Genomic DNA, 40,636 nt, shown 5'->3' with positions numbered 1-40,636 from the left:
CTTTCTGGACAGCCCCTTTTCATTTAAATCATTTGTAAAAAGAGTAAAAGAATCATCAAGAGTATGAGATATGAAAAGGTAAAACCGGTATTCCAATTGGATATGCGGTAAGGACTTTCATCCGTAATGGAAGCCATCATTCCAATGGTAGCATTAAAAGGTCCCATTAAGAAGGCTCCTACCGCTCCTCCGAGCATCGCCAACGTCAATAAAGAAGTGGAAATGTGGAGAGACGACGGGTCTAAAGCTTCAGCCATCAAAGCAAGCCCAACTGCCGGGTGTAGACCCGTAAACGCTAAAACGAGAGGAACCAACGGAATAAGAATTAAAAAAAGAAGGCTCCCTACTTCTTCCTTTACCATCAGTAACCCCTGGTTGAAAAAGTGATCAACATGAGAGAACTTCATGGAAGATATAAAAAAACCGGCAGACAAGAAAATGACAAACTGTCCGCTTAATTTTAGGATATGAGAGGAAAAATGCTCTTTTAGCTCTTTTATGAACGATTTCCTCTTTCCAAGAAAGGCGCTCCAACAAAAAGCAAAGGGAATGACGAGTAAGGTAACAATGTAAAGAAAATCAAACGAAGATTGAAAGTCTGCCAAGATCACCAATCCATTAAATAGGGCGATGGCAATCAATATTTTAAAGAACTTTCGGCTCCCTGCTTGTCCTGCTTTTTCCAATAAACCGGTCGCTACCTCATTTTCTCCTTTTAACAGGTTCCGATATCTTTTTCGAAAGATCATGGATGCAATAAACCAATCCAATAAGAGGCCGGCTACACTTAACGGAATGAGATACTTTAACATCGCTACCCATGATACACCGGTCATATCGACCACTATCCCTACTATAGGAGTGACCGGTGTCCAAAGCAAAGGCATGGCAAAGCCATGGGTTATCGCTCTGCTCATAAATCGTACTTCATGCTGAACCTGATAGGTGGTGACGGACGAACGAACCGTATAGTAGGTCATAGGCAAACTCGCCAGATTCATAAAACTGCTAAAAAAATAAGATATTCCGGAAGTGAGAAAGTACAATTGTTTGGAGTTGTGAATTTTCCTGAAAATAAGTTCTTCAATGGATTGAGCATAATTACCGATTTGAATAGGAACTGCCAAGATTGGGACCACCGCAAATAGCGCGAGTAGATTCATCATTGGTCCAAACGAAACCACGTAATCTTTCCATGTTGCACCGTTTGTGGCTAACATTAAAATTCCGCTGATCAAAAAGAAACTACTCATGATTTGAATAGCCCTGGATACCTTGGTGAAAGTTACAACCACAACGCATAAACACACGAGGGATAAAGTGAATTGCAAAAAGGGAAGTGGATTTACAATAGATAGTAAATAAAGAATAATGGATAGCCAAAAAAGAAACTTTCTCATAATATCACCAAGTTGTCATATTTTTCTGAAATTATATTATAAAAGTTAGAAAAAGGAAAGTAAAATCGGTCAGACAAACAAATAAACAATGGAAAGTTGTGTGATCTTCTCAGTTATCTGTCCTCGCATTTCCCCATTTGAACCAACCATTGAAAAAGTTATCTCTTTATACATGGATTAAGTAAGAAGATATCCAATTGTGTCTTTAGTCTCATTATGATTCTAAATCCAATATACTCTCCTCCAACCACTACCAAAAAGGTTTGTATAATCAGAAAAAGCCACCACCCTTTTATCATTAGAGAAGATAGCTTTATTCACAGCAACGATTGATCCAACATACTTCGATGATACTCTTAACTAGTATTAACCAATTCCTTATGCTTCTTCGTACGCTTTTTCTTGTATATTAAGAAATTCAATAACAGAGCTATTAAAGTAATCTGGCTCATCAACATTCGAAAGGTGCCTTCCCTTCGGAATTATGCGTAGTTCAGCCTTTGGAATTTTACTTACTATCAATTTTGATAGACGAATCGGGGTCTTAAAATCCTCTTCACCAATCAGAACCAATGATGGAACGGCTATCCTACTTAATTGTTCTTCTAAATTCACACGAAAACAAGACTCTGCAGAAGATTCATATATGCAAAGAGGCATTTCTGAAATGGCTTGTCGTAACGAGTGACGTATTGCTTTGGCTGAAGGCGAATTAGAAAGCGTACTATCCAGATATGTATCTGCATATTGGTCCATACCCTGTTCTTTGGCAACTCCAGCCGTTAACTCAATTTTTTCTGATACTGAGGAAGGACTAATCTTAGCAAATGTATCAGCCAAAATTAAATTTTGTACCCGCTCTGGGTATTTGAGCGTAAAGGCTATTGCCTTTACCCCTCCCATAGAAACTCCGCATAAAATGGATTTTTCTATTTTTAAATGATCTAGTAAATGAAGGAGATCCGTAACCCAATGATCAACACTTACTCCATTGTGACAGGACGATTTCCCATGACCACGAATATCTGGGACTATAACGTTGTAACCTTTTTCAGAAAATGCCTCAACCTGGTATTTCCATATTCGATGATCAGTTCCTAAGCTATGCAGGAGAACGATCGTTTTATCAGACTCCCCCGATTCTAAGTGGTAATATAATTCTTCACTTTCTATTCTTAAGTATGGCATAATAGTTCCTCCCTTTAAAAATTTATTAAGCGATCTCTGTTAGATTTAAAGAGTCGTCCTAACATCATTTTGCAACTTCGAAAACATCCTCTGACCAATCCGGCACCGCATTATGCCCAATAATGTTTGTTCTCCATTTTCGCAATGTCTTCTGACTGTTACTTTTAAAAGTCAACTTTAACTTCACTGTCGGATTTGTCGGTAAAAAGAACTTCTTACTCATATTCCTTTACATCGCTTTTTTACCATTAAAAAATACTTCACTCTTTTTTTATTTTTCTAGAATGATATCTATCGTTTGTTGTTTAACAACGAAAGATACCGCCATAAAACAATGAATATTACGAAATATTCTGTCAATAAATAAATTATAACTTATAAACTAAAAATGCGGCTACAAATGTTATTTATGCATAATTTAAACCCAAAAGGAGACATGCTTATACATGTCTCCTCATCCCAAAGGATGCTGTCTCATGTTATTTATTTGTTTGCAAATGCACCAGGCAACAATATTCCTAGTGCATGCAAAACTAAATTTCCGCACTCCTGACGATAGGAACAAAGATTGCAAGAATTAGAATTACGTAAACTTACAATAGTTTTCATTGATTGATTTTAAACTTTTCGAAACTAAATTAGGATAGGACTGGAAGTGTCTACAACTTACTTTATCTATAAATCATCTACGGATTTGCTGAAGACGAGGCTAAGACGATCGTCATTAAAAGTGAAGGCTTTGTGATGGGAATTTGCACTGCTTTTAAACGCTCATAATTGGCCCTCTGTCGGATCGCTCCTCGTTGAACTCCTGAAAATTCAGCATGGGATAAATGAACTTCTTAAATTCGGTGAATTCATTATTGGTAAGCGCTGGCCCATGCGATGGCGCGATCCGACTTTCTATCAAAAATGAGCCATGAGCTCCGGACCCCGCTGAATGGCATAAGGTACTGGATCTATCACGCATCGAAACTGGCAACTTGAAGATAGCCATTACTGAAGTTGAGCTTCTAACGGTTCTCCAGGAATGCGTTAAGATTGTTAAACCGATGGCCAAGAAGAAGAATATTAACATCGATGTACAGCGTGATCATTCCAATACGACGATGCGGGTGCTGGCGGATCCTGTACGCCTGAAGCAGATTTTCCTTAACCTGTTGAATAATGCGATCAAATATAACCGGGAATTTGGAAAGGTGTATCTCTACTGTCACCAGGAAGGCGATCATCAGGTGATCCAGGTGGAGGATACAGGTGTCGGTTTCTCAGCCTCCGAGTATAATAAAGTGTTTGTTCCTTTTTATCGAATTGAAGGTTCCAAGGAGGAGGGGACGGGGATTGGGCTCTCGCTGGTCAAACAGCTTGTCAATCTGATGGATGGAAAGATTTCTGTGACCAGCACGAAAGGAAAAGGAAGCAATTTCAAGGTCACTCTGCCTGTTCCGAGATAATTCTTTTATATAAGTCCAGTTCCTGCTAATTTAAATCCTTCACCGATACGGCAAAAGGCATCGTTCACGGTCCTTTTTTAGTCTTCTAACGGAAACCTGCAAAAAATCGGAGCGATTAGAATATCAACCTTTTTAAAAACATAGAGATAGGATCGCACTGCTTTTTAGCGTTGCAACTAACTACTGAAAAAATAAAAATCAGAGCCTATGATAAAATCCGACAATTCTTATCAAATTTTGAAAATTTTGAATTGACTCACTAATAGAAAGAAATTATAATGGCGAAAAGGTTTCGCACAATTTGTCCTTTAAGCAGAAGGAGGCGTGCAGAACCCTATGAACTCAAATATCAAAGATGTAGCGCGGCATGCTGCCGTTTCTATTAGTACGGTCTCAAGGGTAATGAATATGCCCGATAAAGTAGCCAAAGAAACGAGAGACAAAGTCCTGAACGCAATAAGGGAGCTTAATTACATGCCCAATGCGTTGGCGAGGGGGCTGATATTCAAAAGGACAAAATCTCTCGGTGTACTCATTCCTGACATTTCGAATATGTTTTACTCCGAAATGTTACACGGAATGGAGGCTGCAGCTCATGAACAGAACTACAACCTGATTTTGTGCAATACCGATAACAACAAAACGAGAATGATGGAAAGCCTGAGCGTCTTGAAAGAGAAACAAATTGATGGATTGATATTTACTAGTGAACCGATCTATCCCGATTATCATGAATTGTTTCTTAAGCTTCAGATCCCCATTGTCCTGGCTGCTACACACAGCCTTGAGTACGATCTCCCGTCCGTTAAAGTCAATGACGTGCAAGCGAGCTACGACGCGACGGAATATTTGATCAAAAACGGCCATCGCCAAATTGGTATGATCTGTGGGTCCATTACAGACCAGGTGACCGCGATGCCCCGCCTTCAAGGCTTTCTTGGGGCCCTTAAGGTCCATCAAATGGAAGCTGACATGGAAAAGCTGGTCGAGTTTGGGTCCTACAAGTTCGAAGATGGTTACCATTCCATGCATAAACTGCTTGAAAAGTATCCCGATATTACGGCGGTCTTTGCGGCTGGCGATGAAAGGGCGCTAGGCGCGATCTCGTACCTGCACGAAAAGGGAAAGTCAGTACCCGAGGATATCTCGGTCATTGGGTTTGACAACTTGAGATTATCCCAAATGTCCATACCAAAACTGACAACTGTCGGACAACCCCTCTATGAAATCGGATATTTGGCAGTGGAAAAGCTGGATCATTTAATCCAGAAGGAGCATGTACCAGAATTACGGACATATGTGGACCACCAAATTGTGGAGCGACAATCAGTAAAAACGAGGAACCATGAGTCTGTTTGATGCCGAGCCCTTTTTTATCCGCTATGAAAAGCTTTTCATAGCATGACAAGTATTTTTCAGTATTCAGTTTTGTCAATAATCAGTAGATTTTAGCACACCATCCCTATCAGAACGGAGAGGATAGAAATTGCGAGTGAATTTTAAACAAGCGCTTAGTTATGGTGCCGGTAATTTCGGACTTAATCTATTCTTTAGCTCTGTATCAACCTATCTTTTGTATTTCTATACAGACAATATGGGAATCACCGCTGCGGCTGCCGGCACTTTGATGTTTGCGGCACAGCTCGTCAATTTGATCATTAACCCAACAATGGGCGTTCTGGTAGATCGAACGAATAGCAGATGGGGCAAGTTCCGCCCTTATTTCCTGTTTGGCTGCATTCCTCTCGCCGCAATCGGAGTTATGATTTTTACTGTCCCTTCTTTGGACACATCAGGCAAGCTGCTTTATGCATATATCACCTACATTCTTTTTAATATCATCTACTCCGTTATCAATGTACCTTACAGTTCAGTCCTTGCCAGCATGTCCAATGATTATCAAGTCAGATCGCAGATTTCCTCCATCAAGGTATTTCTCGGACAGTTCGGAGGACTCTTCGTAAGCAGCGCCACCCTTCCGTTAATCCATCTCTTCGCAACAGAAAAAGCTGGATTCCAAATGGTGTACATTGGTTATGGTGCGATTCTGATTCTTACCCTCCTGATTACGTTCCTGGGCACCAAAGGAATTGGCCATACTCCACGAGACACGCCAAAATCAGAAACCGCACCTCTAACTTTATCCAAACAAATGAGCACGGTCTTCCTCAACAAATATTTACTGCTGTTGCTCAGCTTTATTTTTGTATTCCAATTAACCTTAATTACGAAAAATTCATCTGTATTGTACTTTTTTAAATATAATATGGGTCAGGCCGATATGTTTTCTGTGTACTCACTGGTTGGATTTGCGATTCAGCTTGTCGGCATTGTAATAAATCCCTTTCTTGTAAGCAAAATCGGCAAAAGAAATGTCGGCATCATCAGCCAATTTCTCATCATCTTCAGTCTGCTCGGATTTTATTTCACAGCATCCAGCGTGTCTATGATATTTATACTGGGGGGTATAAGCTATTTAGGATATGGCATGGCCATACCTCTCTTGTGGGCCATGGTCCCTGATACGATTGAATACGGGGAATGGAAGACCGGTGTACGGGCCGAGGGTACGATTTATTCTACCTTTATCTTTGTTCAACTGTTCGCCCAGGCCATCTCTGCCAAATTATCAGGAAGCATTCTGTCTGCAGTGGGTTATGTCCCCAATGCCGTTCAATCCGAAGGTGCTTTAAACGGGATAAAAGCCATTGTCAGTTTGATCCCGGTAACTGGTGCAATTCTTTGCGTGATTATTCTTGCGATGTACGGTCTTAATGAAAAAATGTTTACAAAATATGTGGAAGAGATCGCTTCTCGCAAGGTCTCGTTATCTACAGATGACCAGAAAACCATCCATGCGAAGTAAAAATGAGAAATGTAAAGAGAGGAGAACACTATGACAAAGCCTAATATTATTTTGATGATTTCACATGATACGGGTCGTTACCTGGGCTGCTATGGCCGACAAGTCGCAACTCCAGCCATTGATAAGATAGCAGACAATGGGGTCAGGTTTGACAACTATTTCTGCTCCGCACCTCAATGCAGTCCGAGCCGCGGCAGCATTATGACCGGTTTGTACGCGCATAACCACGGCATGATAGGCTTATCCCATTTAGGCTTCACCATCACTGAAGATAAAACAACGCTCCCGAAGGAACTCGACAAAGCTGGTTATGAAACCGTTTTGATCGGATTGAGTCATGAAACGATCGGGCAGCCTGGAGGGAGTGCATTCACGTCCTCCGGAAAACTTGGATACAAAAGAATTATTGAAGTGGGAGGCCCCGGAAACCCGGATGGTAACCTGGCGCCGCTTGTGGCTGATAAAACGATTCAATTTTTGCATGAGCAGGCTTCCTCAGGCCAGGAATGTCCGTTCTTCGCATCTGTTGGTTTTTTTGAAACTCACCGCGATTTTGATGCCTACGAACCACAGGCAGATCCTGATGATTCCATTGCTGTACCGGATTATTTGCCGGACACACCAGAGGTACGACGCGACCTAGCCCAATTCCAGGCGTCCGTTAAAACATTGGATGAAGGCATCGAACGAATTCACCGTGCCCTTCAGGAAACGGGACTTGATAAAAATACGCTGCTTTTGTACACGACGGATCATGGTATTGCATTTCCCAGGGCAAAAGGGACCTTGTTGGATGCAGGATTGGAAACTGCCTTAATCATGAACTGGCCAGGGGGGGTCCATGGCGGAAAAGTGCAGGAGGAACTGCTTTGCAATGTGGATTTGATGCCAACCTTGCTTGAAGCGGCGGGGGCGGACATTCCTCCGGGATTGGATGGCAGAAGTTTCTTGCCTCTGCTAAAAGAAAAGCCTTTTACACCCAGGGAGGAATTTTTCTGCGAATTAACGTGGCACGATCGTTATCATCCTATGAGGGGTATCAGAACCGATCGTTACAAATATATTCGAAACTTTGAAGATGGCCCGGCAGTCTATCTTCCCCTCGATATTCATCGCAGTTTATCCGGACAGTCGGTCAGGGATGACTATTACACCCCCAATGTATCAGAAGAACTATATGATTTACTCTTGGATCCATTGGAAGAACATAATCTCGCGAATAATGATGAATATGCGGAGCTGTTGCAAGATTTAAGAGGCCGTGTAGAGGAATGGATGCTCACAACCAATGATCCTCTCCTAAAAGGAGCCGTTCCAGGAAAGGAAGCCCCGGAATGGCAGCAAGAAGTGGACAAGGGAACGACTTACAAGGGCCGAGAACAGGAGATATCATCCAGAGGACAAAAAAATTCGTAGATTGATAGCTACACTTGGAAATTCGGAGGAGGTTATCCATGAATTCTAAACCCACTCATGCCTGCTGCGCGGCAGGCAGACGAGAAATCGAATCCAATTTACCCGGAATATCCAAAAAGGACAAGCCTTCACTCCCCGTCTCCGACTCATTAGAAAAATCGCATGCAAAAACTCATATGGTCCACTTGTCTGGAGGCGATTTTCTGATGGGTAGTGAAGATGATGAAGGTTTTACAGCAGACGGTGAAGGCCCTGTTCGCAGGGTAAAACTTCGACCCTTTTATATCGATCCCTATGCGGTCAGCAACAAACATTTCGCCCGCTTTATTGAAGACACAGGATATATAACAGAAGCCGAACATTTTGGCTGGTCCTTTGTTTTTCATATGTTTGTATCACCTGCGGTCGCACGCACTGTGACTCAAGTCCCCCGGGATACGCCATGGTGGCTGCCAGTGTCCGGTGCCAACTGGAAACATCCTGAGGGACCGGATTCCAACCTTTCCTTACGTATGGATCATCCTGTCATTCATGTATCGTGGAATGATGCACTAGCTTACTGCCATTGGGCAGGTGTCAGACTGCCTACCGAAGCGGAGTGGGAATATGCCGCCAGAGGAAGGCTTGAGCAAAAAAACTATCCATGGGGCGATGAGTTAAAGCCGGAAGGTCAGCATCAGTGCAATATCTGGCAGGGCCAATTTCCGGTTAAAAATGATAGGAGCGATGGTTTTTTAGCAACCGCTCCTGTGGATGCGTTCCTGCCAAACGGCTTTGGTCTATACAACGTCTCAGGAAATGTGTGGGAATGGTGCTCCGATTGGTTCAGCCCGAATTTCCACCTCACTGCGTCGAGGATAAATCCTGTCGGACCTCCAAAAGGAAAATCACGCGTCATACGAGGCGGTTCCTATTTATGTCATAAATCCTACTGCAACCGATACCGCGTAGGCGCACGGAGTCATAATACACCCGACAGCTCATCCGGAAATATAGGTTTCAGGTGTGCAGCAGATGCATGACTAATATAAAATAAAAGTCCTTTAAATTTTTAAGCCATTACTTTTGGAGTACCCTCAACTAAAAAACACATATAATAGCAGGGTAATTCGCATATGAATTCACTCTGCTTTTTGTTGTTATTACCAAAGAAAAAAGACCGATTTAGTTCGGCCTTTTGCAGCACTCTCTAATAAAATGATATTTATTAAAGATACCTGTATTGTTATGGCTAATTACAAACCGTTGAAAAAAATTATGTGGATCTTTAGACATTGTAAATGAAGTGCCCGACCAATACTGCCTGTTGAATTTGTGGCGAAGACTAATATAACCTGAACGGTATTGTTCCCCTTTATCTTGTAAAAATCTTTCAAAATTAAGTGAACCATCTTCATTCAGGGATGCCACAATGCTGAAAAGATAATTATTAGGGCTCTTTTTCTTTTATACTTTAACAAAAGATAGTGGTCTTCTGTTTTTTCTTTTTTGATTGACGTAATTTAAAACATCCTGTGATAGTGTGGCATTACCATTGAGGTCTTTCGCAACATAATACAAGAATTTAGCCATATCTTCCTTGCGATACTTATCTAGCTCAGGTCTCAAGGTTTCTACAGTTGTTTTTGCCCTATCCCTATCCAAAAATGGTACAAAGTCATTTACTTGGTGTGCTAAATGTAAAGATAACTCTGCGGTGGTTTCTCGGTAAGAGGTTCCTCCATTTTTCTGATATACATATTCCTTCTGAACTTCATTTAGAAATGATTGAAGTGCAAAACTATATTCTAGTGTTTTGACTTGACTCATGGTGTTTGCCTCCCTTCACTAGTTTTCTCATATCTTATTATACGACTTTTTCCTTAATAATATCCACTAATTGGTGTAAATTTAAATCAGGATGATTAGGATTTGTAACATATCCTCTATATTCTTCCACCATAAATAACAACTTTTCTAAATTACAACTTTCCAAAATCTGTGTTTCCCTTAAATCAAATAAGTCTTTTTCTCTTTTGGAAAAAATTTTTGTACAAGCGAGCATTTCAATGGTTGGGACATAGACGTTAATAGCGCTAAATTCAGCACTATCTATTTTGAATAGTGACTCTGTATCCCTGAAATCTTCCATAGGTGGGACTTCCATAACGCCTCCTACCACTTCGATACCCACATCACTTAATAATGCAAACAAAGCCTTTTGATCATTAGTATCTAATAAGTTCACATCTACATCTCTTGTGGGGCGAAATTCTCTTCCTTCTTGCTCCATAAAAAGGAGAATTCCCGATCCACCGACAATCAGCAAATCTGCAACAATCCTTTGCTGCAAGCAAAGATAATCTAATGTCTCTAGCTTGTCCAATATGTCATCAGCATTTCTTAAAACATAATCATATTTACTCACTGTTTCGATCTCTCCTTTTTTAACCCAGTTCAAAATCAATATGTATTTCTTTTGTTAAAGAAGATCTCCCCATCATATACTTAGCCCGACTACCTATTTGAAATAATAAAGTTGTTTTGTGTCTCACCCTTATAATAAAGATTAATTAAAGACCAAGCTACTTCTATTTGAATTTGTTCTTTTGGGACCGGGTATGAGAACCTATATTTTACAATTCCTTGCCGATAGGAAATCTAGTTATTGTAAATTCTAACGGTGGATAATCCATTATTCTTCTAGGGCCTTTTTGTGCTTACTTCATTCATATTAATACACCCATTCGATCAGCCAGCTCCTGTAACTCATTCATAAACAGACTCGCGGGAGGGCCCGCTCCTGAAAGAAATAATAGATTCCCACTCCTGCGTACCGTTTCATAGTTAGCGATAGGCTGAGGTAATTGTTCTGGCCATGAGATTCCTAGATTCTTTATTTTTTCTTCGATGGGCATTAATCGTACCTCCTTTTTGCATTGAACTATTTTAGTAGATCAACCTATCTTATTCTCCAACTTTCTCGTTTTTTAAAACAAGGTATTGTTGAAGCTGCAAGGACAGCAACGCATTTCTATGTGTCTACAAAAGGCACAACCCTCAGCCAAATATTCACTGTATCCTTTAATTACGTAAATCCTACATCTTAAACTGTTTAACCCCGTTCACATCCACCTTGCTTTCTCAAGCACTTTATAAAGAGGTAATGTTCATTTTCTTTTCCCTAAAAAACACCCATTCTTTAAAGCCGATTTCTTTAAGACGCTCTCAATTCTAAGTCTTCACCGACGCGTTCCGGGTCATGGGCATCAGAACCAAACGTGATTTTTGCCCCAAAGTACAGTGCCCTTTTTAAGGGTATCATCCGCAGGATACCAGCCGCCGCAATCCTTTGTTTTACCTGATATTAACCTCTATTGCAATGTCATATTTTGAGATCACCTTTAATGTCTGGTCTATTGCAGCAGCCGTTTGGATAGAAGAAAACAAAGGATAAAATCCCTTCACCATTCACATACATTTTTAGTTCACTTAAATTCACTAAACGTTCGGTGTGTTAATGTACTGGCATCTCCATTATATTTGTAACCTTTGGAAAATTCTTATCTTCTTTCATATCATCTTTTCTCAACCTTATAAAGGGTAGAAAGGAGCAGCTATGTCATGATGTTAAAATTTTTTTATCTGAAGGAGATCTGGAACTTGCATAGAAGATTATTGTCGAACCGGCACGAGTTCAAAATGATCACTAATGACACCCAACTAGTTAACATAATTAGCCTTAACAGATTGAACATGTTGGCTATAAATCTATCTTCATAGGATGAAAGGAGCTCAAAAAAGTGAAACCTAAGGTATATATAACCAGAAAAATTCCGAAAGAAGTGGCAGAACAGATAGCTGAAGTCTGTTATGTGAGAATGTGGGAAGAAGAAGACATTCCTGTCCCAAGGCCTATTCTCCAAAAGGAGTTGGCTGATTCCGATGGATTATACTGCCTTTTAACAGAAAACATTGACAGTGACTTGCTTGATAATGCCCCTAGACTCAGAGTGATAAGCAATATGGCCGTGGGCTATAACAACATTGACATCGAGACGGCTTCCGAACGGGGAATCATGGTCACCAATACACCTAGTGTATTAACCCAAACAACGGCTGACTTAACGTTTGCGTTATTAATGGCCACATCTCGCCGAATAGTGGAATCATCTGATTTTCTTCGCAGGGGTGAATGGAAAACCTGGTCTCCTATGTTGCTCACGGGACAGGACGTATATGGCTCAACACTTGGTATTATCGGATTAGGTCAGATTGGAGAATCAGTGGCTCAACGCGCCAAAGGATTTGAGATGCGTGTTCTTTATTACAATCGCAGTCGAAAGCTAGAAGCAGAAAAACAATTAGGTATCCAATATACTGAGATGGAAACGCTTTTAAAGGAATCTGACTTTATCTGTATCTTGACACCCCTCACCCCAGAAACACGTCACCTTATCGGACGTAAGGAACTGTCTCTTATGAAAAACACATCTGTGCTGATTAATACAGCTCGCGGAGGTATAGTCGATGAGGACGCATTGTATGACGCTTTGAAAGAAAAGGAAATTTGGGCAGCTGGACTCGATGTCTTCGAACAAGAACCAGTTTCCATGGATCATCCGTTACTTACCTTGTCCAATGTCGTAACACTCCCGCATATCGGAAGTGCCAGTTTTCACACCCGCATGCAGATGGCCCGTTTGGCCGCCGAGAATTTACTGACATCTTTATTAGGAGACATCCCCAAAAATCTAGTAAATACCAATGTCTTATCAAAATAACACGCGCAAAACGGTAAATACTTTATTTAATATGCTTTCCTTTCCATTTGCTATCCATGGTTAATTCTTCGATTGAAAGTTGACTATAGGATTTTTTACCTTCCCCTGATTTTAAAACAAACTTGACACAAATTAAAAACAATTCTAAAAATACTGAATTTTATGTTGACATTACCTTATTTCCAAAATTATGATGAAAACATAAAGTGTGAAATATCAGACCTCAAATTTCAATAATATCAAAATATGTTGTATGGGCATCACCAATAATGGAATAGGATTGGTATGTTAAAAGTCGGTTTTCATAACGAAAAGGTCTACTAGGCATAAGGTACGTCATTTATTTTGGGAAATTCAGGAGGTGTGCTTTATGAATAAGCCGAACGTGAAAAAATTAAACGGTATTATTGACTGTGATGTACATCCACATCCAAGCGATTATAATGTCATAAAGTCGTATATGTCAGAACCTTGGCGTAGCCGATTTAATGGGAATGGGAAAAGGGGCATATATGATAATCCCATACATGTAAACCGATTAGATTCAGTAACACCCCACGGTGGATATCCATGTTCTGATCCATCATATATGCGTGAACAGTTACTGGATGAATATGGGATAAACTATGCCATATTATTACCTCGCGCGTTTGCGACAAAATACCCGAGTCCGGATTTTGCTACGGTGGTGGCATCCGCTTTTAATGATTGGCTGGCAGATGTCTGGTTGGATAACAACAACGAAGATGGCCGTTGCAAAGGGTCGATCACAGTTGCACACCAAGATCCCCAAGCTGCGGCTAAAGAGATTGATCGTTGGGCAGGACACCCCCACATGGTACAAGTGATGATGGATTCCGGAGCTCGCGCACCTTTTGGACAAAGACAATATTACCCGATATACGCGGCATGTGAACGCAATGGATTTCCCATCGCCCTTCACCCCGGAACCGAAGGTGTCGGTCCTAATGAAATAATGACACCTGGATACCCTACTACTTACATAGAATGGCACACCGGCTTAATGCTCTCATTTCAAGCCCATCTCATCAGCTTTATTACTGAAGGGGTATTTGAACGTTTTCCAGGTTTAAAACTCGTTCTTGTGGAAGGCGGATCCGCTTGGTTGCCTCCCCTTCTCTGGCGTTTAGATGCCGAATGGAAACCGTTGAGGGAAGAAGTTCCATGGGTTAAAAAACGACCGAGTCAATATATTCTTGAACACGTCCGAATTACATCTCAACCACTAGAAAACCCGGATAATAGGGAGCATCTCTTGCAGATGTTTGAAATGATGGACGCCAAAAATATTCTTATGTTTTCTTCAGACTATCCGCATTGGGATTTCGATTCTCCGACCAGGTCGTTTCCTAAATTACCGGAGGAGCTAAAAAAGCGTATTTTTTTCGAGAATGCACGGGCATTGTATAACCTGGATTAACAAAATAAAATAGATTTGGTGAAGGGTGTGATGATACATGAGTGCGCATGTTGTGGCATCCATTGACGAAGTTGGTGTTGGCCAGAGAAAAACGGTTGAAGTAGAAGGACGCTCGATTTCTGTGTTCAATGTGAACGGGGAGTTTTACGCATTGCGGAACGTATGCCCACATCAAGGAGCACCGGTGTGTTCAGGGAGTGTTGGTGGCATGACGGTTTGTAGGGAAAAAAAAACAGGTAAATTGGGTGAGGTTGAATTTATAAAAAAGGGTGAAATTCTTCGTTGTCCATGGCATGGTTGGGAATTTGATATTAAAACGGGGAAATCCATATTTGATCCAGATGGCTGCTTGGTAAAAACGTATAAAGTAACTGTAGGGATAATGGAATCAGAAAAGGCACTTGCTCAGGTAGAAACGTATCCTGTATCGGTCCACTTCAATTCTATCATTGTTCATACATAAATAATCAAGTTTGCGGTGTACCTATGATTCATTTCTTAAGATGGAACTAAAACCTTATCTTAAGCGCTATCTCGGAATGGAATGAAAAAATTTCGGTTAACATCATTCTTCCAGAGGAAGCCGGTCCTCTTATGGAACAGCTAAAAAAATGTTTATCAAGGCTGTTTTTAGAACAGCCCTGGAGTCAGGGAAGCCATGTTTGGATTCAAATATGGCATTCTTTGCTTTTCTCTTCAAGAGTTTGTTTAAATTGAGGGAGATGGAATGATGATAAATAAACTACATGCTTGCTTCCTTATTGTAATCGCTGTGTTAAGCATTGTATTATCCCTGTTTGATTTTTATTTGATTAAAATTATGTTAGGGATTAGCGTACTTTTTATGTTTGTCATTCTTTTGTTTTGTACCAATGGAATACCTAGGATTGTTTATAGTTTGTTTTTTATCATGAGTATTCTCTTAACCTGGCACTATCATATTCCTTATTCCGTTGCTGTTGATCATTTAAACTCGAATACCATATTTATTTCATTGTTTGTTTGTATACCGCTTCTTAAAATACCTATTGATCAAGGAAATTACTTAGAGGAAATCAGGAATCTATTAACAGTAAAAAACAAGGGATCCTTTATTTATGCCATTTCTGCGGTTAATTTTTTTCTGAGTTCTTTTTTAAATTTAGCCTCTATACGTCTGGTTGACCAGTTTAAAGATAGCCGAATGAATGAGAACCCAAACAAATATGGCGCTTATCTGAACCGCTCATTTAACTTGGCAGTTTGTTGGACCCCTTACTTTGCTGCTTTTTCAGTAGCCATTTCCTATAGCAAGGGTAATCCGGGATCCCTCATTTTACTTGGCTTAACGCTATGTTGTATTATTTTGCTTGCTACCGTCATGCCCGGGCTAATGAAACTGAAACAGCAACAAGATATGCCTCCAAGTAACAGAACCCCATTTAATCCTAAAATAGTACATTTATTATCCTTTTACGGTTTATTAATCGGCAGTTTGTTGCTCATAGAGTATATAACGCCGATAAACACCATTGCCATCATCTGTCTCCTCAGCATCTTCTATTCCGCTTCTTGGACATTGTTACAGGGAACGGTCAAAGAGTTTTTACATGGACTCCGTCATTTTGCTAAGCGGGATTTACCCAATATACGAGTTGAAGCTTTATTATTTATTTCAGTTGGTTTCTTCTCTCATACCCTTATATGGCTCGATTGGAAGGTACAACTGCCCGCCTGGTCGAGTGTATCCCTCGGTTATATTTGGCTGTTCATTTTTCTCTTTATTTTTTTTGTCGTGTTTATAGCCTTTTTTGGCATTCATCATTTAGTGACCATTACGCTATTTACTGCTTCTGTTCACTGGCAACAGCTCGGAATTCAACCGGTCATTTATGCGATGGTGATTTTAATTTCATGGTCCCTCGCATCCATGATTTCTCCCTTTTCTGCTGCAAATATGATCATAAGCCGGTTGGCGAATGTGAAACCTGTACAAATCGGTTTATTGATGAACGCCGGCTATGCGTTTGGATTCATGCTGTTTAGTACCACCTTCCTAACGATCATTAATTACTTTATTTCGTGAAGTTTATATCTAGTAAACGTGTCCTAAACAATATCTTCAAAGGGTTTAGCCCTGTTCCGCTCCCTGTCCACTCTTATTTGTAAAGTGGAATGAAAATGGAAAAAGCCAATATGTATGTGCTGTGATTCAGCGGGTATTTATTTTTAAATCGTCGGTACTCCCGTTTTTGATTTGAATTTCATTCTGCTCCTTATTGTTTGGTTAAGCATTAATTTATTTAAAAATTCTAAATATTTAGTTGACATCTTAACTTTACTAAGCTTACCATTACAATAAAAAGACTGATATATCAGACCTCAAATTTCTTAAAAAGAGGTGAAAACAAGTAAACAAAATATAAATTACACCGTTTTCAGCCATTTAAATAAGAGAAGTTTACTCGCATCTAAGATCGAGTCAGTTTTTCATCGATTAGCAATGAAGTTAAGGTTTTTGGTTGTTGAATGACTTTAAAAAGGAGTCGATAAACATGAATGCTCACAATTTCATGATGAATGAAACCATACATCAACAAACGCGTTCAGTGAGAGACGTTGTTTATGAAACGCTTAAAAAAGGCATTCTGTCGGAACAACTTACACCAGAAATGCAGTTAAAAGAACGAGCGTTGTCGGAACAATTGGGCGTTAGTACAACCCCTATAAAAGAAGCGCTTCGCAGGCTGGAATTGGAAGGGTTGGTCTATACTCGTCCAAGAAGAGGCACCTTTGTTTCCACCCAAATTATGAAGTCGGTGGAAGAGATCACGTTAGCGAGATCCTCGCTTGAGGGAGTAGCTGCCCGCTTGGCCGCGTCCAAGATTACAGAGGAGCAAAAAAAACAGCTGGGAACCATCATAGAACAAATGGAAGTTTATACGGTGGATAAAAACAGCGATGGATTAAGCAAAAGTAATGAAGCATTCCATCACTTCATTATCAAGGCAGCGAAAAATGATTATATCGAAAAACAGATAACTTCCCTAAAGGCTTTTGCTAATGTCGTTAGAAAGCACGCATTAGCTAATGTCAATGAACTTGACCGTGCCTATGAAGAGCATCATTTAATATTTACCAAAGTTGCTTCAAACGATCCGGATGGTGCTGAAGAAGCGATGCGTAACCATATACGACGTACCCTCTCGTTTTGCAAAGAGAACAAACAAGGAGTGAACGAAACATGACAAAGAAAATGACTGGTGCTCAAGCGGTGGTTGAATGTATTCGAAGAGAAGGCGTGGATCAAGTTTTTTGTGTGCCAGGTGAAAGCTATCTAAGTGTATTAGATGCAATCTATGAAATGGAGGAAATAAACCTGATTTCCACTCGACACGAAGGCGGAGCCAGTTTTATGGCAGAAGGATATGCGAAGGCAACCAATAAGCCCGGCGTTTGTATGGCTACACGAGGTGTAGGCGGAGCCAACCTCTCTATCGGTGTCCATACCGCCATGCAAGATTCAACCCCTATGGTGGTGTTTTTAGGACAAGTACATAGTCATTTTCGGACACGGGAAGGGTTCCAGGAGGTCAATCAAGAAAACTTTTTTGCACCGATTTCAAAGTGGACCATTGAAATTACGGACACCCATCGAATTCCTGAGCTAGTTCAACGCGCTTTCCGGATTGCTAAAAGCGGTAGACCGGGTCCGGTTGTGGTCGGATTGCCAGTGGATGTCATCGATGCAGAAGTGGAAATGGAAATTGGCCAAGTCATCACTATTCCAAAGCCAGCTCCAGGCAAAGATGAAGTAGCTCGGGCACTTTCTCTCATTTCTCAGGCCAAGCATCCTATTATGATTGCTGGTGGCGGTGTAGTTCGTAGCGGCGCACATGAACCATTGATTCAATTTGCGGAATCCATGGCTTTACCTGTTTTATCGTCTTTCCGCCGCCATGATGTATTTCCAAACCACCATTCGCAGTATTTAGGCCATATTGGACTGGGTACGCCTAAGAATATATTAGAAACAGTGAAAACTGCTGATCTGATTGTGGCAGTGGGGATGCGTTTTTCAGAAATTGTGACACAAGGGTACTCGTTATTTTCAACGGAGCAAACGATGATTCATATTGATATTGACCCAAATAGTATCGGCAAAGTATATAATCCAGCTCTTGGTATTGTAGCAGATGCAGGAGAAGCACTAAATGCGTTAGTTGAAGCTTCTAACCAATATCAACCAGAAACTAAACAAGAACGTCTGGATTGGATTTCCGAGCGTCGCCGTTTGTACGATCAATGGATTCATGACGAATTAGATCAAAGTGGCAAATTAAATATGAAGAAACTCCTAGCCGATCTTCAGCGTCTAACGCCTGCAGATGCCATTATAACAAACGATGCAGGAAACTTTTGTGGCTGGTTACACCAATTTTACCAGTTTGAACAACCTGGAACCTATATTGGCCCGACAAATGGTGCCATGGGTTATGGTTTTCCCGCTGCAGTTGGAGCTAAATTAGCACATCCCGATCGTGTTGTGGTTTCCTTATCCGGTGATGGCGGTTTTATGATGACCATGCAAGAATTTGAAACAGCCGTTCGTTATAAGGTTCCTGTTATCGCGTTGGTCTATAATAACAATATGTACGGCACCATTCGGATGCACCAAGAACGCGAGTATCCTGAGCGAATTTCCGGGACGTTGCTCACAAATCCTGACTACGCCCAATTGGCTAAATTGTTTGGTGGCCATGGTGAGTACATCGATTCTAACGAAGAATTTGAGGCAGCGTTTACTCGAGCACTCCAGTCAGGTAAACCTTCCATTATTGAAGTGGCGATAAGCCCCGAACAAATTTCAGTTTCCGCTACAATAGAGGATTTACGAAAAGCAAAGGTGCAGTTATTAAAAGCGTAGGTAATAGAGTCAAACATCTCTATACTTCTTGTTAATGTATGGATCTTTTCATAAAAAAGGATGGTGATATGACATGAAAACTAACGGGATTAAAGCACTAACCTTTGACGTGTTTGGAACGGTTGTAGACTATCGATCATCGATCATTAAAGAAGTCCAAAAATTGAATGAGATGAAAGGCCTTGAGCTGAATTCGCCGAAGTTTGCTGATGCCTGGCGAGGGGCTTATCGTCCCAACTTGGATCGTATTCTAAGCGGCGAGCTTTCGTGGATGAATTTGGATTCATTGCATTTGATGGTATTACGAAAGCTTCTTGATGAATTTGAGATCAATCATCTAACAGAGGAAGAAATCATTCACCTCAATCGAGTCTGGCATCGTTTGGAGCCATGGGGTGATGCCGTTCCAGGTCTTCAACGCTTGAAACAAACATTCGTAATCAGTCCACTATCAAACGGGAATGTATCTTTACTCACCAATATGGCAAAACATAGTGGACTACCTTGGGATTTGATCTTGTCTCCTGAAATGATCAAAAGTTACAAACCCGATCCAAACGTTTACCACATGGCTATCGACTTTCTTGATCTTCAACCCAATGAAGTCATGATGGTTGCGGCGCATCAACATGACTTACAGGCAGCCAAAAAGCTAGGGATGAAAACAGCTTATGTTTTTCGACCGTTGGAGTATGGATGTGAGGCAATCCCTAATCTAATGCCTGAAGAAAACTATGATGTGGTAGCAAGAGATTTCATTGATTTAGCCCAACAATTAGGTGCTTGAATCCATGAAATTACTATTCTTTTACAAAACAACATAATTAATCGAGGAACCAATAATGGTTCCTCGATTGTTGTTTAGTCAGTATCTATTAATCGTTCGGATATGCTGGGCTGTGCAGGACCTTTTCCCTTTCCAATCCGCTTGTCCTCCCTCATCTGTAAAAACGGCTTTAGTGGCCTCCCATCGTAATCATCTACCACTTGCAAAAAAGAGGTACAAAAGATGGTGTGATTCATCCTCAAATCTATCCTTTTTGTCTTTTACAAACTACCTATCTTCCTTTTTCTACTTTTTAATTCAGATGGTGGGATGTGTGACTCTTTTGTTGCTTCGTTCTCCTAAATAGACACCTTGTTCCTCAAGGTTTTCCTGAAGTTTATGAATGTTCAATTGTGTAAAAGTCAGGTTTTGCTTAGATGCCATAGCGGCTGCTACGCCGGCACTCTGCCCCATTACTAAACAGGGCGCCATATTTCGAGTGGCTCCGTGGGCAAAAGATGTAGCTGAAACGCATCTCCCTGCCACCAGGATATTTTGCAGGCCTTTTGGAATTAATGCCCGGAACGGAATATCAAATGCTCCATCGTCTCCGATTTGGTAAAAAGAAGCCTGACCCGTATCGGGATCGTGAATATCAACAGGGAAGCAAATTTGTCCGATGGTATCTTCAAATTTTCGCCCTATGGTAACATCCTCGTCCGTAATCTCATAGAGTCCTTCAATTCTTCGTGTTTCCCTTACACCTGCAAATGCCGAAGGAACAAAGTAGGCATTTTGGAACCCGGGAACATTTTCTTTTAGAAATTGACTAATTCGATATACTTGTTTTGTTAATTCAACGGTAGCGCGGGATAACGAAAGGGGATCCGTACCATCAATACCCACCACCGCAGAAGTATTAACATTGATGTGATTCGGCCAAACCGTATTAAAAAACACTTTGTGATCTTCATTCGGGAAGATCTGATTCTCACGAATGATATCATTCCATTGACTGAATGCCCCATTAAAGTAAACAGGAATCGGTTCGGGATGGTCAGCTCGTGTGGCCATTGCAGGTGTTGAGACGGCGATGGCTTCAGCGATCTCCTTATTGTTGGTTCCATAACAGCGAAGGACCATCGAAACGGGCTGCATTTTTCCAGTTTTTCGATCGCCCTTCGTATAGTTTGCGCCGGCAGCTGCTACAACATCAGCATCTCCACTTGCGTCAATGTACGTTTTGGCTCTAATGGTTCGTATCCCACCCTTTACCGCAACTTGAACGCCCGTGACATTTCCTCGGTCACGCACAGTTCCAACTACATTTACCCCTAAAAATACAATGACCCCTGCTTCATCTAATAACTCAGTGGATAGGATTCGGAATAGTTCTCCATCCACTGGAGTGACAGAATGAACAAACCCCCCATATGGAATATGTCCGACAGCGCCTCCCATTTTAATCAATCGATCCACCATTTCCTGTGCGATTCCGAACACAACTTGACGACCGTACCGTGTAATAAAATTATGTAGGCAAAGTCCTGTTGTCGCATTACCACCCAGAAACGGTTTGGATTCAAGCAGAATCGTCTTGGCACCATTGCGTGCGGCAGCGGTCGCCGCGGCTACGCCTGTTACGCCACCTCCAATAACTAATACATCACAATCCATGTCCAACATAATTTGAGACCTCCTTTTTTATTTTCAAAACCGTATGCTAGTAAGCCGGTATAACCTTCCTTACTAAAATCTCTCCATACCCCACGGTTTACGCGATGGAACCTTAATTCACCTTTAACATTGAAGGTCACATCTCAAGTACTACATAATCTTTGTCCAGGGAAACATGGAAGGTTTCCGCCACGTGAGGCCCTTCTTCCAATTTGGTCCCGGTAGGTTCAGCGATAGCGCATCCTTGTTCGACCTTCGCGTCGTAAGAACGAACACGGGTTTTGACTGGATCGAACCATGATTGTCCGGTCTTGACGTCGAATTCCCATTGATGCCATGGACAGCGGATAATCTCTCCTTTTCGAGTGTAGGTGTATTCCCCCGGGACTGGGGAATGAACAAAACCGGACAATTCTCCTTCACAAAGCGGGGCCCCTCCATGAGGGCACCGGTTTCGAATGGCAAAAAATTCACCGTTTATGTTAAAAATACCGATAGACCTTCCGGCAATAGAAATGATCTTTCGGTGACCGGGTGGGATCTCATCGACAGTTGCCACAAAGTATTTTTTCATAGATTCATCACTCCTTCTCCGGAAATCGGTATAAAGAACGAGCGTTTTCATAAAAGATTTTCTGTTTTAAGGTTTCTGGAAACTTCCCTCGAAATGTATGATCGGGTGCATCATAATCCCAGTGCGGATAATCAGTAGCAAACATGAGCATGTCATCGGATCCCAGGTGATCGATTACCTGAAGGAGATAGTCCTGAACTGGCGGCTCCTCTATCGGCTGGGTGGTAAATCGCATATGCCCTCGAATGTATTCGGACGGCTTTCGCTTCAAGAAAGGGACTTCCTCACGCAGTCGCTTCCAGTGCTTGTCAAGCCGCCACATCAAGGAAGGCACCCAAGCAAACCCGCCTTCGAGCATCACAGTTTGCAGGTTGGGAAACCGTTCAAACACCCCTTCACAAACCATACTAATGACCTGGCATTGGAACGCCTGAGCCATGTCGGTGTGATCCTCGATATAAAACGAAGGAAATCCACAAGAGGTGATTGCGTTTCCGCCCAAACCTCCAAAATGAATCGCGATTGGTAGTCCGTGGTTTTCCGCCGCCTCAAAGATTTTCCAATATTTGCGACGACCCATCGGTTCCCGGGTACGGGGCATGAATAACACTTGCACAAAACCAGGATGGCTAGCGCGCCGATTAATTTCTTCTACCGCCAGATCGGCGTTCTCGTACGGGATGACAATGGATGCGCGCAACCTCGGTTCTTTGTCCAGCCATTCGGCCATCTGCCAATCGTTGACCGCGCGGGCCAGTGCTGCTCCGTATTCATCGTTCAGCTGTTCTCCGACACGATACAGGCAGTTTAAGATACCGATTTCCATATTCAAAGGATCCAATAGCTGTTCTTGCATGAACTTTAGGTCGGAGCCGGGTATTTGACCGTTCGACGGCCAGGCGTCTGCCCGTGTCCCACCCGGATTCCCTTTGGGATATGGAATATTTTGAACAAAGCCATGGTAGCTTCGCAGGCCGACCATGTCCATATAATTCTTCCAACGTGTCGGAAGGTATTGTTTAAGCACCTCGTTTGACGGAACTTCATTATGAATATCACAGTCGATGAAACGGATTCCGGTTTTTGGCTTGGCCTCTATCGACTTAGTATTTACAATGGGCATGTATGTTCCTCCTCACTAGGGATTATCCCTGTATTTATCAATCAAAACGGTAAAAAGAGCGGGCGTTTTCCGATAGAATCTTCTTCTCCAGGCTTGGCGGTAGATTGGCTGGGAGAGCCTCTTCTTTCTCATCGAAGTGCCAATGAGGATAATCGGTGGAAAAGAGCAGCATGTCTTGGGAACGCATTTGTTCCATCGTTTGCAGCAAGTGTTCGGGCTTTGGTGATTCATCTAACGGCTGGATCGTCAACCGAAAATGTTCCCGTATAATCTCTGACGGTAATCGGTCCACCCATGGAATTTCTCGGCGTAAGCCTTTCCAATTCTTATCCAATCGCCACATCAGTGCGGGCATCCAGGCGAAACCGCTTTCGAGAAGCGTAACTCGAAGGCGAGGAAACTTTTGGAAAGTACCTTCACATATCAGGCTGACGATTTGCGACTGGAAGGCTTGTGATTGACTGACGTAATCCTCAAGGTAATAAGAGGGCCAACCGACAGGCATCGTTGGATAACCGGTAACTCCACCGGCATGAATTCCGATCACTAACCCATACTGCTGGGCTGCTTCGTAAATCGGCCAGAAATGTTTTTTTCCGTAGAGCATTTCGGAACGGACCATCAAAAGAACTTGTACGAAACCGGGATGTTGGCCTAATCGGTGAATTTCCTCCGCCGCCTGCTCCGGATTCTGACTGGCAACGACGATTGAGGCACGCAACCTTTGTTCTTTATCCAACCATTCAGCGATCTGCCAATCGTTAACTGCGCGAGCCATGGCTGCCGCCCAATCCTCATTGTGGATCATCTGTACGCCGTAAAGGCAATTAAGGATCGCATATTGCATATTCCAGGGTTCCAGCACCTGTCGTCGCAAAACCTCAAGATCCGAACCCGGAGGATCGCCGTTTGGCAATAGCGAATCGGGCCTTGCAGATAAGGAAACCCCCCTTGGGTAATAATTGGGTTCTAAGCTTTTAATTCCGTGTTCCACCACATAATCGCGCCACCTGTCTGGTAAATAGGGGAAAAGAGCCTGTATGGAAGGAACGGCATTATGTACATCACAATCGATTACAGCAGTCTTGGCTTGGCTGCCCAAGGTTTCCTTCTCCAGTGTAATGGCATCATCCATGTTTTTATTCTCCTTTGCTCTATAGTATTTTGTATACATGTATACAACTAAAAACTGCTTTTTTCCTCTTATTTCTGCGCAAATAAAGTAAGTAAATTTTCTTGAGAGGTGGTTAAATGCTGCTTTAAGACGGATACTGCTTCTTCCGTAAAGCCCTTTTTTACGAGCGTAACAATTTCCTTATGTTCTTTTTCCCTATCGATCTTCCACTCTGCTGTTAGCGAATAAGAACGTAACCGGGATATGGTTTCATGAAGTGAATCGATAAAGTGTTGCACTCTTTGGTTTTCAAGAGCAGAGATAATGGTGAGATGGAAACGAGTGTTCATCTCACCCATTTTTACGACATCCCCTTGTTTACGGTACGCTTCCCCAAGTTGGACGGACTCTTCCATTTGTTCGATGATTTTTGTATGTTGGGTCGTTATTCTCCTCAATGCTTCTGTTTCTAAAAGTAGGCGAATTTCGAAGACTTCTTTAATGTCTTGGACCGTCGGGATCGAGACAATAACTTTTCTCCCTGGCAGAAACGTAACTAAATTTTTAGATCCCAATACCCGAATGGCTTCACGGACAGGTGTACGACTCACAGCTAACTTTTCTGCAATCTTGTTTTCGCTTAACAGCTGTCCTGGTATTAAGTGACCTTGTACAATGGCTGTTTTCAATTTTTGATACACGGCTTCACCAAGGGGGATAAACGCTTGAGTGTGATCTAAAGGGTCCAGGTTAAGGTCTTCTGTATAACTCAGTTTAAAAGGGCTGTTCGTCATTGTGAGCTTCCTCCCACCTTTTCTAAATCTGCATTGAATATCTTGAATTCAACAATTAAAATTCCATAAAAAATATTAATATTTGACAATATTGTGAATATAAAATAAACTTTGAGTACAAGTATACAAGACATCACGAGTATTTGCAATGGTTTATGTAAGCGCTTACTACTTCAGTGAAGACGGGTAACTGTCATGATTGCGAAGACGTACTCTAACACCCTGTTTTAGGCAGTAGAAACGTTCGTAAGCTCAGTGTTTTCGTATGTTTAGACGAAAGGGGGTTACAGAAAAGGGGTTGAGGGGTCCAAGTTAGCTTTGTGACCATTCAGTAAAAAGGGATATCGTCAGATATTGAAGAAAAATAAGAGAAGTTATACATCATAATTAAAAATGGTCGTTCCAGACGAAAGGGTACAAGCCAGGCAATGGCTTGACTTAGCGTACATCTATCAATCACTCTTTTTAGAACATACATAGATATTGTAACTTCTTCCTGGTAGTTTCTTTTGCATTCTTGTTTTACCTCTTCTCCATTTTGAAATAGAAAGCAATGAGAATGAACGTAAGGCGTTTCCAGAAGAAGTATAACCTCATATCCAAAACGAACCGTATCTGCATACGATGACCATTTTTGGCTTGCTGAGTTTCTTTCTGGCTCTGTAATTGCCTCTATTTTGTTAATGTAGATTGTAGAGCTGAGTAGGTACAAATTCATTTTAATAACACCCGAAAATTGAAAGCGGTTTCAAGAGTTTGAAAAAAATATGGTTAGAACATCAACTTTAGGAGGATTAGTTGAATGGAAAATCAGCCAAATTCGAATCTTGAGTTATCGCCTGAAACGTCAACCGCATTTCCAGCGAAATCTAGATTACAAAGATTTAAAGAATTATTGGCTTCATTTGGACCGGGCGTTATTGCTGTTCTAGCATGGCTTGGAGCCGGGGACCTCGTTGACTCTTCCATTGCTGGAGCCCACTACGGATATGCTCTCATGTGGGTCCTCGCCCTTTCTTTAATCATTCGTTATGTAATCGTCTCCATCATGTCACGGTACACACTATGTAACGTAGAAGGCCTTACTCTCATACAAGGTTTCAGCCGCCTTCACAAGTTCTATCCTTATTTCCTTGGGGGATATGCCCTCATTATGGGCCATTTATTTAACTCTTACATGATCAAGGGTGCTGCTGAGGGATTAACTCATCTTTTAGGCTTTGGCAATGTCTTTATGTGGGCCATTATTGTCGTTCTTGCTGGTTTTATTCTAATTGGACGTAGTATATATAATACGCTTGAAAATGGGATGAAGTTATTACTCGCACTCAAAACCTTTTGTTTAATTCTGGTAGCCATTATGGCGACACCGGATGTGGGTGCCATTGCAAAAGGAACAGTTGGTTTTAGCATCCCTAAAGACGTTGGTGTATACGGTGCCTTTCTAATGGCGATTTCACTTGTAGGTGCTGTTTCTGGCTCTATTGCGAATTTTATCTACCCATATGGTTTTAAGGAAAAAGGATGGACGAAACCTATTCATTTAAAATTTCAACGTAGAGACTTGTTATTCGCGATTTGTGTGGCTATCGTTCTTGACCTGGCCGTATGGGTGGTTGGAGCGGAGGTATTAAAACCAAACGGTATTCGAATCACTAGTCTTCAAGATCTCGCTCAAGCTCTTGCTGTTCATCTAGGCACTTTCGGATTTGTTGTGTTCTACCTTGGTGTCATCGGCGGGTTATTTAGTAGCGCGGTTGCCTTTGCTACGGTATTTCCGAAAGTCGCGATTGATGGTCTTCATACCGCGAATAAAGAACGTAAGAAAAAATACGGTGACAAACCCCAAAACGATCCATTGTTCAAATGGTTTAGTATGTTTATCCTTATTACTCCGGTCATATGGTCGATTCCAGGTATGCCTGGGTTCGTTAGTTTGGTCGTATTTATAAATATACTATCCGTGGTTGGTTTACCAGTAATATCCGTAGGCCTTCTGATTATGACGAATCAGAAAAAGTCATTGGGGCAGTATGTCAACAAATGGTATGAAAATGTGCTGTTAGTCGCTTGTACCGTTCTTGCCCTTTGGTCCTCTATCAAACTGGCTGTTGATTTTCTAAGTTAAATACCCTGAGAGGTGTCGTTTGGATCATCGTAATTACGTACCACAACCACCGCCTTATGCTAATAAGACGGTGGTTTTTTACTAGTTTTCAGGATGATTAGGATAAGATTGTAACCGGTGACGAATTAACTGAATAAGACATAAAGTACAAGACTTAGATATAGCCAACCATCGCATGGGTGGGACTGAAGCTGTTTACCGTCTCAGTCACATCGAAATTTAGATATACTGGTTCAAAAGCTTATTACCACAGTGGATATGACGCGTATAATAAAAGAGGAAGTCTTTCTTTCTGGCAGGTGACAGGATGGAAGGAAGAAATGGAAAGAACGTTCCGGCACATCCTATAATGCTTATGCTTCCGGAAATTTTCACGTTGGTTTTGAAGTTTATGGTATTGGTCTAATTATTCAAGAATTTTATATCAAACATACAGTTCAATGCACGAAAAACGGAACAATAAAGAGATATTATAAGAAGAGTTAAGGAGGTGTTAACCTTTGTCTTTTTTCAAAGGATTTAAAAAGGTTGATTACATTGTATTTTTTCTATTGTCCTTCGTCCTGTTCACGATGAACGTATTCGGTCCGATGACAGCCGGATTGATAATTAGCGTTATTGTCACTTCACTTGTTACTTCTTTAGTTCTTGGCACGATCACGAATATCATACGAAAATTATTTCGTGTAGCTAGACAGTAAAAAGGAGACCATATCGGTCTCCTTTTGCTATTTTCATCTATGCAGCATTTCTTCTAATAATCGGAATGGTTGTTCAATGTCCGGAATCGATGGCTTTTTGTAGATTAACGCGACTTTCTTTAATCATAAAGGTGTGAATCTTGAGGCCGGATTTTTCAACCTTCAATTCGTAAGGAAAACAGCATCGTATATACGCTGCTGTTTTTAATTGATTCTCACTTCCACTAAATCAGCCAATTTAATTTTGTCGATTTCCCCATGGGAATCCACTATTCGTAGTTCTCTTCTAAAGGTATCGACATAATGGACCTTACCAATCAACAAATGAAAATCCCCGTCTTTAAAATAGGTGAAACACAAGGCTAAATTTTCAGCCATCGCCTCGCAGATGGTTTGTTCTATTAGCTCCATTTGTTGCTGATCGAGATCTGGTTTCGTTTTGTTTTGGTTGTCCCAATCATATTCCCTAAGACTCTTTACATGTTCAGGCATGAACATCCCTTGCCATTTCATCTTCCCTCGATGACGAAGCATATTCATCACCTTCCTGTTTTTATTATAAGCGAATATACGTTCGTGTAACACTGAAAATAAATGACAAATGCAGATAAACCCTTACAAGATTTGTTTTACCAACTCGAAAAATGATATTTAACATTGGAGGTGTTCCACATGAGTAAAAGGACAATATCAATCTTGAAAATGAAAGAACGGTAATGAGGAGGTCATTCCAATCAAAAACATGGAACTCAACGAACTAGTATGTGCTAACAAAATCAGAAATTAACATCTTTGAAGAGAGCCCATTCGTCCAGGTTGTCATGATTATCATGTATACATGGTCGAATTATCGTTCAAAGTACCTTCTTAGATGCGAGGGATTAATTCATTAATTCTGATCCAGGACTTGGAAAGACATAAAAACTCCGAACCTAGAAAGCAGCCCGCACTATCATTATAAAAAACTGAATAAACAGCGGTATTCACAACACCTGTTTATTGTGAACCAGATAGCTCTAGAATAAAAACGGGCATGGATGCCTGAAAAAGGAAGGTCCTCTGACCTCCCCTGATTACCTCTTCTCCTTTATGCAAGTTTGTCTTTAAGCTGGAACCGTGTAGCGAAGTGTTCAACGATCTCCTTTCCAATCTCAAGGGATGCTGTGGCTGCTGGTGATGGGGCATTACAAATATGCAATGACTTTTCCCCTGAAAAGATGGCAAAGTCATCGACCATTCGTCCATCATGCATCAGCGCCTGCGCCCGCACTCCTGCATGAGTAGGTACAATATCCTTCTCCGTCAACTCTGGAATTAATTGTTGTAAGCTACGGAGAAACGCGGTCTTGCTGAAAGAACGCACATATTCTTTCATGCCTTCTTTCATGTTCGCCATGGCCATCTTCCAAAAACCAGGAAAGGTCAAAACCTCCATAAGATCTTTCACGTTGATATCCGTTTTCGTGTAACCCTCTCGCTTAAACGCTAATACCGCATTTGGACCGGCATGGACCTCGCCATTAACCATTCGTGTAAAATGAACACCAAGAAACGGAAAATCCGGATTTGGGACAGGATAAATCAAATGTTTCACTAGGTACCTTTTTTCGGGTATGAGTTCATAATACTCCCCTCTAAACGGTACAATTTTCATACCCGTATTCAAGCCGGACAATTTAGCGATACGATCACTGTGCAAGCCCGAACAATTAATCAGGAACTTCGTTTTAATCGTTCCTTGATCCGTTTCTAGTGTCACCCCTTCTTTTTCCTCCGAAATATTTTCCACTTTTGTACCAAGACGGAGGTCTCCTCCACCTTCCTCTATTATTCGGGCAAACGTATGGGATACCCCCTTGTAATCGGCGATTCCTGTGCTTGGCACACGGATCGCACCCTCGCCTTTCACATGTGGCTCTATCTCCCTTAACTCTTCAGGTGTAATTTTTTTCACGTCCAACCTGTTCTGTAAGCCTCTATCATATAAGTTATCCAAAAGAGGCAGCTCTTTCGGTTGTGTCGCTACAATGACTTTTCCGCATACCTCATATTGAATGCCGTGTTCTTCACAGAATTCGACCATGGATGTACTGCCCTGACGGGCAAAACGAGCCTTATAACTACCGGGGTTGTAGTATATCCCCGAATGGATGACCCCGCTATTATGCCCCGTCTGATGATGAGCTAATTTCTTTTCTTTTTCAATGATAGTGATCTTTGCACCTGGGTATCGCTTTGTAAGCGCATAGCCTGTAGATAAACCTACAATCCCTCCCCCAACAATGGCAAAATCGTACATTTTGATTTCTCCCCTTTTTGAGATAAATTCTCTCTACCATTAACGGATAGATCCTACAAAACAGGGATAAGGGGCAAAGGTTCCATGAACGTTTTGCCCCGGCCATCTCTTAATGTATCTGGATCTTCATGGAGAGATACTTCTCCTCTAAATAGTCTTTAATCCCTTGATGGCCGCCTTCTCTTCCCATTCCGCTCTCCTTTATCCCGCCAAATGGTGCCTGAGCAACGGTAGGAATCGCATCGTTCAACCCAATAATGCCAAATTCTAAAGCTTCTGAAACCCTTACTAAACGACTCGCATTCTGTGTATATAAATAGGCCGCTAAACCATATATGGTATCATTGGCGAATTGAATTACCTCTTCCTCTGTGTCAAAAGGGATGATTGGCGCAACAGGTCCGAATGTTTCCTCATTTGTAATGCGCATATCGTTTGTTACGTCACCTAAAATGGTAGGTTCATAGAACAAGCCCTGCGATAATTCACCTTCTAGTCTTTTACCACCGCAAAGAAGTTGTGCTCCTTTGGCAATAGCATCCTGTACATGTTCTTCTACTTTTTCGATACCATCCTGACTGACAAGTGGCCCTACTTCAGAACAAGGATCTAGACTATTTCCAACTTTAAGGGCTTTTGTTTTTTCCACAAACAATGCTGTGAACCGTTCCATCACAGAACGCTGAACATAAATCCGGTTGGCGCAGACACAAGTCTGTCCAGTGTTTCTAAATTTGCTTGCAACAGCGCCAGCCGCCGCTTCTTCAAGATCGGCATCTTCAAAGACGATGAACGGTGCATGCCCGCCAAGCTCAAGAGATAACCTTTTCAGTTGAGGAGCTGATTTACTCACCAATATTTTCCCTACCTCAGTAGAGCCAGTAAAAGAGATTTTCTTGACGATCCGATTTTCAAAAATTTCGTCTGAGATCTGGCCCGTATCTCCGGTCACTACGTTTACGACCCCATTTGGAACTCCCGCCATTTCAACCAATTTGCTAAAGGCAAGTGCACTGATAGGGGATTGTTTAGCCGGTTTAATAATCCCCGTACAACCAGCGGCCATTGCCGGACCAATCTTTCGAGTCATCATTGCAAGCGGGAAATTCCAAGGGGTGATCGCTGCAACCACACCGATCGGTTGACGGATTACCGCTAACCTTTTATCCGGCGCAGAAGCTGGGATGGTTTCTCCATAAATCCGGCGTCCTTCTTCTGCAAACCACTCCAAATAGCTGGCGGCAAAAAACACTTCACCCTGAGCTTCCGTAAATGGTTTTCCCATTTCCATGCTCATGATTTCAGCTAATTTATCTTTATATTCGTGCATAAGATCACATATTTTTAGTAAAAACTTGCCTCGTTCGGCAGCCGTTAACTTTGACCAAGACTTAAACGCCTCTCCTGCCGCTTCGATCGCTTCTCTCGTTTCAATACGTCCCCCCTTAGGAACTTGAGCGACCACCTCTCCATTAGAGGGATTGGTCACCTTGAACTTTTCTCCACTTTGAGCGTCTTTCCATTCACCGTTGATATACAATTTAAGTTCGTTTAAATTCACTAAAGAATCGACTTTTAACATGATTTATCCTCCTATATATTAAATTTCACATTCAGCTTGCGACTGTTCCTTTTGCTTGATTTTCGTTAAATGATATCCTCTGGTTTTTGATAATCAATGAGTAGGCCAAAGAAGCGATGATGCAAATGACTACGGGGATGATAAGCGCAATGGTAAAATTATTAAATTTTGAGATTAACAGACCAGTTACCACAGGCGCCAACCAGCCAGCAAGATTACCAACAAAATTTTGTAAGCCGGCAAGCTTTCCTTCAGCACCCTTCGGAGAAATATCAGACACGGTCGCCCATAAAATTCCGGCTGCTAGACCTTCTCCTCCAATAGCAATGGAAATGAATATAAGGGCGGACATGGCATTTTGGGTATAGATGGTTGGAATTATGAATAAGGGAAAGAGCATCCCGATGGATAAAATCGTTTTTCTTGCTTTAATGGAATTCCACCCTTTTCGAATTAACCAATCGGATAAAACCCCACCAAGGATATTTCCTAGGAAGGACATAATCCACGGAAGCATGGTAAAAAATCCTGCTTTCAGCAATGTCATGTGCCGTTCAACAACAAGATAAGTTGGCAGCCATGTCATCATTAAATAGGTCAGATAGTTATGAGCAAACAAGCCATATAACATCGGCCAAACATTCCGAAATCGTAAAAATTTAAGAGGTGAAATGTTTAGAGGTTCATTTTTTGTCTCCGTTTGTCCTGCCTCAATATATGTGACTTCAGCAGCGTTAGCGATCTTGCTCTCACTGGGCTTGTTTCGGAAGTAGAACAACCAGAATCCCAGCCAGACAAATCCGACCAATCCAATCACCACAAAGGCTGTCTGCCATCCCCATCCCTCAATAATCCATGCCAGAAAGGGTGTTGTGATTCCGATCCCAATGGCGGTCCCCGAGTTAAAAATTCCGTTTGCCACCCCGCGTTCGTGTGCTGGCAGCCAATCTGAAATGACACGCGTATTGGTTGGAAATGCAGGCGCCTCCCCAACTCCCATCAGAACACGGATCCCAATCAATGTACCAATCGAACGACCCAGTCCTGTAAATACCGTACATAGTGACCACCAAACAATCGCGAGAGAGTAGGTAAGCCTTGCTCCTAATTTATCAACGATCATTCCTACTGGAATTTGCATTAAGGCATACGACCAAAAAAAGGCGGAACCTAATAGTCCAAACTGTACGGTTGTGAGAGAAAGATCCTTCATCATGGAAGGCCCTGCGATTCCAAGGATCGCCCGATCCATATAGTTCACTGTGGTCGCAACGAATAGAAGAACAACGACCAACCATCTTCCATTTGTTTTTTTCATATTCTCACCTCTTTTTAAATATGAATGCGCTTCCAAAAACTTTGTTAATATACCGATACCTCACGCCTAATGCCGTTTATTTCCAAATTCCCATAAAAAGCGTTTTCAATAATGGATCCAATATCAGCAGCTTTCGTCAGCCGTGGATTAATGAGAACGTTACCGCTCCTCATTGAGTCCTCCACCAGCTTTGGCAATGCCTGCAACGACACACCCAAATCCTTGATATTCAGTGGAATATTCATCGATTTATTCATATTAATCACAACCTCTATCGCCTTTTGAGCGGCTTCCATTTTGGTCAAGTTACTAACGTCTACGCCCAAAGCAATGGCTATATCTTTATATTGTTCTGCACACGCAGGTAGGTTAAAATTCATCACAAAGGGTAGCAGGGCAGCATTTGCGATTCCATGCGGGATGTTAAAGACACCTCCTAGTGTATGAGAAATCGCATGCACATTGCCTAAACGAGATTGGGAAAAGGCGACCCCCGCAAGCATGGCGGCAACAAGCATCTTTTCCCTGCTCACAAGATCTGTTCCCCTAAAGTAAGCCTTTGGCAAGTGCTCAACAATCAGTTTAATGGCTTGGATGGCATACCCTTGACTAACAGGATTCGCTGCCTTAGAGGTGTATGACTCGATCGCATGGGTCAAAGCATCCATTCCCGTTGCAGCGGTAATTTCCTGTGGAAGTTGGAGCGTAAGGGCCGGATCGAGAATGGCCAGGTCGGAAAATAAATAGGAACTTAACACACCAAATTTAAAAGAAGTCTCTTTATTGGTTATCACGGTTGAATTCGTGGTTTCACTACCGGTTCCTGCAGTCGTCGGAATCGCTACAATTGGCAGCGGATGAACCTCGATTTTTTCTACACCTTCATAATCTATAATATCTCCAGGATTAACGGCCATCACCGCAATGGCTTTTGCGGTATCGATTGCGCTGCCTCCGCCTACAGCCATTACCGCATGACAATTGTATTGCTTAAAATACTTTGTACCTTTTCGAATCGTGTCCGCAGAGGGATTCCGTTCTACTTCATCAAAAATTTCATAATCTACATGACTAGTAAGAAGTGAATTCTCAATCCCGTCTAATAGGTTAGCCGACCTGACGCCTCGGTCTGTTACGATCAAAACCTTTGAGATGCCTAATTCCTTGATCAACTCTCCGGTTTCTTTGCTTATTCCATTCCCGCACTTCACTCTTGTTGGCATATAATAATTAAAAGACATGGTTGTGACTCCTCTCTTCACGTTCTTATTAGCGGTTTCTTGTTGATTCCCACACAGAAACACTAACCCTTTATAATGCCCTGTGAAGCAACTCTTTCAAATTTGTTTGGGTAGGAACTCTTGGGTTGTTCCTGATCAAACGGTCGATATCTAAGGTCTTCTCAGCAATTTCAGTAAGATCCGTTTCCTTGATTCCAATCTTAGAAAGGCGTGTTGGGAGTCCAATCTCCTCAAGCAGATCCAAAACCGCGGCGGAAACGGCCAATGCTATTTCTTTCGTAGTCATGTTTCTTGCGTCTACATTGAACACTTCTAATATTTTCAGCATTTTTTCTTTTTCTACCGATGTATTGAAAGCCATCACATAAGGAAGTAATAGTCCTGTTACCTCCCCGTGGGGCGATTTTGTCAGTCCACCGATGGGATAAGCCAAGGCATGGGCAGCTGCTGTTCCAGCATTGGAGAAAGCCATTCCAGCAAGCAGGCTGCCGAGCAGCATATGGGAACGGGCTTCAAGATTTGTCCCTTGTTGGACCACTATTGGAAGATTATGAACAATCAGTTCAATGGCCTGCAAAGCAAGAGTATCACTAATAGGAATGGACCCTTGGAACAAAAGGTTTCCTTCTGCTTCGATATTAGAATAAGGTTTTGCGGTATACGCCTCAATCGCATGAGACAATGCATCGATGCCTGAGCATGCTGTCACATAAGGAGGAAGTCCGATGGTTAGCTCAGGATCGAGCAATGCTACACTTGGCCGGAGATAATTATCCGAGATACCAACTTTTAAATTATTTTTAACATCGGTTAATACTGCTACGGAAGTCACTTCGGAACCTGTTCCAGCAGTGGTTGGTATGGCGACCAAAGGCGCGATGGGTCCCGGCATCTGATTTTCACCGCCATAATAATCAAGAGGGTGTCCTCCGTGTGCAATCAACATTGCCACAATTTTTGCCATATCAATACTGCTGCCTCCGCCAAGCCCGATGACTGCATCCGTATGATGGGATTTGGCAAATTCATAGCATTCCATTGCGGAGTCTACTGGGGGCTCCGGTACCACTTGATCATAAACCACTGTATGATAGTTGGATTGCTCTAATATAGCTAAGACTTTATCAACGATCCCAGCTTGTTTGATCCCAGGATCAGAAATCAGTAACACATTCTTTGCTCCTAAACTTGCAAGAATCTTACCTAACTGTTGAATAGCCCCATTCCCAAACACAATTCTCTTGGTAGAAAAAAAATCCCATGACGTTCTCATTCTCTCTATCCTCCGGTTATAAATTAATGACAATCAGTTTTTCATCGGTCATTTCCTGGATCGCATAGTGTGGACCCTCCTTGCCCACGCCACTGTCTTTTACCCCACCATAAGGCATGACGTCGGCACGGTAGGTGGACACATCATTAATGATCACACCGCCAAAATGAAGAATTTGTGTCGCCCTCATCGCCAATTGAAGATTGGATGTAAAAAGACCAACCTGCAACCCAAAGGAAGAATGATTGGCTTGTTCGAAAGCCTGATCAATATCATCAAATGGAATGATGCTAATGACGGGAGCGAAAACTTCTTCACATACGACTTTCATGTTGTCTTTTACATTAATTAATATGGTTGGCTCAAGCACTGACTTTTGTCTTGTCCCACCGTATACGATCTGTGCCCCTTGTTGAACAGCTTCTTCGATCCACGCTTTTGCTCGACTTGCTTCTTTTTCTGAAATCATTGGTCCAATATCTGTTTCAGGATCGGCTGGATCCCCCACTTTTAACGATCTGCAAGCGGTTACAGTCCTTGTTACAAATGACTCATAGATTTCTCGATGAACATAAATTCGCTGTACGGAGATACAGGCTTGTCCTGCATTTGAAAACCCTCGAGTGACACATAAATCTACGGCTTTGTCGATATCGGGTACATCTTTGTGAATGATATTGGGTGAGTTGTTACCAAGCTCTAATGTAACTTTTCGGATCCCTGTTTTACTTTTGATGTGACGTCCTACCCTCGGACTGCCCGTAAAAGTGTACATTGCTATACGTTCATCTGCTAATAGATAATCACCAGCTTCTTTTCCTGTACCGTTTACCACGTTAAGAAACCCTGCTGGCAACCCAGCTTCTTGAAAAATCTCAGCAATTTTGCAAACGATAATCGGAGTGACTTCAGCAGGCTTTAAAACGACAGCGTTCCCTGCGGCTATGGCAGGTGCAATTTTATGTAATGTTAAATTGAATGGAAAGTTAAAGGGAGTAATAGCACCAATAACGCCTACAGGAACCCGTATTGTAAACGCCATTTTTGTATCATTTCCTGGTTGTCCCAATGGCACCCCATTACCGGCAATCCGTTTGGCTTCTTCAGCGGAGGCGATCAGCGTTTGAATGCCTCTGTTAATTTCTCCTTGCGCATCCTTTAGTACTTTGCCGACTTCTTTTACAAGAAGATTAGCCAATTCTTCCTTTCTCTCTTTCGCAATTTGTGCAGCACGCAATAAAATCTCATAGCGTTCATACGGATGCAATTTTTTGGTCCGGAACGTTTCTAACGCGTTGGAAACAGCATCCATAACGATTCTCCTTGAGGCATTTCCAATTCGAGAGAACTCTTCATTGGTGTATTTATCCAGGACAGGCAACGAATTTTGGTCTGTGATCCATTGACCATTTATAAAATGCCCATAAAAATCCTGAATTGTGTTGACAGCTGTACTCGTGGTCATTATTCCTCCCACCCCTCTTAAAAGTTTTCAAATGCACAAAAATGAAACGCTTACAAATACTCTTTCATCAATCATTTTCCTTTAATTATTGACGTTGAATCCAAAGCTCACTTAATATTGTATATTATTTTTTAAACACTATAACATAGTTCAAATTAAAGTGTAAATATTATAAATAGTTAAAAATCTAAAAATCAAGAAAAAAACTTATAAAATAGCAATTATCTTGGTTTTTATCGTTCTATAACTAACTGAAAAATATTTAAATTTTATCATCTGGTGACTATGACTCTGAAAATAATATATAATTTTAATAACTAGTAATTTGTATTTGCAAGTCATAAGAACACCGTATTTGATTTAATTTGAAATTCTATTAATCTTATTAATAGACTTCAAATAAAAAGAAAAAAAGCTTTGGATTTAGAAATAACAATGGATTCTAGATAAAAGGGGCCTGGAAATGATTAAGGAAAAAGAAAGAGGAGAGACAACAGAATACGTCTACAACTTATTGAAAGGAAGAATTTTTGACTGGAGTTTATCTCCTGGGGAAAAAATCAATATTCGCCATTTAACTCGAGAAATTAATATCAGTGCAATACCGCTCAGAGAAGCTTTATCACGTCTCCACTCAGAAAAATTAGTGGTTCTAGAGCCAAACAAAGGCTATCGTGTTAGTGCTATTTTAGACGATTATCATATGGCCCAAATGTTAGAAGCTCGCATCTTAATGGAGACACATGCGGTCCGAAGCATTATTCGTTCCAATCGGTTAACAATTATTGATGAATTGCTACGCCTAACGGAGCGAATGTTTACCATAAATTCAGGGTGTACGAATAAAAAAATCCTAGATTTCACCCATTTAGATCAGCAATTTCATCTTGCTTTAATGAGAGCTGGAGAAAACCCATTCATATACGAGGCATACGAAAAAATGCATTGTCATCTGCATATTGGGCGTTTTTATCACGTAAAAGGGGAGGTGGATCAAAAAGAGGCTCCATCTGAACATATGAATATTATCCAAGCTATACGCACGCGGGATGTTTTACGGGCAGAGGAGGCGATTTCTAGTCATATACGGGATTCCATTATTCGTTTATTAGAAAGATAACGAGATGCTAAAAATCAGATTTTTTTACTATTTAATGACTCCAAAGATTTTTCTTTTTATCAAAAATCCTATAAAAAACAACCGACATCAGAAGAGTGTCTCCTTCCCTTTGGGAATGCCGATTGATTATATAGTGAAACGTTAAAACCAATTACGGGTTTTTGGTTAGAGATCTACTGATTTTTATTGGCTCAACGACTTTTCATAATGAAGAAAACCGAGAACGCCATGTTTCGCCTGATCATAGCTTGCAAACCATCCGAGGGGTTCCTATTTTAGATACGATTCCCCATTAATTTCTATCTTTTGTAATGTACAGGCCTGAAAACAACTTCTCTTTCACCTTAATTGTCCAAATAGGTTCTTTCGTAAGTTGAGCTAATAATTTTTGAGAAAACTGTGTGTTTTCAAATTCAACACTTTTTACTTTGGCCTCACATAAATAGATGGCAGGTAGTTCTCTGTTTTGTATGTATTTGGAGATAGATTGGTGTCCAAAAATTACATTAAGGCTCATGTTCGTTCGAACTAGATCACAATCTTGAAAGGTAACGTTGGTAAGTTTGGCTCGATCTAAATTGACAACTCTAATATGGCAGGAATCAAATTCGCTGCCTCCACTCTTTGAACACACATCGATAAAAGATGGTTTGATAAAGACGAGAGCTATTAACACCACAAGCTGAGAGATCCAGTCCATTTAATATGAAAGTGGAAGTCTGCCGATGACAGCGCCTTGAAGCTGCCACTGGTCGATGAGCGGGAACCGGTCACATTTCACGACACCTTTAATCCCTGTTTGCGAAGTGAACTCCGCCGGAATCTCCACTTCTAACGGCCGGAGGGCAACGTTCCTGCTCGACCGCTAAGCGTACCTATTTCGGCTGCCGGAGCAAGGGTCACGTCGTCTCCTATTTTGGACAAAAACATCGGCGTGACTTTCCGCGGCTAGGGTCATCTTGAAACGGATACTGAGCACATAGACTTTGTTGCGGTTATGCTAGATGACCTGCAGTGTAGTACGATAGACTACTATTGAAGTTACCAAGGGTTGTAAAATCTGTATTATCGTTAAAACTTCTGCGTCAAATAATAGTGGAACCGCCGTCGTAGGGGGCTGTCACCCCCTCCTACCTGTTTGCCCTTTTGTCTTATATGCATAAGGTTTTTAATACAAATGATTATTTTTGGATCATAGTCACTTTTTGTACCGCGCGTTTAAATGCCTCCACGTATTGTGCTTCTGCCCGTTGACTAATTTCAGCTTGAGGAACAAGATCTTCAAAACCGTGGAAACAGCCAGGATATAAATGAAACTCTGTCGGAACACCTGCCTGACTTAACTTGGCAACATACTCAATGGTCTCGTCACGGAATGGGTCTAAGTCACCAACACATGTATAAGTAGGCGGTAACCCTGAAAAATCAGCTGCAAGCGCTGGTGCTGCATATGGTGAGACTTCGCCAGTATGGTTTTCTCCCAAGTAGGCTCTCCAACCTAAAATATTCGATTCTCTATTCCACACTCTAGGGTCTGTAATTTCATGGCTTGAAGGAGTTATATTTCGGTTGTCAATCATTGGGTAAAGTGGCATTTGAAATGCAATAGGTGGTCCATTACGGTCTCTTGCCATTAGAGAAACAGAAGCAGTCAGTCCGCCTCCTGCACTTTGTCCGGCCACTCCAATGCGGGTAGGGTCTACTCCTAGTTCAGCTGAATGTTCAGAAAACCATTTTAATCCAGCATAGCAATCCTCTGCAGGAGCTGGAAAAGGATGCTCAGGAGACAGTCGATAATCGACAGAAACAACTACACAATTTATATCTAAAACAAAACGTTGACAGATGTAATCATTCTTTTCAGGTACACCAATAATGTAACCACCGCCGTGAACCCATAGCAGACCCGGAATTCCTTCTGTTTTTTCTTTTGGTTGGTAAATTCTTACCCGTAAATCCAGGGTATTTTCTGGACCTGGAATGTATCTATCAGAGATTGAGACAGATTCATTTACTGGAGACTCTCT

Annotated in this window: 37 protein-coding genes and 1 pseudogene (1 of these 38 running past the window's edge); 16 read left to right on the top strand and 22 right to left on the bottom strand. The window is 41.7% G+C overall.

Annotated elements, in window-relative coordinates; translation table 11 throughout:
- Window positions 1-23: 23 nt before the first annotated feature.
- Window positions 24-1,253 (bottom strand): hypothetical protein, encoded by a 1,230-nt coding sequence (locus ABHN01_RS09365; RefSeq protein WP_429875317.1) that lies wholly within the window; start codon window positions 1,251-1,253, stop codon window positions 24-26.
- A gap of 525 nt (window positions 1,254-1,778) precedes the next feature.
- A complete protein-coding gene (locus ABHN01_RS09360; protein ID WP_429875316.1) occupies window positions 1,779-2,588 on the bottom strand; it encodes an alpha/beta fold hydrolase in 810 nt (269 codons plus the stop codon).
- An 885-nt stretch (window positions 2,589-3,473) separates the two neighbouring features.
- Here ABHN01_RS09360 and ABHN01_RS09355 point away from each other — a divergent pair.
- The 6 genes from ABHN01_RS09355 (at window position 3,474) to ABHN01_RS09330 (ending at window position 9,346) form a co-directional block, all read left to right on the top strand.
- Window positions 3,474-3,575, top strand: a complete 102-nt coding sequence (locus ABHN01_RS09355; protein WP_429875315.1) for a histidine kinase dimerization/phospho-acceptor domain-containing protein — start codon at window positions 3,474-3,476, stop codon at window positions 3,573-3,575.
- Window positions 3,572-4,042, top strand: a complete 471-nt coding sequence (locus ABHN01_RS09350; protein WP_429875314.1) for a sensor histidine kinase — start codon at window positions 3,572-3,574, stop codon at window positions 4,040-4,042. Before ABHN01_RS09355 ends, ABHN01_RS09350 begins: the two co-directional genes overlap by 4 nt.
- A gap of 336 nt (window positions 4,043-4,378) precedes the next feature.
- Window positions 4,379-5,401 carry a LacI family DNA-binding transcriptional regulator gene (locus ABHN01_RS09345; RefSeq protein WP_429875313.1) on the top strand — a complete coding sequence of 341 codons (1,023 nt, stop codon included), beginning with the start codon at window positions 4,379-4,381 and terminating at the stop codon, window positions 5,399-5,401.
- A 133-nt stretch (window positions 5,402-5,534) separates the two neighbouring features.
- Entirely contained in the window at window positions 5,535-6,908 is a 1,374-nt protein-coding gene (locus ABHN01_RS09340; protein WP_429875312.1) for a glycoside-pentoside-hexuronide (GPH):cation symporter, read from the top strand.
- A gap of 30 nt (window positions 6,909-6,938) precedes the next feature.
- On the top strand, window positions 6,939-8,324 hold the full coding sequence (locus ABHN01_RS09335; protein WP_429875311.1) for a sulfatase family protein: 1,386 nt from the start codon (window positions 6,939-6,941) through the stop codon (window positions 8,322-8,324).
- Window positions 8,325-8,362: 38 nt separating this feature from the next.
- Window positions 8,363-9,346: a formylglycine-generating enzyme family protein gene (locus ABHN01_RS09330; RefSeq protein WP_429875310.1), complete on the top strand. Its 984-nt coding sequence runs from the start codon at window positions 8,363-8,365 to the stop codon at window positions 9,344-9,346.
- Between the two features lie 424 nt (window positions 9,347-9,770).
- Here ABHN01_RS09330 and ABHN01_RS09325 read toward each other — a convergent pair whose 3' ends face one another.
- From ABHN01_RS09325 to ABHN01_RS09310, 4 genes and pseudogenes are all read right to left on the bottom strand, one after another.
- Window positions 9,771-10,133 carry a hypothetical protein gene (locus tag ABHN01_RS09325; protein ID WP_429875309.1) on the bottom strand — a complete coding sequence of 121 codons (363 nt, stop codon included), beginning with the start codon at window positions 10,131-10,133 and terminating at the stop codon, window positions 9,771-9,773.
- 37 nt (window positions 10,134-10,170) lie between these two features.
- On the bottom strand, window positions 10,171-10,731 hold the full coding sequence (locus ABHN01_RS09320; RefSeq protein WP_429875308.1) for a DUF6036 family nucleotidyltransferase: 561 nt from the start codon (window positions 10,729-10,731) through the stop codon (window positions 10,171-10,173).
- Between the two features lie 301 nt (window positions 10,732-11,032).
- Window positions 11,033-11,221 carry a hypothetical protein gene (locus tag ABHN01_RS09315; RefSeq protein ID WP_429875307.1) on the bottom strand — a complete coding sequence of 63 codons (189 nt, stop codon included), beginning with the start codon at window positions 11,219-11,221 and terminating at the stop codon, window positions 11,033-11,035.
- A gap of 235 nt (window positions 11,222-11,456) precedes the next feature.
- Window positions 11,457-11,771, bottom strand: a pseudogene (locus ABHN01_RS09310) (histidinol-phosphatase); the annotation flags it as partial.
- Between the two features lie 335 nt (window positions 11,772-12,106).
- On the opposite strand from ABHN01_RS09310, the gene ABHN01_RS09305 reads away from it, so the two are divergent.
- The 7 genes from ABHN01_RS09305 to ABHN01_RS09275 all read left to right on the top strand — a co-directional run bounded on the left by ABHN01_RS09305 (window position 12,107) and on the right by ABHN01_RS09275 (window position 20,221).
- Window positions 12,107-13,087, top strand: a complete 981-nt coding sequence (locus ABHN01_RS09305) for a 2-hydroxyacid dehydrogenase (RefSeq protein WP_429875306.1) — start codon at window positions 12,107-12,109, stop codon at window positions 13,085-13,087.
- Window positions 13,088-13,457: 370 nt separating this feature from the next.
- Window positions 13,458-14,528: an amidohydrolase family protein gene (locus ABHN01_RS09300; protein WP_429875305.1), complete on the top strand. Its 1,071-nt coding sequence runs from the start codon at window positions 13,458-13,460 to the stop codon at window positions 14,526-14,528.
- Between the two features lie 37 nt (window positions 14,529-14,565).
- The gene (locus ABHN01_RS09295; RefSeq protein WP_429875304.1) at window positions 14,566-14,991 is read left to right on the top strand and encodes a Rieske (2Fe-2S) protein; all 426 of its coding nucleotides are present in this window, start codon (window positions 14,566-14,568) and stop codon (window positions 14,989-14,991) included.
- A 267-nt stretch (window positions 14,992-15,258) separates the two neighbouring features.
- Window positions 15,259-16,593 carry a hypothetical protein gene (locus tag ABHN01_RS09290; RefSeq protein ID WP_429875303.1) on the top strand — a complete coding sequence of 445 codons (1,335 nt, stop codon included), beginning with the start codon at window positions 15,259-15,261 and terminating at the stop codon, window positions 16,591-16,593.
- Between the two features lie 469 nt (window positions 16,594-17,062).
- Entirely contained in the window at window positions 17,063-17,755 is a 693-nt protein-coding gene (locus tag ABHN01_RS09285) for a GntR family transcriptional regulator (protein ID WP_429875302.1), read from the top strand.
- Entirely contained in the window at window positions 17,752-19,434 is a 1,683-nt protein-coding gene (locus tag ABHN01_RS09280) for a thiamine pyrophosphate-dependent enzyme (RefSeq protein ID WP_429875301.1), read from the top strand. The genes ABHN01_RS09285 and ABHN01_RS09280 overlap by 4 nt, the downstream gene beginning before the upstream one ends.
- A 73-nt stretch (window positions 19,435-19,507) precedes the next feature.
- A complete protein-coding gene (locus ABHN01_RS09275) occupies window positions 19,508-20,221 on the top strand; it encodes a haloacid dehalogenase type II (protein ID WP_429875300.1) in 714 nt (237 codons plus the stop codon).
- Window positions 20,222-20,518: 297 nt separating this feature from the next.
- Here the strand turns inward: ABHN01_RS09275 and ABHN01_RS09270 are convergent, their stop codons facing one another.
- From ABHN01_RS09270 to ABHN01_RS09245, 6 genes are all read right to left on the bottom strand, one after another.
- The gene (locus ABHN01_RS09270; RefSeq protein ID WP_429875299.1) at window positions 20,519-21,886 is read right to left on the bottom strand and encodes an FAD-dependent oxidoreductase; all 1,368 of its coding nucleotides are present in this window, start codon (window positions 21,884-21,886) and stop codon (window positions 20,519-20,521) included.
- A gap of 127 nt (window positions 21,887-22,013) precedes the next feature.
- Complete coding sequence (locus ABHN01_RS09265) at window positions 22,014-22,451, bottom strand: Rieske (2Fe-2S) protein (protein WP_256227564.1); 438 nt, start codon at window positions 22,449-22,451, stop codon at window positions 22,014-22,016.
- Window positions 22,452-22,458: 7 nt separating this feature from the next.
- The gene (locus ABHN01_RS09260) at window positions 22,459-23,574 is read right to left on the bottom strand and encodes an amidohydrolase family protein (RefSeq protein WP_429875298.1); all 1,116 of its coding nucleotides are present in this window, start codon (window positions 23,572-23,574) and stop codon (window positions 22,459-22,461) included.
- Window positions 23,575-23,611: 37 nt separating this feature from the next.
- Window positions 23,612-24,709 carry an amidohydrolase family protein gene (locus ABHN01_RS09255; RefSeq protein ID WP_429875297.1) on the bottom strand — a complete coding sequence of 366 codons (1,098 nt, stop codon included), beginning with the start codon at window positions 24,707-24,709 and terminating at the stop codon, window positions 23,612-23,614.
- A 68-nt stretch (window positions 24,710-24,777) separates the two neighbouring features.
- Window positions 24,778-25,482, bottom strand: coding sequence for a GntR family transcriptional regulator (locus ABHN01_RS09250; RefSeq protein ID WP_429875296.1), 705 nt, complete (start codon window positions 25,480-25,482; stop codon window positions 24,778-24,780).
- A gap of 328 nt (window positions 25,483-25,810) precedes the next feature.
- A complete protein-coding gene (locus ABHN01_RS09245; RefSeq protein WP_429875295.1) occupies window positions 25,811-26,200 on the bottom strand; it encodes a hypothetical protein in 390 nt (129 codons plus the stop codon).
- 84 nt (window positions 26,201-26,284) lie between these two features.
- Between ABHN01_RS09245 and ABHN01_RS09240 the strand changes: the two genes are divergently transcribed.
- Window positions 26,285-27,610, top strand: coding sequence for an Nramp family divalent metal transporter (locus ABHN01_RS09240; RefSeq protein WP_429875294.1), 1,326 nt, complete (start codon window positions 26,285-26,287; stop codon window positions 27,608-27,610).
- Window positions 27,611-28,110: 500 nt separating this feature from the next.
- Window positions 28,111-28,311 (top strand): hypothetical protein, encoded by a 201-nt coding sequence (locus ABHN01_RS09235; protein ID WP_429875293.1) that lies wholly within the window; start codon window positions 28,111-28,113, stop codon window positions 28,309-28,311.
- A 204-nt stretch (window positions 28,312-28,515) separates the two neighbouring features.
- Here ABHN01_RS09235 and ABHN01_RS09230 read toward each other — a convergent pair whose 3' ends face one another.
- The 7 genes from ABHN01_RS09230 to ABHN01_RS09200 form a co-directional block, all read right to left on the bottom strand.
- Complete coding sequence (locus ABHN01_RS09230; RefSeq protein ID WP_429875292.1) at window positions 28,516-28,845, bottom strand: YolD-like family protein; 330 nt, start codon at window positions 28,843-28,845, stop codon at window positions 28,516-28,518.
- 553 nt (window positions 28,846-29,398) lie between these two features.
- Window positions 29,399-30,610, bottom strand: a complete 1,212-nt coding sequence (gene lhgO, locus ABHN01_RS09225) for an L-2-hydroxyglutarate oxidase (RefSeq protein WP_429875291.1) — start codon at window positions 30,608-30,610, stop codon at window positions 29,399-29,401.
- A 109-nt stretch (window positions 30,611-30,719) separates the two neighbouring features.
- On the bottom strand, window positions 30,720-32,192 hold the full coding sequence (locus tag ABHN01_RS09220) for an NAD-dependent succinate-semialdehyde dehydrogenase (protein WP_429875290.1): 1,473 nt from the start codon (window positions 32,190-32,192) through the stop codon (window positions 30,720-30,722).
- Between the two features lie 31 nt (window positions 32,193-32,223).
- Window positions 32,224-33,510, bottom strand: a complete 1,287-nt coding sequence (locus ABHN01_RS09215; protein WP_429875289.1) for an MFS transporter — start codon at window positions 33,508-33,510, stop codon at window positions 32,224-32,226.
- A 44-nt stretch (window positions 33,511-33,554) separates the two neighbouring features.
- On the bottom strand, window positions 33,555-34,751 hold the full coding sequence (locus tag ABHN01_RS09210) for an iron-containing alcohol dehydrogenase (RefSeq protein WP_429875288.1): 1,197 nt from the start codon (window positions 34,749-34,751) through the stop codon (window positions 33,555-33,557).
- A 70-nt stretch (window positions 34,752-34,821) separates the two neighbouring features.
- Window positions 34,822-36,024 carry a hydroxyacid-oxoacid transhydrogenase gene (locus ABHN01_RS09205; protein ID WP_429875287.1) on the bottom strand — a complete coding sequence of 401 codons (1,203 nt, stop codon included), beginning with the start codon at window positions 36,022-36,024 and terminating at the stop codon, window positions 34,822-34,824.
- Between the two features lie 16 nt (window positions 36,025-36,040).
- Window positions 36,041-37,489, bottom strand: coding sequence for an aldehyde dehydrogenase family protein (locus ABHN01_RS09200; RefSeq protein ID WP_429875286.1), 1,449 nt, complete (start codon window positions 37,487-37,489; stop codon window positions 36,041-36,043).
- Window positions 37,490-37,952: 463 nt separating this feature from the next.
- On the opposite strand from ABHN01_RS09200, the gene ABHN01_RS09195 reads away from it, so the two are divergent.
- Complete coding sequence (locus ABHN01_RS09195; RefSeq protein ID WP_429875285.1) at window positions 37,953-38,609, top strand: GntR family transcriptional regulator; 657 nt, start codon at window positions 37,953-37,955, stop codon at window positions 38,607-38,609.
- Window positions 38,610-38,901: 292 nt separating this feature from the next.
- Here the strand turns inward: ABHN01_RS09195 and ABHN01_RS09190 are convergent, their stop codons facing one another.
- The 3 genes from ABHN01_RS09190 to ABHN01_RS09180 form a co-directional block, all read right to left on the bottom strand.
- Entirely contained in the window at window positions 38,902-39,309 is a 408-nt protein-coding gene (locus ABHN01_RS09190) for a pentapeptide repeat-containing protein (protein WP_429875284.1), read from the bottom strand.
- Entirely contained in the window at window positions 39,310-39,438 is a 129-nt protein-coding gene (locus ABHN01_RS09185) for a hypothetical protein (protein WP_429875283.1), read from the bottom strand.
- Between the two features lie 352 nt (window positions 39,439-39,790).
- Window positions 39,791-40,636, bottom strand: partial view of an alpha/beta hydrolase gene (locus ABHN01_RS09180; RefSeq protein WP_429875321.1) — the 3' portion only. 111 nt of this gene lie beyond the right edge of the window; the window shows 846 of its 957 coding nt (coding positions 112-957); the start codon falls outside the window, past its right edge; the stop codon is at window positions 39,791-39,793.

It is taken from the genome of Fictibacillus sp. NRS-1165 (assembly GCF_050468105.1).
Lineage (GTDB): Bacteria > Bacillota > Bacilli > Bacillales > Fictibacillaceae > Fictibacillus_C > Fictibacillus_C terrinigri.
Note: the sequence above shows the minus strand (reverse complement) of the source record. Positions and strands in the feature narration are given on the sequence as shown.

Bases quoted from the DNA above. Each gene is read 5' to 3' on its own strand.
- ABHN01_RS09365 (WP_429875317.1), bottom strand. From the start codon at position 1,253: ATGAGTAGTTTCTTTTTGATCAGCGGAATTTTAATGTTAGCCACAAAC.
- ABHN01_RS09360 (WP_429875316.1), bottom strand. From the start codon at position 2,588: ATGCCATACTTAAGAATAGAAAGTGAAGAATTATATTACCACTTAGAA.
- ABHN01_RS09355 (WP_429875315.1), top strand. From the start codon at position 3,474: ATGGCGCGATCCGACTTTCTATCAAAAATGAGCCATGAGCTCCGGACC.
- ABHN01_RS09345 (WP_429875313.1), top strand. From the start codon at position 4,379: ATGAACTCAAATATCAAAGATGTAGCGCGGCATGCTGCCGTTTCTATT.
- ABHN01_RS09335 (WP_429875311.1), top strand. From the start codon at position 6,939: ATGACAAAGCCTAATATTATTTTGATGATTTCACATGATACGGGTCGT.
- ABHN01_RS09330 (WP_429875310.1), top strand. From the start codon at position 8,363: ATGAATTCTAAACCCACTCATGCCTGCTGCGCGGCAGGCAGACGAGAA.
- ABHN01_RS09325 (WP_429875309.1), bottom strand. From the start codon at position 10,133: ATGAGTCAAGTCAAAACACTAGAATATAGTTTTGCACTTCAATCATTT.
- ABHN01_RS09315 (WP_429875307.1), bottom strand. From the start codon at position 11,221: ATGCCCATCGAAGAAAAAATAAAGAATCTAGGAATCTCATGGCCAGAA.
- ABHN01_RS09300 (WP_429875305.1), top strand. From the start codon at position 13,458: ATGAATAAGCCGAACGTGAAAAAATTAAACGGTATTATTGACTGTGAT.
- ABHN01_RS09295 (WP_429875304.1), top strand. From the start codon at position 14,566: ATGAGTGCGCATGTTGTGGCATCCATTGACGAAGTTGGTGTTGGCCAG.
- ABHN01_RS09290 (WP_429875303.1), top strand. From the start codon at position 15,259: ATGATAAATAAACTACATGCTTGCTTCCTTATTGTAATCGCTGTGTTA.
- ABHN01_RS09285 (WP_429875302.1), top strand. From the start codon at position 17,063: ATGAATGCTCACAATTTCATGATGAATGAAACCATACATCAACAAACG.
- ABHN01_RS09280 (WP_429875301.1), top strand. From the start codon at position 17,752: ATGACAAAGAAAATGACTGGTGCTCAAGCGGTGGTTGAATGTATTCGA.
- ABHN01_RS09275 (WP_429875300.1), top strand. From the start codon at position 19,508: ATGAAAACTAACGGGATTAAAGCACTAACCTTTGACGTGTTTGGAACG.
- ABHN01_RS09270 (WP_429875299.1), bottom strand. From the start codon at position 21,886: ATGTTGGACATGGATTGTGATGTATTAGTTATTGGAGGTGGCGTAACA.
- ABHN01_RS09265 (WP_256227564.1), bottom strand. From the start codon at position 22,451: ATGAAAAAATACTTTGTGGCAACTGTCGATGAGATCCCACCCGGTCAC.
- ABHN01_RS09260 (WP_429875298.1), bottom strand. From the start codon at position 23,574: ATGCCCATTGTAAATACTAAGTCGATAGAGGCCAAGCCAAAAACCGGA.
- ABHN01_RS09255 (WP_429875297.1), bottom strand. From the start codon at position 24,709: ATGGATGATGCCATTACACTGGAGAAGGAAACCTTGGGCAGCCAAGCC.
- ABHN01_RS09250 (WP_429875296.1), bottom strand. From the start codon at position 25,482: ATGACGAACAGCCCTTTTAAACTGAGTTATACAGAAGACCTTAACCTG.
- ABHN01_RS09245 (WP_429875295.1), bottom strand. From the start codon at position 26,200: ATGAATTTGTACCTACTCAGCTCTACAATCTACATTAACAAAATAGAG.
- ABHN01_RS09240 (WP_429875294.1), top strand. From the start codon at position 26,285: ATGGAAAATCAGCCAAATTCGAATCTTGAGTTATCGCCTGAAACGTCA.
- ABHN01_RS09230 (WP_429875292.1), bottom strand. From the start codon at position 28,845: ATGCTTCGTCATCGAGGGAAGATGAAATGGCAAGGGATGTTCATGCCT.
- lhgO (WP_429875291.1), bottom strand. From the start codon at position 30,610: ATGTACGATTTTGCCATTGTTGGGGGAGGGATTGTAGGTTTATCTACA.
- ABHN01_RS09220 (WP_429875290.1), bottom strand. From the start codon at position 32,192: ATGTTAAAAGTCGATTCTTTAGTGAATTTAAACGAACTTAAATTGTAT.
- ABHN01_RS09215 (WP_429875289.1), bottom strand. From the start codon at position 33,510: ATGAAAAAAACAAATGGAAGATGGTTGGTCGTTGTTCTTCTATTCGTT.
- ABHN01_RS09210 (WP_429875288.1), bottom strand. From the start codon at position 34,751: ATGTCTTTTAATTATTATATGCCAACAAGAGTGAAGTGCGGGAATGGA.
- ABHN01_RS09205 (WP_429875287.1), bottom strand. From the start codon at position 36,024: ATGAGAACGTCATGGGATTTTTTTTCTACCAAGAGAATTGTGTTTGGG.
- ABHN01_RS09200 (WP_429875286.1), bottom strand. From the start codon at position 37,489: ATGACCACGAGTACAGCTGTCAACACAATTCAGGATTTTTATGGGCAT.
- ABHN01_RS09195 (WP_429875285.1), top strand. From the start codon at position 37,953: ATGATTAAGGAAAAAGAAAGAGGAGAGACAACAGAATACGTCTACAAC.
- ABHN01_RS09190 (WP_429875284.1), bottom strand. From the start codon at position 39,309: ATGGACTGGATCTCTCAGCTTGTGGTGTTAATAGCTCTCGTCTTTATC.